Origin of the sequence: Nitrobacter sp. NHB1, from assembly GCF_036964665.1 — a bacterium.
Lineage (GTDB): Bacteria > Pseudomonadota > Alphaproteobacteria > Rhizobiales > Xanthobacteraceae > Nitrobacter.
In genome coordinates this window covers 1,430,079-1,484,691 of record NZ_JBAMDA010000001.1, presented here as the reverse complement: position 1 = coordinate 1,484,691, position 54,613 = coordinate 1,430,079, and the positions used below count along the sequence as shown (strand labels likewise).

At 65.0% G+C, this 54,613-nt stretch carries 59 protein-coding genes (2 of these 59 only partly in view); 40 read left to right on the top strand and 19 right to left on the bottom strand.

The features are described from left to right. Both flgJ and V4R08_RS06995 read right to left on the bottom strand, forming a co-directional pair. Window positions 1-276, bottom strand: partial view of a flagellar assembly peptidoglycan hydrolase FlgJ gene (flgJ, locus tag V4R08_RS07000; RefSeq protein ID WP_335580205.1) — the 5' portion only. The gene continues 129 nt to the left of window position 1, outside the view; 276 of the gene's 405 nt are visible here — the first part of the coding sequence; it begins with the start codon at window positions 274-276; the stop codon falls past the left edge of the window. Window positions 277-281: 5 nt separating this feature from the next. Further along, on the bottom strand, window positions 282-1,406 hold the full coding sequence (locus tag V4R08_RS06995; RefSeq protein ID WP_335578683.1) for a flagellar basal body P-ring protein FlgI: 1,125 nt from the start codon (window positions 1,404-1,406) through the stop codon (window positions 282-284). 336 nt (window positions 1,407-1,742) lie between these two features. On the opposite strand from V4R08_RS06995, the gene V4R08_RS06990 reads away from it, so the two are divergent. Both V4R08_RS06990 and dksA read left to right on the top strand, forming a co-directional pair. Further along, complete coding sequence (locus V4R08_RS06990; protein WP_335578682.1) at window positions 1,743-2,156, top strand: flagellar assembly protein FliX; 414 nt, start codon at window positions 1,743-1,745, stop codon at window positions 2,154-2,156. 423 nt (window positions 2,157-2,579) lie between these two features. Next, entirely contained in the window at window positions 2,580-2,945 is a 366-nt protein-coding gene (gene dksA / locus V4R08_RS06985) for an RNA polymerase-binding protein DksA (protein WP_292618427.1), read from the top strand. Between the two features lie 30 nt (window positions 2,946-2,975). On the opposite strand, the gene V4R08_RS06980 is transcribed toward dksA, so the two are convergent. The 6 genes from V4R08_RS06980 to flgF form a co-directional block, all read right to left on the bottom strand. Next, on the bottom strand, window positions 2,976-4,850 hold the full coding sequence (locus V4R08_RS06980; RefSeq protein WP_335578681.1) for a patatin-like phospholipase family protein: 1,875 nt from the start codon (window positions 4,848-4,850) through the stop codon (window positions 2,976-2,978). A gap of 265 nt (window positions 4,851-5,115) precedes the next feature. After that, window positions 5,116-5,400, bottom strand: a complete 285-nt coding sequence (locus V4R08_RS06975) for a hypothetical protein (RefSeq protein ID WP_335578680.1) — start codon at window positions 5,398-5,400, stop codon at window positions 5,116-5,118. A gap of 250 nt (window positions 5,401-5,650) precedes the next feature. Further along, window positions 5,651-6,409 (bottom strand): flagellar basal body L-ring protein FlgH, encoded by a 759-nt coding sequence (gene flgH / locus V4R08_RS06970; RefSeq protein WP_335578679.1) that lies wholly within the window; start codon window positions 6,407-6,409, stop codon window positions 5,651-5,653. Between the two features lie 5 nt (window positions 6,410-6,414). Next, window positions 6,415-7,521 (bottom strand): flagellar basal body P-ring formation chaperone FlgA, encoded by a 1,107-nt coding sequence (flgA, locus tag V4R08_RS06965; protein WP_335578678.1) that lies wholly within the window; start codon window positions 7,519-7,521, stop codon window positions 6,415-6,417. A gap of 107 nt (window positions 7,522-7,628) precedes the next feature. After that, window positions 7,629-8,417 (bottom strand): flagellar basal-body rod protein FlgG, encoded by a 789-nt coding sequence (gene flgG / locus V4R08_RS06960; protein WP_335578677.1) that lies wholly within the window; start codon window positions 8,415-8,417, stop codon window positions 7,629-7,631. A 12-nt stretch (window positions 8,418-8,429) separates the two neighbouring features. Then, window positions 8,430-9,197: a flagellar basal-body rod protein FlgF gene (gene flgF / locus V4R08_RS06955; RefSeq protein ID WP_335578676.1), complete on the bottom strand. Its 768-nt coding sequence runs from the start codon at window positions 9,195-9,197 to the stop codon at window positions 8,430-8,432. Window positions 9,198-9,565: 368 nt separating this feature from the next. Here flgF and fliL point away from each other — a divergent pair, with 368 nt between their 5' ends. From fliL to V4R08_RS06930, 5 genes are all read left to right on the top strand, one after another. Beyond that, window positions 9,566-10,060, top strand: a complete 495-nt coding sequence (gene fliL / locus V4R08_RS06950) for a flagellar basal body-associated protein FliL (protein WP_335580204.1) — start codon at window positions 9,566-9,568, stop codon at window positions 10,058-10,060. 12 nt (window positions 10,061-10,072) lie between these two features. Next, window positions 10,073-11,278 (top strand): flagellar motor switch protein FliM, encoded by a 1,206-nt coding sequence (fliM, locus tag V4R08_RS06945; RefSeq protein ID WP_335578675.1) that lies wholly within the window; start codon window positions 10,073-10,075, stop codon window positions 11,276-11,278. Beyond that, window positions 11,275-11,709, top strand: a complete 435-nt coding sequence (locus V4R08_RS06940) for a DUF6468 domain-containing protein (RefSeq protein ID WP_335578674.1) — start codon at window positions 11,275-11,277, stop codon at window positions 11,707-11,709. Before fliM ends, V4R08_RS06940 begins: the two co-directional genes overlap by 4 nt. After that, entirely contained in the window at window positions 11,706-12,500 is a 795-nt protein-coding gene (locus V4R08_RS06935; RefSeq protein WP_335578673.1) for a MotE family protein, read from the top strand. The genes V4R08_RS06940 and V4R08_RS06935 overlap by 4 nt, the downstream gene beginning before the upstream one ends. 99 nt (window positions 12,501-12,599) lie before the next feature. Continuing rightward, window positions 12,600-16,403, top strand: a complete 3,804-nt coding sequence (locus V4R08_RS06930) for a tetratricopeptide repeat protein (protein WP_335578672.1) — start codon at window positions 12,600-12,602, stop codon at window positions 16,401-16,403. Between the two features lie 36 nt (window positions 16,404-16,439). Here V4R08_RS06930 and fliP read toward each other — a convergent pair whose 3' ends face one another. After that, the gene (gene fliP / locus V4R08_RS06925) at window positions 16,440-17,201 is read right to left on the bottom strand and encodes a flagellar type III secretion system pore protein FliP (RefSeq protein ID WP_335578671.1); all 762 of its coding nucleotides are present in this window, start codon (window positions 17,199-17,201) and stop codon (window positions 16,440-16,442) included. Then, window positions 17,198-18,148, bottom strand: coding sequence for a flagellar biosynthetic protein FliO (locus tag V4R08_RS06920; protein WP_335578670.1), 951 nt, complete (start codon window positions 18,146-18,148; stop codon window positions 17,198-17,200). The genes fliP and V4R08_RS06920 overlap by 4 nt, the downstream gene beginning before the upstream one ends. Window positions 18,149-18,571: 423 nt before the next feature. Between V4R08_RS06920 and flgB the strand changes: the two genes are divergently transcribed. From flgB to cckA, 7 genes are all read left to right on the top strand, one after another. Further along, window positions 18,572-18,934: a flagellar basal body rod protein FlgB gene (gene flgB, locus V4R08_RS06915; protein WP_442935681.1), complete on the top strand. Its 363-nt coding sequence runs from the start codon at window positions 18,572-18,574 to the stop codon at window positions 18,932-18,934. A 29-nt stretch (window positions 18,935-18,963) separates the two neighbouring features. After that, the gene (gene flgC, locus V4R08_RS06910; RefSeq protein ID WP_335578668.1) at window positions 18,964-19,389 is read left to right on the top strand and encodes a flagellar basal body rod protein FlgC; all 426 of its coding nucleotides are present in this window, start codon (window positions 18,964-18,966) and stop codon (window positions 19,387-19,389) included. Between the two features lie 14 nt (window positions 19,390-19,403). Next, complete coding sequence (gene fliE, locus V4R08_RS06905; protein WP_335578667.1) at window positions 19,404-19,715, top strand: flagellar hook-basal body complex protein FliE; 312 nt, start codon at window positions 19,404-19,406, stop codon at window positions 19,713-19,715. Between the two features lie 155 nt (window positions 19,716-19,870). Continuing rightward, window positions 19,871-20,134, top strand: a complete 264-nt coding sequence (gene fliQ / locus V4R08_RS06900; protein WP_335578666.1) for a flagellar biosynthesis protein FliQ — start codon at window positions 19,871-19,873, stop codon at window positions 20,132-20,134. Window positions 20,135-20,226: 92 nt separating this feature from the next. Next, entirely contained in the window at window positions 20,227-20,997 is a 771-nt protein-coding gene (fliR, locus tag V4R08_RS06895) for a flagellar biosynthetic protein FliR (protein ID WP_335578665.1), read from the top strand. 13 nt (window positions 20,998-21,010) lie between these two features. Then, window positions 21,011-22,090 (top strand): flagellar biosynthesis protein FlhB, encoded by a 1,080-nt coding sequence (gene flhB, locus V4R08_RS06890; RefSeq protein ID WP_335578664.1) that lies wholly within the window; start codon window positions 21,011-21,013, stop codon window positions 22,088-22,090. Window positions 22,091-22,241: 151 nt separating this feature from the next. Next, entirely contained in the window at window positions 22,242-24,803 is a 2,562-nt protein-coding gene (gene cckA, locus V4R08_RS06885; RefSeq protein WP_335580203.1) for a cell cycle histidine kinase CckA, read from the top strand. A gap of 163 nt (window positions 24,804-24,966) precedes the next feature. On the opposite strand, the gene V4R08_RS06880 is transcribed toward cckA, so the two are convergent. After that, window positions 24,967-25,932: a DUF2336 domain-containing protein gene (locus tag V4R08_RS06880; RefSeq protein ID WP_335578663.1), complete on the bottom strand. Its 966-nt coding sequence runs from the start codon at window positions 25,930-25,932 to the stop codon at window positions 24,967-24,969. Window positions 25,933-26,071: 139 nt separating this feature from the next. Here V4R08_RS06880 and V4R08_RS06875 point away from each other — a divergent pair, with 139 nt between their 5' ends. Together V4R08_RS06875 and V4R08_RS06870 are read left to right on the top strand one after the other, a co-directional pair. Next, window positions 26,072-26,272 carry a hypothetical protein gene (locus tag V4R08_RS06875; RefSeq protein ID WP_335578662.1) on the top strand — a complete coding sequence of 67 codons (201 nt, stop codon included), beginning with the start codon at window positions 26,072-26,074 and terminating at the stop codon, window positions 26,270-26,272. Between the two features lie 199 nt (window positions 26,273-26,471). Continuing rightward, window positions 26,472-27,185 carry a hypothetical protein gene (locus V4R08_RS06870; RefSeq protein ID WP_335578661.1) on the top strand — a complete coding sequence of 238 codons (714 nt, stop codon included), beginning with the start codon at window positions 26,472-26,474 and terminating at the stop codon, window positions 27,183-27,185. A gap of 9 nt (window positions 27,186-27,194) precedes the next feature. On the opposite strand, the gene V4R08_RS06865 is transcribed toward V4R08_RS06870, so the two are convergent. From V4R08_RS06865 to V4R08_RS06855, 3 genes are all read right to left on the bottom strand, one after another. After that, window positions 27,195-27,773 carry a DUF1254 domain-containing protein gene (locus tag V4R08_RS06865; protein ID WP_335578660.1) on the bottom strand — a complete coding sequence of 193 codons (579 nt, stop codon included), beginning with the start codon at window positions 27,771-27,773 and terminating at the stop codon, window positions 27,195-27,197. Then, window positions 27,770-28,348 carry a DUF1214 domain-containing protein gene (locus V4R08_RS06860; RefSeq protein WP_335578659.1) on the bottom strand — a complete coding sequence of 193 codons (579 nt, stop codon included), beginning with the start codon at window positions 28,346-28,348 and terminating at the stop codon, window positions 27,770-27,772. The genes V4R08_RS06865 and V4R08_RS06860 overlap by 4 nt, the downstream gene beginning before the upstream one ends. A gap of 217 nt (window positions 28,349-28,565) precedes the next feature. Further along, the gene (locus V4R08_RS06855; RefSeq protein WP_335578658.1) at window positions 28,566-30,851 is read right to left on the bottom strand and encodes a transglycosylase domain-containing protein; all 2,286 of its coding nucleotides are present in this window, start codon (window positions 30,849-30,851) and stop codon (window positions 28,566-28,568) included. Window positions 30,852-31,173: 322 nt separating this feature from the next. Here V4R08_RS06855 and V4R08_RS06850 point away from each other — a divergent pair, with 322 nt between their 5' ends. The 4 genes from V4R08_RS06850 (at window position 31,174) to V4R08_RS06835 (ending at window position 33,991) form a co-directional block, all read left to right on the top strand. Beyond that, complete coding sequence (locus V4R08_RS06850) at window positions 31,174-31,689, top strand: YcgN family cysteine cluster protein (protein WP_335578657.1); 516 nt, start codon at window positions 31,174-31,176, stop codon at window positions 31,687-31,689. Between the two features lie 56 nt (window positions 31,690-31,745). Next, window positions 31,746-33,194 (top strand): MDR family MFS transporter, encoded by a 1,449-nt coding sequence (locus tag V4R08_RS06845; RefSeq protein WP_335578656.1) that lies wholly within the window; start codon window positions 31,746-31,748, stop codon window positions 33,192-33,194. 149 nt (window positions 33,195-33,343) lie between these two features. Continuing rightward, complete coding sequence (locus V4R08_RS06840; protein ID WP_335580202.1) at window positions 33,344-33,508, top strand: Flp family type IVb pilin; 165 nt, start codon at window positions 33,344-33,346, stop codon at window positions 33,506-33,508. A gap of 318 nt (window positions 33,509-33,826) precedes the next feature. Further along, window positions 33,827-33,991, top strand: a complete 165-nt coding sequence (locus V4R08_RS06835) for a hypothetical protein (protein WP_335578655.1) — start codon at window positions 33,827-33,829, stop codon at window positions 33,989-33,991. Window positions 33,992-34,008: 17 nt separating this feature from the next. Here the strand turns inward: V4R08_RS06835 and V4R08_RS06830 are convergent, their stop codons facing one another. Then, a complete protein-coding gene (locus V4R08_RS06830; RefSeq protein WP_335578654.1) occupies window positions 34,009-34,296 on the bottom strand; it encodes a hypothetical protein in 288 nt (95 codons plus the stop codon). Window positions 34,297-34,303: 7 nt separating this feature from the next. Between V4R08_RS06830 and V4R08_RS06825 the strand changes: the two genes are divergently transcribed. Next, a complete protein-coding gene (locus V4R08_RS06825; RefSeq protein WP_335578653.1) occupies window positions 34,304-34,795 on the top strand; it encodes a hypothetical protein in 492 nt (163 codons plus the stop codon). Then, window positions 34,788-36,056, top strand: coding sequence for a DNA-packaging protein (locus tag V4R08_RS06820; protein ID WP_335580201.1), 1,269 nt, complete (start codon window positions 34,788-34,790; stop codon window positions 36,054-36,056). Before V4R08_RS06825 ends, V4R08_RS06820 begins: the two co-directional genes overlap by 8 nt. Before the next feature lie 114 nt (window positions 36,057-36,170). Here the strand turns inward: V4R08_RS06820 and V4R08_RS06815 are convergent, their stop codons facing one another. After that, on the bottom strand, window positions 36,171-36,458 hold the full coding sequence (locus V4R08_RS06815) for a GIY-YIG nuclease family protein (RefSeq protein ID WP_335580200.1): 288 nt from the start codon (window positions 36,456-36,458) through the stop codon (window positions 36,171-36,173). Between the two features lie 83 nt (window positions 36,459-36,541). Between V4R08_RS06815 and V4R08_RS06810 the strand changes: the two genes are divergently transcribed. The 4 genes from V4R08_RS06810 (at window position 36,542) to V4R08_RS06795 (ending at window position 39,024) form a co-directional block, all read left to right on the top strand. Then, window positions 36,542-37,717: a phage portal protein gene (locus V4R08_RS06810; protein ID WP_335578652.1), complete on the top strand. Its 1,176-nt coding sequence runs from the start codon at window positions 36,542-36,544 to the stop codon at window positions 37,715-37,717. 180 nt (window positions 37,718-37,897) lie between these two features. Further along, window positions 37,898-38,110, top strand: a complete 213-nt coding sequence (locus tag V4R08_RS06805) for a hypothetical protein (protein WP_011509924.1) — start codon at window positions 37,898-37,900, stop codon at window positions 38,108-38,110. Next, complete coding sequence (locus V4R08_RS06800) at window positions 38,110-38,298, top strand: hypothetical protein (protein WP_335578651.1); 189 nt, start codon at window positions 38,110-38,112, stop codon at window positions 38,296-38,298. The genes V4R08_RS06805 and V4R08_RS06800 overlap by 1 nt, the downstream gene beginning before the upstream one ends. Window positions 38,299-38,376: 78 nt before the next feature. Continuing rightward, on the top strand, window positions 38,377-39,024 hold the full coding sequence (locus tag V4R08_RS06795; protein ID WP_335578650.1) for an HK97 family phage prohead protease: 648 nt from the start codon (window positions 38,377-38,379) through the stop codon (window positions 39,022-39,024). Between the two features lie 40 nt (window positions 39,025-39,064). Here the strand turns inward: V4R08_RS06795 and V4R08_RS06790 are convergent, their stop codons facing one another. Continuing rightward, a complete protein-coding gene (locus tag V4R08_RS06790; RefSeq protein WP_335578649.1) occupies window positions 39,065-39,352 on the bottom strand; it encodes a hypothetical protein in 288 nt (95 codons plus the stop codon). Between the two features lie 264 nt (window positions 39,353-39,616). Here V4R08_RS06790 and V4R08_RS06785 point away from each other — a divergent pair, with 264 nt between their 5' ends. The 3 genes from V4R08_RS06785 (at window position 39,617) to V4R08_RS06775 (ending at window position 42,231) form a co-directional block, all read left to right on the top strand. Then, the gene (locus V4R08_RS06785) at window positions 39,617-40,870 is read left to right on the top strand and encodes a phage major capsid protein (RefSeq protein WP_335578648.1); all 1,254 of its coding nucleotides are present in this window, start codon (window positions 39,617-39,619) and stop codon (window positions 40,868-40,870) included. A gap of 180 nt (window positions 40,871-41,050) precedes the next feature. After that, the gene (locus tag V4R08_RS06780; RefSeq protein ID WP_335578647.1) at window positions 41,051-41,479 is read left to right on the top strand and encodes a hypothetical protein; all 429 of its coding nucleotides are present in this window, start codon (window positions 41,051-41,053) and stop codon (window positions 41,477-41,479) included. Further along, window positions 41,476-42,231, top strand: coding sequence for a hypothetical protein (locus V4R08_RS06775; RefSeq protein ID WP_335578646.1), 756 nt, complete (start codon window positions 41,476-41,478; stop codon window positions 42,229-42,231). Before V4R08_RS06780 ends, V4R08_RS06775 begins: the two co-directional genes overlap by 4 nt. A gap of 37 nt (window positions 42,232-42,268) precedes the next feature. Here V4R08_RS06775 and V4R08_RS06770 read toward each other — a convergent pair whose 3' ends face one another. Continuing rightward, complete coding sequence (locus tag V4R08_RS06770; RefSeq protein WP_442935680.1) at window positions 42,269-43,036, bottom strand: S1 family peptidase; 768 nt, start codon at window positions 43,034-43,036, stop codon at window positions 42,269-42,271. Between the two features lie 206 nt (window positions 43,037-43,242). Here V4R08_RS06770 and V4R08_RS06765 point away from each other — a divergent pair, with 206 nt between their 5' ends. From V4R08_RS06765 to V4R08_RS06715, 11 genes are all read left to right on the top strand, one after another. Beyond that, window positions 43,243-43,806 (top strand): head-tail connector protein, encoded by a 564-nt coding sequence (locus V4R08_RS06765; protein WP_335578645.1) that lies wholly within the window; start codon window positions 43,243-43,245, stop codon window positions 43,804-43,806. A 25-nt stretch (window positions 43,807-43,831) separates the two neighbouring features. Further along, window positions 43,832-44,242, top strand: coding sequence for a DUF3168 domain-containing protein (locus tag V4R08_RS06760; RefSeq protein ID WP_335578644.1), 411 nt, complete (start codon window positions 43,832-43,834; stop codon window positions 44,240-44,242). Between the two features lie 14 nt (window positions 44,243-44,256). Beyond that, the gene (locus V4R08_RS06755; protein ID WP_335578643.1) at window positions 44,257-44,664 is read left to right on the top strand and encodes a phage major tail protein, TP901-1 family; all 408 of its coding nucleotides are present in this window, start codon (window positions 44,257-44,259) and stop codon (window positions 44,662-44,664) included. A gap of 7 nt (window positions 44,665-44,671) precedes the next feature. Next, window positions 44,672-44,992, top strand: a complete 321-nt coding sequence (locus V4R08_RS06750) for a gene transfer agent family protein (RefSeq protein ID WP_335578642.1) — start codon at window positions 44,672-44,674, stop codon at window positions 44,990-44,992. Then, window positions 44,989-45,201: a rcc01693 family protein gene (locus V4R08_RS06745; protein ID WP_335578641.1), complete on the top strand. Its 213-nt coding sequence runs from the start codon at window positions 44,989-44,991 to the stop codon at window positions 45,199-45,201. The genes V4R08_RS06750 and V4R08_RS06745 overlap by 4 nt, the downstream gene beginning before the upstream one ends. Then, window positions 45,194-45,778 (top strand): phage tail tape measure protein, encoded by a 585-nt coding sequence (locus V4R08_RS06740; RefSeq protein ID WP_335578640.1) that lies wholly within the window; start codon window positions 45,194-45,196, stop codon window positions 45,776-45,778. Before V4R08_RS06745 ends, V4R08_RS06740 begins: the two co-directional genes overlap by 8 nt. A gap of 171 nt (window positions 45,779-45,949) precedes the next feature. After that, window positions 45,950-46,591 carry a phage distal tail protein, Rcc01695 family gene (locus tag V4R08_RS06735; RefSeq protein ID WP_335578639.1) on the top strand — a complete coding sequence of 214 codons (642 nt, stop codon included), beginning with the start codon at window positions 45,950-45,952 and terminating at the stop codon, window positions 46,589-46,591. After that, window positions 46,588-47,484, top strand: coding sequence for a phage/gene transfer agent baseplate hub protein (locus V4R08_RS06730; RefSeq protein WP_335578638.1), 897 nt, complete (start codon window positions 46,588-46,590; stop codon window positions 47,482-47,484). The genes V4R08_RS06735 and V4R08_RS06730 overlap by 4 nt, the downstream gene beginning before the upstream one ends. A gap of 11 nt (window positions 47,485-47,495) precedes the next feature. Next, the gene (locus tag V4R08_RS06725) at window positions 47,496-47,942 is read left to right on the top strand and encodes a C40 family peptidase (RefSeq protein WP_335578637.1); all 447 of its coding nucleotides are present in this window, start codon (window positions 47,496-47,498) and stop codon (window positions 47,940-47,942) included. Then, window positions 47,942-51,796 carry a baseplate multidomain protein megatron gene (locus tag V4R08_RS06720; protein ID WP_335578636.1) on the top strand — a complete coding sequence of 1,285 codons (3,855 nt, stop codon included), beginning with the start codon at window positions 47,942-47,944 and terminating at the stop codon, window positions 51,794-51,796. Before V4R08_RS06725 ends, V4R08_RS06720 begins: the two co-directional genes overlap by 1 nt. A 6-nt stretch (window positions 51,797-51,802) precedes the next feature. Then, on the top strand, window positions 51,803-53,233 hold the full coding sequence (locus V4R08_RS06715) for a DUF2793 domain-containing protein (protein ID WP_335578635.1): 1,431 nt from the start codon (window positions 51,803-51,805) through the stop codon (window positions 53,231-53,233). A gap of 98 nt (window positions 53,234-53,331) precedes the next feature. On the opposite strand, the gene V4R08_RS06710 is transcribed toward V4R08_RS06715, so the two are convergent. Further along, window positions 53,332-54,613, bottom strand: the 3' portion of a protein-coding gene (locus V4R08_RS06710; protein ID WP_335578634.1) for a D-glucuronyl C5-epimerase family protein. Its footprint extends 527 nt past the window's final position; only the last 1,282 of its 1,809 coding nucleotides appear in the window; the start codon falls outside the window, past its right edge; its stop codon occupies window positions 53,332-53,334.

Here is a 54,613-nt window from a genome sequence, read left to right as displayed (position 1 = left end):
GGTGAGCATCGAGCGCCATACTCCGGTGCCCGGCGTGTCGCCGAACGGGCCTTCGCCCTTCAGGCCCGTGGTCATCTGCGAGAACATCGAATTGAGGAACATCGCCTCGAAATCCTGCGAGGTCGCCCTGGCTTTCTGAACCACCTGCGGAGAAACTTTTTCCAGCGCCTGCGCGAGCTGCGGATCGGGGCGGCCGTTCGGCATCGGCATCATCGCCTTGCGCGGGATGCTGGGATAGGCGCTCGCGATCAGGTTGCCGTCGATCTGGGGCTGCATTTGCATTACATCACCTCGATGTCGGCTTCGATCGCGCCGGCCGCCTTGATCGCCTGCAGAATGCCGATCAGGTCGCGCGGCCCGATGCCGAGGCCGTTGAGTCCGTCGACCAGCCCTTGAAGCGAGACGCCGTTCTTGACCAGCGCGAGCTTCTTGCCGTCCTCGGTCACGCCGACGGCGGTGCGCGGCGTCACCACCGTGCGTCCGCGCGACAGCGGATTGGGCTGGCTGACCTGCGGACTCTCGGAGATGGATACGGTGAGGTTGCCTTGCGCCACCGCGACGGTGGCGACGCGGACATCGCGCCCCATCACGATGATGCCGGAGCGCTCGTCGATGATGATCTTTGCCGCAATGTCCGGCTCGACCTGCAACTGTTCGATTTCGGTCAGGAGCGCGACGACGTTGCCCTTGAATTCCGCCGGGATGGAGAGTTGGACGGTGGACGGATCGATCGGCTCGGCGGTCTTGGTGCCGAGGAAATCGTTGACCGCGGCGGCGATGCGCTTGGCGGTGGTGAAATCGCTGTTGCGCAACGCCAGCCGAACGTTCGGCATCTTGTTCAGCGCGAACTCGATCTCGCGTTCGACGATGGCGCCGTTGGCGATGCGCCCGTTGGTCGGCACCCCCTTGGTGACGCTGGCGGCGGCGCCTTCGGCGGAAAAGCCGCCGATCGCGAGCGAGCCCTGCGCCACCGCATAGACATTGCTGTCGGCGCCGAGCAGCGGCGTGACCAGCAGGGTGCCGCCTTGCAGGCTCTTGGCGTCGCCCATCGCCGACACCGTGACGTCCATGCGGGTGCCCTGGGTGGCGAAGGCCGGCAGGTTGCCGGTCACCATGACGGCGGCGACGTTGCCGGTGCGGATGGTGGCGCCGCGAATGTTGACGCCCATGCGTTCCAGCATCGCCTGCAGCGACTGCTTGGTGAAGGGGATGTTGTTGAGGGTGTCGCCGGTGCCGTTGAGGCCGACCACGAGGCCGTAGCCGATCAACTGGTTTTGCCGCACGCCTTCGATGTTCGCGAGATCCTTGATCCGCGAGGTCGCGTGCGCAGGCGTCATCAGCGGCGCCAGCGCGACAAGCGCCGCGACGGCGATCCGGACGATCCTTGAAATACCAACGCCAGGCATCCTCTGCTCCCCGCTGAGGGTTCGGTCCGGCTGGCCGCCACTCCCATGACGGTCATCCGCCGTTAACCATGCGAGGGCCGTGCCATCGCGGCCTCTCGCCTATAATATTGAGATCGTTGGAGTATTGATGCGGCGGGCCGATCTCTGCCGGCGAGAGGGAGCGGCGAAGTTGCCGTCATCGGCAATTTTTGCCGGGCGTTCACGCTTCGTTAACCATAACGGTCCACGGTTCCCGTGCTGATCATCCGGCGCGGCATTCCGTCCGGCGGCGGGCGGCCAGGCGCCCGAACCGGCGTGACGCGGTTCGTGACCATCACAAATCGGTGAGAGGCGGCGATGCGAATTTATGGAGCGAACGGCACGACGCAGGCGACGCCAGCCACCGCCGCGCGGCGGACCGGTGGAAGCGAATTTTCCCTGCCGGAGTTGACCGCGACCACGGAAAACCGGGCCGCCACCGCGCCGAAGGCCACCGCGAACCTCGATGCGCTGCTGGCGTTGCAGGGTGTCGAGGAAGATCCGGTGGAACGGCGCAAGCGCTCGGTGAAGCGCGGCAGGGGCGCGCTCGACGTGCTCGACGATCTCAAGATCGGCCTGCTGTCCGGTAATTTCGACTCCTCGACGGTGACGCGGCTGCGCGCCGCCGCCGCCGATCTGAAATCGTCCTCTGGCGATGCCGGTCTCGATGAGGTGCTGTCGGAGATCGAATTGCGGGTCGAGGTCGAACTCGCCAAAGCCGGGCAATACTGAGAGCCGCAAGGCGCGCCGGGGCCGGAGAAGCCTGCCTCGATCTGCTCCGGCGGAACGGGCCGAGTTGAAGGTTCCCCTCGCCATCGGGCGCCTTTTATTTTGACGCGTTTTCTTGACGCGAACCGGTACCCGTCCCCGGGTCAAGCCCGAGGACGTGCTTCGCTCGAAAACGCTATCGCGGCGGTTGCGGGCCGGCCGGTTCCGGTCCGGGATCGACCGGTTTCTGGCCGGGCAGGGCTATAAATGGCTGGATTTCCATCGCCCGAACTGTCGGGGCCGCGTCTTTCGGCGCTGCGATATTGTTTGTCACAGACGGCCGCTATATAAGCTCCGCCGCAGCCGGACCGTCCGGCGCCTTGCACGGGCTATGGAATGCATTTTGAAAAATTGAAGAATTACAGGCCCTCCGACAAAGAGCCGTTCATGAATGAGCGCCAGCGTGAGTATTTCCGCGCCAAGCTGCTGGCATGGAAGGACGAAATCCTCCGGGAATCGAAGGTCACGCTGCAGACGCTTCAGGAAGAAAACGTCAATCATCCCGATCTCGCGGATCGCGCGTCCTCAGAAACAGACCGCGCCATCGAACTGCGGGCCCGCGACCGGCAGCGCAAGCTGATTTCCAAGATCGACGCCGCCTTGCAGCGGATCGAGGACAACACCTACGGCTATTGCGAGGAAACCGGCGAGCCGATCTCGCTGAAGCGGCTTGAGGCCCGTCCGATCGCGACGCTCTCGGTCGAGGCCCAGGAGCGTCACGAGAAGCGCGAAAAGATCTATCGGGACGAGTAGCACCGGCGGAAAGCCGGATTTCACGCCTCGCTATTGGAACGTCTCCCGCTGCTCGTCGGTCAGGCCGGCCAGCACCTGCCTCGCCTGGCTGTAGCCGGCGGCGACCACTTCCTCGAAACGACTCCAGTCCAGCAGGCGACCTTCGGCGATGCGCGGCCGGAACAACAGGTCGGTGAACTGTCCCATCGCCTTCTGCTTCGAAAGCGAGGTGATGAAGGACGACCGCAGCAGCGTCTCCGGCACGCTCGGCAGAGGGTAGCGTCGCTTCGCGCGCGGCCTGAGCTTGTCGCGCAGCAAGGCGAGCACTCCCGGCACGCCGTCGATGTCGAACACCTGCTCGCGGTCGACCGAGAGATCGACGCCGATGATGCGGCCGGCGCCGAGCTGCGCCATCACATCGACCGGAAAATTATTGAACGTGCCGCCGTCGTACATCATGTGGCCGCCGACGAACACCGGCGGCAGTGCGCCGGGGATCGCGTAGCTTGCGCCGACGTTGCGGACAAGGTCGCCGCGCAGCAGCACGGCTTCGCGGCCGGTCGAGAAGTCCGACGCCATCGTGAAGAAGGTGGTCCAGCAATCCTCGCTGTCGACCGCATCCTGGCCGGTGGCATCGCGCACGGCCTGCGCCGTCGCGCTGCGCGAACGCGCGCCCTTGATCAGCGACACCAGCGGGATGAAGTTGTAGTCGCCGGTCACGTTGCCCGTCGGATGCAGGGGGAACGCCTTGCGGACGGCGGCTGCGACCTCGTCCGCGCTGCGTCCGAGCGCCAGCACCATGCCCATCACCGCGCCGATCGAGCTGCCGCCGAGCATGTCGACGGGAATGCCGGCTTCTTCCAGCGCCTTGATGACCCCGACATGGGCGAAGCCGCGCGCACCGCCGCCCGACAGCACGAGCCCGATGCCGCGTCCGGAGACGATGCGAGCGATGCGACGCATGTCGCTCTGCAACTGCGGACGAATGTGAAAGTGCCGCGCGGCCGGCCGCACATCCAGCCATCGCGCCGTGCCGGTTGGACTCGTCGTATCGGCCTTGTGCAGCAGGACCAGCGTCTGCCGCGCGATCGAGAGGGGTGCTGCCGGCGACAGGCAGGCCCGCTCGACGGCGGACCGGTCGGGCTCGCGACCGGCGTCGGCAAGCAGCAGGATCTCGTCGGCATGGCGCAGGCAGAAACGGGTCCATGCGGTGTTGTGGCCGTCGGCTGCGAGATACACCGCGCGGCTTCGGGCCTCGATCTCGTCGATATAGCCGGCAAGCGCATCGTGGCGCCGTCCGGCCGGGTGGGCCGGAGTGGTGCCGAAGCGCTCGGCGATGTCATCGGCGGTAACTACTGTCACCGGCCTTGCCTCTGCGGCTTGCGCGTCGCGCAGGCTTTGCGCGAAATCAGCGGAATCCAGCCCGGACGTGACCGGCAGGATGCAGATGTTCACCGGCACCAACGGCGCCTGGCGCTCGCGCTCGTGATGGCGGAATCGCCGGATCACGGTCCGCATCATCGACATTTCGATTTTGGGATCCTGCATGATCGCGCGCTCGATCGTCGCGCGCGTCACTTTGACCAGCAGGGTATCGCGCACCGCCACCACCGTCGCCGAGCGCGGCTCGCCGGTGAGCAGCGCAAGCTCGCCGACGGTCTCGCCGCGCCCGATCTCGCCCAGAATTTTCCGTACACCGGATTCGGTTTCGGAAAAGGCTTGCAGCCGCCCGGACACGACCAGGTACACGTCGTCGCTGATGTCGCCCTGGTGCAGCAGGGTCATGCCGGAGGCGAGATGGACATATTCGGCCTCGGACTGGATGGTGCGCAGGATCCCGGCGCTGGCGGACGCAAAGTAGCTGCGAAGGACGGTCTGGAGCAGCGCGTCGCGTTGCTGAAGATCGGGATCGGTTTCCGGCGTCAAAACCGCAACTCCTTGTCTGCACGCGCCGTCGCGAGTTCAATCCGGTCAAGCATCAAGCATAATTCAGAACGCCGGTCGATGAACGGAATTCTTGCCGCAGCGCATCGTCATTGCCGGGGCTTGACCCGGCAATCCATCAGTTCCGAAAGAAGTCGGATGCGCGGGCCATACATAGGCGAGCGGAAGCGACGCCGTTCTGCGAACAGCGAAGCCCGCGCATCACGCCGAGGCCATCGGGCTGGTTCAGGAGTAGTTGAGAACCGCTTCAGTCGCGGCCGACCTTGCCGGGGAATCCGGGCATGGTGGGGCTGTCGCCCCTCAGGCCGCTTGGCACAGCGCCGGTGCCGATGGTGCCGGGCCGCGATGTGTTCGGCACGCCCGGCTGGTTCGTCACGCCGGTATTAAGGCGCGGTGACGGCGCCGGCGTCACGAATGGCGCTGAAGGCATCTGCCCGTGCCCATGACCTCTGCGGTGGCGCGCCTGTGCCACGTCCGGAATCACGCTCAGGCAAATGGCAAGGATGATCAGGATGCGGATGGCGAAAGTCATTGGACGCTCCGGCGGTCTTCAGTGCGAAATCTCACGTAAATATATATATCCATCCAAGTCGCAGCGTGCAGGCCGGTTTCATTAAATTTCGTTGATTGTCCGTTTGAACGATGCCTGATCTTTCCGCAAATAGACACGGCCCCCGGCAGGGGAGCTGCCGGAGGCCGCAACACCGGACGACGCGTGGCATCGCCGGGGAGTCACCGTCTCGCGCTTAAGGTTCGCGACACGGCGGGGAGCTGGTAAAGAGCTAGAACGGTAGCAGCACGTCCATGACCTGCTGACCGTAGCGTGGCTGCTGGACGTCGCTGATCTGGCCGCGGCCGCCGTAGGAGATGCGGGCCTGCGCGATCTTGCTGGAGTCGATGGTGTTGTCGCTCTGGATATCCTCGGGCCGCACGATGCCTGCGACGATCAGTTCGCGGATTTCCAAGTTGACGCGGATTTCCTGCCTGCCTTCGACCACGAGGTTGCCGTTCGGCAGCACCTGGGTCACCACGGCGGCGACGCTGGTCTGCAGGTTTTCCTGGCGCTGCACCGAGCCTTTGCCGTCGCTCGAGGCGGTGGAGTCGGCGGTCAGCAGCCGGCCGGGCAGCACTTTCTGCGCGGTCACGCCCATCAGCTTGGAGCCGGCGAAATCGGTGATGCCGGAGTCTTCCTTGTTGGTGCGGCTGCGCTGGGTCTCGTTGGCGATGTTGGCCTTGTCGGTGAAATTCACGGTGACGGTCAGGAGGTCGCCGACCCGCGAGGCGCGCTGATCCTTGAAGAACGCGCGCGAGCCGTTCCGCCACAGCGAGTTGGCGTTGTACGACGCCGTCTCCGGCTTCGGCATCGGCATCTGCACGGGCTTGTAGCCAGGCTGCGTCGTCGGATTGTCGATCGCGGTCAGTTTTGGCCGTTCGCCGATTTGCGAGAGGCGATCGATGGACGAGCAACCGCTGGCGAGGCCGGCGGCCGCCAGCAACGTGCCGGTCAGAACGATGCGGTTGATGTTCGCGGACTTCAACATGAACGTTACTCGGATTTTGGAGATACAGGCACGCTGTCGCTGGTCGGGGTCGGGGCGGATGCGGAGTCGGCGGCTGGCGCGGCGCTCGCCAGCCTGCGCGGGACGATCGGCGCGACCGGAGAAACCGACACCTGGCCGCGTCCGACCACGACGCCGGATACGGTGCGTTTCGATTGCAGGTTGAGGACGCTGACGACGTCGCCCTCGGTGCCGGCTTCGGTCGCCTTGCCGCGCACGGTGAGATAGATTCCCGCAGCCTGGTAGATCAGGGTCACGGCCTCGTCGCGTTGCACCAGATCCGGCTTGGTCAGGTCGGTGCTGCGCAGCGCCTGACCGGCGCGCATCTGCCGCCGCACCTGCATCCCGATGACACGGTCGCGGCTCGCGGCATCGTTGCCGACCTCGGCCTTGGGCCGGCGCTCCATCACGACATCGGAGAATTTCAGCAGCGTGTTGCGCTCGACGTCGCGGGCCAGCACCGCGGCCTCGACGGTCTCGACGGCGGTGCCGGTGAAGCGGAGACGGGCCGGCGCGGCGCCGGAGTCGCTGCCGACCTCGAGCGTGACGTCGAAGCGTCCGTTGCGCGGGTCGAACCGTGTCACGACCGGGTTGATGGCGCCGTTGTTCGTCGCATCGAGATGGACTGTCCGAAGGTCCTTGTCGAAGGTGAGCGACAGGTCCTTGGCGTCGCCGAGCCCGTGGCGGTGCTCGAGCGCGACGGCGATCTGCAGTTCGATGTCGTCGGCATCGATGGTACGCGCGAGCCGCGTCACCGCGATGGTGCGGATGCCGTGAGTATCGACGCCGATCACCTGATGGGCGCGCAGCGCGTTGAGCACCTGGGCGGCCGGCAGGGTGCCGGTGGTGCCGGGATCGGGCGCGCGGTAGATCGCGATCTGTGCAGCGACGCCGGCGTTGTCGATGACATCGCCGATCCGCACTACCTCGCTTGTGACGTTGACGTTGGCGCGCAGCACAGGGACCGGAATGGCGGCCGCGCTCTGGATCGCGCTCGCCAGGACAACGCGGGGCGGGGCCGCACCGTTCGCAGCCAGCGCCGGGACGGAAACCGCCAGCAGCGCGGCGGCGACGAAAAGCGAACGGACGGCCATGGTCAGCCTCCTTGGAGCATGATCCCGAAAAGTGGAAACCGGTTTTCGGAGAGGATCATGCTCAATTAAAAAGATCAGAGTCTGGTTCAACGCAGTTGAATCAGACTCTAGCGGAACAGCGCGGATGCGGATTGCAGCATCTGATCGGCGGCGCTGATGACCTTGGCGTTCATCTCGTAGGCGCGCTGCGCGGCGATCAGATCGGAGATTTCGGAGACCACCTCGACGTTGGCCTGCTCAAGGCTCGACTGCTGCATGTCGCCGTAGCCGTCGATGTTGGCGACGCCGTCCTGCGGCGGACCGGAGGCGGGCGTCTCGGTGAAGTTGTTGTCGCCGACCGGTTGCAGGCCGGCCTTGTTGACGAAGCGGGTCAGGCCGATCTGGCCAAGCACGGTCGGGGTGGTCTGCCCCGGCGTCGTCACCGAAACCTGGCCCTGCGCGTTGATGGTGATGCCTGCGGAATTTTGCGGGATCGTGATCGTGGGCTGCACCGGATTGCCCTGCGCGTTGACGATGCGGCCCTGATTGTCCATCTGGAACGTACCGTCGCGGGTGTACTGGTAGGTGCCGTCCGGCATCTGGATCTTGAAGAAGCCTTCGCCGCGGATGGCGATGTCGAGATCGTTGCCGGTCTGCGACAGCGTGCCCTGACTCATCAGCCGTGGCGTGCCGACGGTCTTGACGCCGCCGCCGAGATCGATGCCCACCGGCAGGATGGTGCCCTGATCGGAGGCCTGCGCGCCGACGCGGCGGACGTGGTCGTAGATCAGGTCCTGAAACGCGGCCCGCTGCTTCTTGTAGCCGGTGGTACGCAGGTTCGCGATGTTGTTGGAGATGACCTGAACGTTCAATTCCTGGGCCGCCATTCCGGTCGCCGCGGTATAAAGTGCGCGCATAATCTGGTTTCCTTATGCCGGAACGTCGGCGAGTTTTTCGATAGCCGATTTTTGCAGGTCGCTTTGCTGTTGCAGCAGCGTCGCCATCTGGGTGTAGGCGCGGGACACCTCGACCATGCGGCTCATCTCGGTCACCGCATTGACGTTGGATTTTTCGATGAATCCCTGGTGGATCCGCGCCTTGGTATCCGGCCGGGCGAAGTTGCCTTCGCCTGCGGCGTAGAGGTTGGAGCCTTCCTTGAGCAGCTTCTGCGCCTGCGTGAAGGAGACCAGCCGCAGCTTGCCGCGGATCGAGTCGGCGGCGTTGTTGACGCCTTCGAGCACGGTCACGGTGCCGTCTTCGGAAATCGTGATGTCGTGATCGGTCTGCTGGAACGTGATCGGGCCATTGGAGCCGAGCACCGGATTGCCCGATGCCGTCACCAGTTGTCCCTGCGCATTGATCTGCAGTCCGCCGTCGCGGGTGTAGCGTTCGCCGTTCGGCGTCTGCACCACCAGGAAGGCCTTGCCGTCGATGGCGACATCGAGGGGGTTCTTGGTCTGCTCGGTCGGACCTCCGGCGAAGTCGTGGAAGGTGGCGCGGTCCTGGACGAAGCTCAGGCGGCGGTCGCGGCCGACGAAGTTGTCTTCGTGCGCGCCCGGCATCAGGTATTCCTCGAACAGCGAGCGATCGGCCTTGTAGCCGTTGGTGTTGACGTTCGCGACGTTGTTCGCAACGACATCCATCTGCCGTTCGAGCATCATCTGCCGCGACAGTCCGATGAGGAGCGTATTCTCCATCGGTGGTTCTCCCCTTGAGGACCCGCGTGAAGGCCCTCCCAGGCCGCCGGCGGATCGTTTCGAACCTCAAAGGCTCTCCCAAGCCCGCGGTTCGCCAAGGGAGTAGCGAAAGCCGTGCCAAGTCTAAAATATGTATATTTTCAGTATGTTATGAAAATGAGTCGGGTCGGAGAAGGCGGCAATTAAGGTCCTGTTGACCATACCGGCCCGGCAAAATCTTCCTAGTTGATGGTTAAAAGAAAGGTTCCATTAACCATTGCGTATCTAGTGTTAACGCCAACGGGGCACGGGGGCGCCGGCGGCATTTGTTTCGCGTATCCAGCCTGCCTGGCGGCATCGGACCGACCCTGGTGACGGGCGAACTGACGATGGCAGAGAACGATCAGGCCGGAAAAGCCGCAGCCGAGGGCGACGCGCCGCCGGTTCGCAAAAGCAGGCTCAAGCTGATCGTCGCGGCCGTCGCGGTCCTTTGCCTGGTTGGCGGCGCCGGCACCTGGTTCTTCTTTTTCCGTCATCACGGCGACGAAAGCCATGCGGAAGCTCCGCCGCTGAAGCCGCCGGCCTTTGTCGATGTCCCGGAAATGCTGGTCAATCTGGTCGGGGCGCCCGGCGAGCGGGTGCAATACCTGAAAGTGAAGGTCGTTCTCGAGGTCAAGGACGAGTCGCAGGTTGAGACGATCAAGCCGGCGCTGCCGCGGGTTACCGATCTCTTTCAGACCTATATGCGCGAACTGCGCCCCAGCGATCTTAACGGCTCCGCCGGCCTGTTCCGCCTGAAGGAAGAACTGACCAAGCGGGTCAACACGGCGATCTCGCCCGGCCATGTCAATGCCGTGCTGTTCAAGGAAGTCGTCATCCAGTGAGAGGGCGGGATCATGGCGGACGATAACGATCAGCTCGACCAGGATGCAATCGCAGCCCAGTGGGAAGCCTCGCTCGACTCCGAGGATCCCGCCGAGGCGGCGAAGTCCGCCGCCGCCAATGAACTCACTGAGACAATGGCGGAACAGTGGGCCGCCATGGTCGACGACGGCGGCCGCAATTTCGGCAGCGGCAAGAACGGCGGCGAACGGGTCCTGTCGCAGGAGGAAATCGACAGCCTGCTCGGCTTCAGCGTCGGCGAGATCAACGTCGACGATAATTCCGGCATCCGGGCGATCATCGACTCGGCGATGGTGTCGTATGAACGCCTGCCGATGCTGGAGATCGTGTTCGACCGCCTGGTGCGGCTGATGACGACGTCGTTGCGCAATTTCACCTCCGACAACGTCGAGGTCTCGCTCGACCGCATCACCTCGGTCCGCTTCGGCGACTACATGAACTCGATTCCCTTGCCCGCGGTGTTGAGCGTGTTCAAGGCCGAGGAGTGGGAGAACTTCGGGCTGGCGATGGTCGATTCCAGCCTGATCTACTCCATGATCGATGTGCTGCTCGGCGGCCGGCGTGGCCAGACCTCGCTCCGGATCGAAGGCCGGCCCTATACCACGATCGAAACCAATCTGGTGAAGCGGCTGGTCGAGGTCGTGCTGGCCGACGCCGAGCAGGCGTTCCGGCCGCTGTCGCCGGTGACGTTCTCGATCGACCGGCTCGAGACCAATCCGCGTTTCGCGGCGATCACCCGCCCGGCCAACGCCGCCATCCTGGTCCGCCTGCGGATCGATATGGAAGACCGCGGCGGCTATATCGAACTGCTGCTTCCCTACGCCACCATCGAGCCGATCCGCAACGTCCTGTTGCAGATGTTCATGGGCGAAAAGTTCGGCCGCGATTTGATCTGGGAGAGCCACCTCGCCACCGAGATCGCGCAGGCGCAGATCGCCGTCGACGCGGTGCTGTACGAGGCCGAAATCCCGCTCAAGCAACTCATGGCCCTGAAGGTCGGCGACACCCTGCCGCTGGACATGCGCCCCGACGCATCGGTGGCGGTGCGGTGCGGCAACGTCACGCTGACCGAAGGCCGCATGGGCCGCGTCGGCGACCGCGTCGCCATTCGCGTGTCGAGGCAATTGCGCAAACCGAACACGACCTTCGCCATGTTCGAGAGAGCGGACGAACAGACCAAGATGATGGAGGCCCAATGAACCACTCTTTCGGACTAGCGGTCGAGAGCCTTGTCGCGGTTCTTCTCGTCCTGACACTCGGTTACTGCATGCTGCTGAACAAGCGGTTGAAGCGGCTGAGGGCGGACGAACAGTCGCTGAAGGCGACCATCGGCGAACTGATCACGGCGACGGAGATCGCCGAGCGCGCCATCGGCGGGCTGAAGCACACCGTGCGTGACGTCAACGACAATCTCGGCAACCAGATCGAGGCCGCCACCGGGTTGTCGCGACAGCTGGCGAAGCAACTGGCGGAGGGCGATGCGCTGATGCGACGGCTGACCAGGATCGCGCTCGCGGCGCGTCCGGCGACGGCTCCGGAACCGGAGGCCGTGACCAGCGATGCCCGCTCGGTCGCAGCCGCGGCGCGAGCATTTTCCGAACGGAAGAGGGCCAGCGGCCTCGCTGCATGAATGCTTTCAGGGACATCCGGGTCATTCCGGTCGTAATGGTCGCGATCTTCGGCCTCGCGGTGCTCAAGATCGCGGGGCTCGTGATCGACAGCGGCTACGTCTTCGATGACAAGCCGAGTTCGACCGGACTGTCATGGGCTCAGGAGAACCTGAACTTTCCGGGCGGAACTCGCGATGCCGGCGACATCACCGGATCGGTCGAGGCGAAGAAAGACGAATCGAAGAAGGACGACGCCAGTGAGGCGAAGAAGGAAGAGTCCAAACCGGGGGCGCCCGAAGTAGCGAAAGCGGGCGCGATCACCATCCCCGAGCCGGGGCAGTCGGTGTCGCCTTCCGAGCGCGCGATCCTCGAGCGGCTTCAGAGCCGTCGGCAGGAACTCGAAGCGCGCGCTCGGGAAATCGACATTCGCGAGAGCCTCTTGAAGTCGGCCGAAAAGCGTCTCGACGGTCGCGTCGAGGAGATGAAGGGCATCGAGGCGCGGATCGCAACCGCGACCGAGCAGAAGAACGAGGCCGAGGCCGCCCGCTTCAAGGGTCTCGTGACGACCTACGAGAACATGAAGCCGAAGGACGCAGCCAAGGTGTTCGACCGCCTGGAAATGTCGGTGCTGTTCGAGATCGCCTCGAAGATCGCGCCGCGCAAGATGTCGGAGATTCTCGGCAAGATGTCGCCCGAGGCGGCCGAACGGCTGACGGTCGAACTGGCGCGCCGTGCCAGCGGCGACACCACCACCGCCGCCGCCGATCTTCCGAAGATCGAGGGCAAGCCGACGCCGCAAACTCACAACTGATAATCGTTGTTTAACAAGTCCTTAATGCCGAAATTCTAGAGTGGGATCCGATCGGCGCCCGCGCGTCCGGTCGCCGGGTTGACTCGAGAGACGGTCGGAATGGCGTGGACGACTGCCGCTGGATGTTGGTCGCAAGCGCGCGCCCGCGCGCGCCGGCTTTGGCGCGACCGTATTCCGGCGCTCGCAACGGCGCTGCTGCTGCTCGCTGTGGCGTTTCCCGATGCCAGCCGCGCGCAGGCCGTCAAGGGCGAGGCGAGCTTTGCGGCGGCGAATGGTTTTGCCCGTCTCGTGCTCAAGCTCGACGGCGACGTCGATTCCGAAGTGACGGTCGCGGGTACCATCCTTGTAATCCACTTCAAGCGGCCGGTCGATATTCCCGTCGACAAGCTCTCGGACGCGGTGCCGGACTATGTCGGCTCGGCGCGCCGCGATCCCGACGGTTCGGCCATTCGTCTGGCGCTGGCGCGCAAGGTCACCGTCAACACGATGACGGCCGGCGAGCGCGTGTTCATCGATCTGATGCCCGACGGCTGGAAGGGGCCACCGCCGGGATTGCCGCAGGAGGTGGTTCGCGAACTGGCGGAGCGCGCCCGCGCCGCGGAGCGCGCCTTGCGCGAACAGCGTACCTTGGAAGCGGCGAAGAAGCGTCCGCCGGTCCGCGTGCGCGCCTCGGTGCAGCCGACCTTCGTGCGCTACGTTATCGAACTGCCGGACGGCGCCAGCGTGTCTTCCGTTCTCAACGAGCAGAAGCTCGCGCTGTTGTTCAAGCCGGCGCTGACGTTCGACCTCGCCGACGCGAAACTGGTGGCCCCGGCCAACGTCGCCTCGATCGCGCAGAAGGTCGATGGCGACGGCTCGCGGATCGATATAAAACTGATCGGCGATGTCGATGTGCATTCGTTCCGCGAGGAGAAGAACTACATCGTCGATATCGGCTTCCGGCAGGCCGACAAGCAGCCGGTGTTGCCGGTGCCGCTCGCATCGTCCGAAGCGCGGCCGGCAAAACCGGAGGCGGGCAAGCAGGCCAGCGCCGCGGCCGCGCCCGGCAAGCCCGCCGGGATTCCGCCGCCGACCTCGCAGACGATTGCCGAGCAGGCCGGACTGACGGTCAAGCCTGCCGCATCCGAGGTCAAATCGCCTAATGGCAAATCGCCTCGCGGCAAATCGGCGCCGGCGGCGAAAGCATCCGAACCTGCTCCGGCCATTGCCGCACCCGTTGCGGCGGTTCAGGCTGCGGCCGAAAAGCCGGCCGCCGCCGAAGCGCCGCCCGCGCCAATGCCGCCCGCACCAATGCCGAAGGTCGCCACTTCACAGGCGATACCGGCAAAGGGTGCGCCGGCGGGGGATAGTCCCGTCAAGCGGGAGCCCGCAAAGGTCGCGGCATCAAAACCTGCGGCGTCGCCGGTGCCATCGGCGGCCGGGGTCGCGAATGACGCGGTGACCCTCAACGCGGTCAGGCGCAGCGACGGCCTGCGCCTGACGTTCGGCTTCAGCCAGCCGACGCCGGCGGCGCTGTTTCGCCGGGCCGATACGGTGTGGCTGGTGTTCGACTCGAAGAAACCAATCGACATCAGTGCGATCCGGAAGGAGGGCGGATCGCTCATCACCGATGTCGACCGCCGCCCCGTGGACAACGGGCAGGCGATCCGCATCCGCCTGACCCGTCCGCAACTGGCCTCGATCTCGGTCGGCGATCCCGACGGCTCGGCACCCGTCGCGCCGGGCAGGCGCTGGGTGGTGACGTTCGCCGATACTGTGCAGAAGCCGTCGCGGGCGCTGACCGCGCAGCGGAATGTCGTCGATCGCACCCATGCGAGCGTCACCATACCGCTCGCGGGCACCGGCAGGCTGCACCGGATCGTCGATCCCGACTCGGGTGGCGTCCTGATGGTCGTCACCGCGCTTCCGCCGGCGCAGGGCGTTGTCAGGCATCAGGAGTTTGTGGAGTTCTCGCTGCGCGAGTCGACCCATGGTGTGGTGATCGGGCCGAAGTCCGACGACCTCGCCGTCGAGATCGCGCCCGACAAGGTTACGGTGACCCGGCCCGGCGGTCTCACTTTGTCGGCGGCCAACGCTGGTCCCGAGCGCGGTGCGACCGCGGCACGGCCGATCTTCGATGTCGAGGAGTGGCGGAAGGACAGCGAGGCGAATTTCTTCCCGCGGCTCGACAAGCTGGTCGATGCGGCGTCGACGGCGGGTGACGACGACGCGCGGACCGCGGCGCGGATCGATCTCGCCCGGTTCTACATGGCGCGCGGCTTCTATCATGAAGCCAAGGCGGTTCTCGACCTTGCGCTGTCCGAACAGAATCCCGGACAGGAAGATCCGGTCCTGCTGATCGTTCACTCGGTTGCCAGTTCGCTGACGAATTATACGGCGGCGGCAATGCGGGATCTCGCCAATCCGGTGATCGGCGCCAACTACGATTCCCAGCTCTGGAAGGCGCTGGCGCTGGCGCGGCAGCACAAGTGGGCCGAGGCGCGGGAGAAGTTCAAGAACGCCCAGTTCGCTATCTCCGCGTTGCCGATTGATTTGCAGCGCTTGATCGTCGCCGCTGCGATGCGGGCGTCGCTCGAGGTCGGGGATTATTCCGGCGTCGCGGCGCGCAGCGGCGATCTCGACGTCATCGGCGTTCCCGACGAGATGAAGCCCGCCATCACGGTCATGCGCGGCCGGCTGTCGGAAGCGCTCGGGCGCGACAAGGACGCGCTTGCCCAATACAAGGAGGCGATGGTCTCGCCGGACCGTGAAGCCGCGACTGAGGCGCAGATTCACGACATCGCGTTGCGACAGAAGCGCAACGAGATCAAGCCGGAAGACGCGTTGCGCGATCTCGAAACGCTGTCGGTAATGTGGCGCGGCGACCGGCTGGAGGTGCAGACGCTGAAAATGCTGATGGCGCTCTACACCGACGCCGGCCGCTATGCCGAAGCGCTGGCGGTCTCAAGGACCGCCACCAGGCTGGAACCGGACTCCGCGGTGTCGCGCCAGATGCAGGACGACGCGTCGGCGCTGTTCGCCCAGCTCTTTCTCACCACCAAGGGAGACAACCTTCCGCCGATCGATGCGCTGGCGATGTTCTATGACTATCGCGATCTGACGCCGATCGGCCGCCGCGGCGACGAGATGATCCGCCGCCTCGCCGATCGCCTGGTCGGCGTCGATCTGCTCGGTCAGGCCGGCGACCTCCTGCAATACCAGGTCGATCATCGGCTGGAGGGCGCGGCGCGGGCGCAGGTCGCAGCAAAGCTTGCGATGGTCTATCTGATGAATCGCAAGCCGGACCGTGCGATAGCCGCACTTCGCACGACGCGGATCGCCGACCTCGCCGGCGAATTACGCCAGCAGCGCCTGCTGCTCGAGGCGCGTGCGGAGAGCGACATCGGCCGCCGCGATCTCGCCCTCGACATCATCTCCAACCTCACCGGGCGCGAGGCGATCCGCCTGCGCTCGGATATCTACTGGGCGTCGCGGCGCTGGCGCGAGGCGTCGGAGCAGATCGAACTCTACTATGGCGAGCGCTGGCGCGATTTCAAACCGCTCACCTCGAACGAGAAGAGCGACATCATCCGCGCCGTGATCGGTTATGCGCTCGCCGAGGACACGCTGGGGCTTGCGCGCTTCCGCGAAAAATATGCGCCGCTGATGAGCGGCACCGCCGACAAGCTCGCGTTCGATACCGCAAGCAAGCCTGCGTCGGATAACAGCGCCGAGTTCGAGCAGATCGCCAAAATGGCGGCGAAGGTCGATACGCTCGACGGTTTCCTGCGTGAGATGAAATCGCGCTTTCCCGACATGACGGCGAGGGCACCGCCGCCGCCGGAAGCGGCGAGGGCGGATCCCGCTCCCACGGGCGCGTTGCCGCAGATCGTCGGACTGAAGCAGGTCGAGGCGTCGCGCTGACAGGATGTGGCTGCGCGGAGCCGGGACGCGCTGTTCTCAAGTCCCGTAGCTTTGCACCAGGCTGCCCGCTACCAGCGACCAGCCGTCCACCAGCACGAAGAAGATCAGCTTGAACGGCAGCGACACCACGACCGGCGGCAGCATCATCATGCCCATCGACATCAAAACCGATGCCACCACGAGGTCGATGATGAGGAACGGCAGAAACAACAGGAATCCGATCTCGAAGGCGCGCTTCAGTTCCGAGATCATGAAGGCCGGCATCAGGATGCGCAGCGACAGGTCCGCCGGCGTCGCCGGCGGCGGCTCGCCGGACAGGTCGATGAACAGCTTGAGATCCTGCTCGCGCACGTTCTTCTGCATGAAGCCGCGCAGCGGAACCGACGCGCGCTGCAACGCCTCCTCGACGGTGATCTGGTTGGCGACCAGCGGCTTGATGCCGTCGTCGTAGGATTTCTGCAGCGTCGGTCCCATCACGAAGGCGGTGAGGAACATCGCAAGCGCGATGATGACGGAGTTGGGCGGCGCGGTCGCGGTGCCGAGCGCGGTGCGCAGCAGCGACAGCACCACCACGATGCGCGTGAACGACGTCATCATGATCAGGATCGACGGCGCGATCGACAGCACCGTGAGGAGCGCAATCAACTGGATCGCGCGTTCGGTCACGCCGCCGTTGCCGGCGCCGGCACCGCCGAGGTTGATGCTGATATCCTGCGCGAATGCCGGATCGGCGAGCGACCCGACGGCTATCAGAACGAGAAGGAATAAAACTCTACGCGGGTGGGCCGCCGGGCTCACGAAGGCGACTTCGGGCGTCCGAGCAGGGACGCCATCTCGTCTTCAAGGTGCTCGAACCCGGATTTGGGGCCGGGCGGCGCGACCGGCGGCGCCACCGATGCCTCGTTGCGCGGTGGGGGGGCGGCCGACGTTTCCTCGCTCCGCGGACGGGGCGGCGGCTCGGGGGCGGCCGGCGGCGCGGCTGCCTGCTTGCTGTCGCCGGTCGGACGGCGGAGTGCGGCCTCGAGACGTTGCGCCATCTCGGCGAGATTTTGATCCGCGTTGGGCGCAGGCGGTGCGGCGGGCGTCGGCACGGGCGGCGGGGACGCCGGCCGCTCGGCCGCGCGCGGAGGCGATGCGAGCGCTGGTTCGACCGGACGAACGGGCGGCCGCGGCGGCATCGCCGGCTCGCTGCGCGCCGGACGGGTGCCGCGAATGTCGGTCCGGCTCATGGGTTCGGGCGTGAAGCCCGCCAGGGGATCGCTGCGGCGCTCGGCCGCGGCCGGACGGCGCACGGCATCGGCGGCGAAGGAAGGAGGGCGGACCGGTCGCGGCGGCTCCGGCATCCGAGGTTCGGGATGATCGAGCGGATCGGAATGGGGGCTGTCGGATTCCGTCCAGCCGGTTTCGGCCAGCGGCGGTAGGCGCGGCGGCGGCTGCTCGCTGCCGGATGACGGACGCTGCGGTATCTGATCGCGTCCGGGCGTGGCGCGGACGATGTTGGACTCCACGACGATGTCGGACGGGCCGCCGATCATCAACAGGTGCTCGACATTGTCGCGGCGGACCAGAACCAGCCGTCGGCGTCCATCGACGGCGGCGGCGTCGATCACCGCCAGACGGGGCATCCGTCCGCGATTGGCGGTGGCGCCGAGACGGTTTCCCGCGAATCGCCGCACCAGCCAGGCGGACCCGGCGATCAGCGCCAGGACCACAATAAATGCGATGACGAATGTGACTGCCTGCATGTCGTGTCCCTGACAGAAAGCGCCTTTATTTCAGCTTCGGATCGTCGAATGCCTTCCGGCATCCTCCCACGACGACCGAGCCTTGGCCCTATCTGTTAACCCCGTCCGGCAAAAGCTGCCGCTGTTAGTCTTAATAACCTATGAATCGACCAGACCAAAACAACTTCTGAGCGTCGGAGGTTCCGGTTAATGCAGGTGGTTAACGTAGCATTCGTGGCAAAAGTAGGCTCGGCGCGGGATCGAGCACGTCATGTCTCGCGAGGGCGCCGGCTCTGTCCGGATCGCACCGCGTGGTTCTTAACCTGCCGTTAACCATATAGCCGGCAAATTCTGCCTACCTCAGCGGCGCGTCGCCCCGAGGTGGAACGGAGACCCGCCGTGCCCATCCCCGATATTTCCGCGCTCGCGGCGCTCCGCACCCGGATGCAGTGGCATCAGGAGCGCCAGCGCGTTCTCGCCGAAAACATCGCCAACTCCGACACGCCGAACTTCAAGCCGCGCGATCTCGTGGAGCCGAAGTTCGACGCGCAGGGCGGCAATGCCTCGGTCGGCGCGACACTGGCGATGATGCACACCACGTCGGGCCAGAACCTCGCCGGTTCCGGCCCGGCCTCCAACTTCGACCAGAATCGCCATGCCGGCTTTCAGACCCGTCCCGCAGGGAACGCGGTCAACCTTGAGGATCAGATGCTCAAGGTGTCGGCTAACCAGATGGACTACGCCGCCGCGACCTCGCTCTACAGCAAAAGCCTGCATCTGCTGAAGATGGCTGTCGGCAAGGCGTGACGCAGGACTGAACGGAAGGAGACCGCAGCATGGCAGACAACGGCGCCGACTTCATGCGATCGATGGGCATCGCGACCTCCGGTCTGCGGGCGCAGGCCGGGCGGATGCGGGTGATCTCGGAAAACATCGCCAACGCCGACTCCACCGCGCAGACGCCGGGCGGCGATCCCTACCGCCGCAAGGTGCCGACGTTTTCATCGGCCCTCGATCGCTCGCTCGATGCGAAGGTGGTGACGATCGGCCGGGTGAAACCCGACATGTCGACGTTCCGCATCAAGCACGAACCGGGCAATCCGGCGGCCGACGCCAGCGGCAACGTCAAATATCCCAACGTCAATTCGCTGGTCGAAATGACCGACATGCGCGACGCGCAGCGGTCCTACGAGGCGAACCTCAACATCATCAGCGCAACGCGCCGGATGATCCAGCGCACGCTCGATATTCTCAAGTCCTGATCGGAGACCTGACCATGGCATCGCCCACAGTCGCAGCAAACGCCTATGCGAGCCTCGCGAAGATGATGGATTCCGGCGCCGCCGCCGGCAAAGCGTCGGAGGGCGGCGGCCCGTCGTTCAGTTCGGTGCTGAAGGATGCGCTCGGCAGCGTGATGGAAGCCGGGCGGAAGTCCGATGCGCAGACCGTGGCGATGGCGTCGGGCAAGGCCAATGTGATGGATGTGGTGACGGCGGTGGCTGATACCGACGTCGCGGTGTCGACGCTGGTGTCGGTGCGCGACCGCGTCATCCAGTCCTACGAAGACATCATGAAGATGCCGATCTGATCGATATGCCCCGTCATGGCGAGCTCCGCGAAGACATCCGGAAGGCCGTCTGAACAACCTGGATTGCTTTGTCGCTATCGGGACGACGCTCCGCGTCGCCCTGAGCTCCTCGCAATGACGTCCAACGAAACAGGCTACAAGGACAAGGATATAAAATGACCGGCGCTGAAACACTGGATGTCGCGCGCGACGCGATCTGGACTATCGTTCTGGTCTCAGGACCGCTGCTGGGCGCAGGCCTCGTCGTCGGCGTCGCCATTTCGCTGGTGCAGGCATTGACCCAGATCCAGGAGCAGACGCTGGTGTTCGTGCCGAAGATTCTCGCGATCTTCGTGACGCTGGTGCTGGCGCTGCCGTTCATGGCCGATGCGCTGCACGCCGAAATGATGCGGATTTCATCGCGAATCATCGGCGGTTGATGCACAAGGCTGGTGGAGCGAGTGTGATATTCGAGGATTCACCTGGCGGCAGGCTCCGGACGCCAATGCTGTAATCGGACCGCCAGGGTATCATGCATATCGATATCTCGCTTCTGCCCGCTCTTGGCGCCGCCTTCATGCTGGTGTTTGCCCGCATCGGCGCGATGGTGATGCTGTTGCCGGGGTTCGGCGAGGTCTTCATTCCGGTGCGGGTCAAGCTCGCCATCGCGCTGATTCTGACCCTCATCATTCTGCCGCTGCATCGTGCGGCCTATCACGTCGACATGCAGTCGGTCGCGCCGCTGGTGGTCATGATGGTGCATGAGATCATCATCGGCGTGGTGCTGGGCGCCACCGCGCGCGTCACGCTCGCGGCCTTGAGCGTGGCAGGCTCGATCATCGCACAGCAACTCGGGCTTGGATTCGTCACATCGGTGGATCCGACCCAGGGCGAGCAAGGCGCGCTGATGGGCAACTTCCTGACCATTCTGGGCATCGCGCTGCTATTTGCGACCGACACGCACTATCTGGTCATCGCCGCGCTGAATGACAGCTACAAGATTTTCTCGCCAGGCGAACTGATGCCGAGCGGCGACGTGGCGGCGCTGGCGACGCGCGCCTTCGCCGCCGCTTTCAAGATCGGCCTGCAACTGTCGGCGCCGTTTCTGGTATTCGGGCTGGTCTTCAATATCGGGCTTGGCGTGCTGGCGCGGCTGATGCCGCAGATGCAGGTCTATTTTGTCGGCGTGCCGCTCTCGATATTCATAGGCTTCGTGATCCTCGCCGCCGTGCTGGCATCCATGATGGGAACCTACATGGATTACTTTATCGGCGTGATGCACGACCTGACGCCGCTGAACTGAGGACGCCGCGACGATGGCCGACGAGAGCGACGATACCGAAAAGTCAGAAGACCCGACGCAAAAACGCCTCGACGATGCGCTTGAGCGCGGTGATGTCGCCAAAAGCCAGGAGGTCAACACCTGGTTCGTGATCGCCGGTGCGACGCTGGTGCTGGCGACGTTTGGAAGCTCGGTCGGAGGCGGCGTCGAGATGCCGCTGCGCAACCTGATCGCCAATTCCTGGCAGATCCGGACCGACGGACCCGGCCTTTTGGCGCTGGCCAAGCAGATCGAATACGTCATCGCCGCCGCGCTCGGCCTGCCGCTGCTGATGCTGATGCTGGCCGCCATTGCCGGCAATGTCGTCCAGCACCGCTTCGTCTGGTCGGGGGAAACGCTCAAGCCGAAGCTCAGCAAGATTTCAGTGGCGTCCGGCGCCAAGCGGATTTTCGGCAAGCAGGCCGCTGCAAACTTCGCCAAGGGACTTTTCAAGGTGCTGGCGCTCGGTGCGGTCATGACGGCGGTGCTCTGGCCGGAGCGCTCGCGGCTCGATGTCTTGGTGCGGCTCGATCCGAACGCCATTCTCTCCACCACCACGACCCTGACGCTGCGATTGCTCGGTGCGGTTGTTGCGATGCTCGCGCTGGTCGCGATCGCAGACTACCTGTTTCAGTACCGGCAATGGTTCGAACGGCAGAAGATGTCGCTGCGGGAGATGAAGGAGGAGTTCAAGCAGTCGGAAGGCGATCCGCACATCAAGGCCCGGATCAGGCAATTGCGCCATGCCCGGATGAAGAAGCGGATGATGGCCGCGGTGCCCAAGGCCTCGGTCATCATCACCAATCCGACGCACTATTCGGTCGCCTTGTCCTACGAGCGCGGCATGTCGGCTCCGGTCTGCGTGGCCAAGGGCGTGGACAACATCGCGCTCAAGATCAGGGAGGTCGCCCGCAAGCATGACATTCCGATCGTCGAAAACGTGCCGCTGGCCCGCGCGCTGCATGCCACCGTCGAGATCGACGATGAGATCCCGGTGGAACACTATCATGCGGTCGCCGAAATCATCGGCTACGTCATGGGCCTGAAGGGCGGCCTTTCGGGGCGCCGTGTCTGACGCCGGCCGGGGTATCGGGAAGACTATCCGGATGGGGGAAAAAGGCGGGAAACGAGCCCATGAGGTGCTTGCGCTGGCGGGCCCGATTCAGGCACTCAGGAACTGGCGCCCGCGCATTCCGCGCCCGCTGCGACAGGCCCCGCCGGATTCCATGACGTCCGATCCCGACATCGATTCGCCGAAGGTGGCGCAAGAGCCGGCGCGGCGGAGCGGCAGCATCCTGCTGGTACTGCTGGTCGCGGGCGCGATCGTCGCGGCCGCCGTGGCATTCATGACGCTCGGGCGTGCCAACGCCCAGCCTTATATTCTGGCGCTGCTGGCCTTGCTCGCAATGGTCGGGCTGTTCACGCTGTTCGCATTTGCGGCCGGAATCGTCCGCTTCGCCGACCGCACCGCCGATGATCCGTTGATGCGCCCGATCGCCGATCACGCGTTCGACGGCATCGCCGTCACCGATTCCGGCGGCCACATCGTTTATGCCAACTCCGCTTATCTCACCCTGACCGGCGCCACTTCGATGCAGGACGTGCGGCCGGTGGAGCGCGTGTTCATCGGCAATCCCGACGTCTCCGAGGCGGTGTTCCGCCTGCTGAAGGCCGCGCGCGAAGGCAAGCGCCAGCAGGAAGAGGTGCGCGTCGCCGCCGCCGACGGCGCGCACGGCCGCTGGCTGCGGATGCGGGTCCGCCCGCTCGGCCAGGCGAAGCGGCAATCCAGATACGCCGTGTGGTCGATCGCCGACGTCACCCGCGACCGCGACCGGCAGGAAGACGTGTTCCAGGAACTGCGCCATGCGATCGAATATCTCGATCATGCGCCGTGCGGCTTCTTCTCGGTCAACCAGTCGGGCGATCTCGCCTACGTCAACGCCACGCTCGCCAACTGGCTGGATCACGATCTCGCGGAGATCGGCTCGGGCGGCCTGAAACTCACCGACGTCGTCTCCGGCGACGGCGCGGCTTTGCTGACGTCGATCGTTGCTGCGCCCGGCGAAGTCCGGACCGAGGTCTTCGACATCGATCTGCGGATGCGCAACGGCAAGACAATGCCGGCGCGCTTGTATCACAAGCTGGCATTCGGCGCCGACGGTGTACCCGGTCCCTCGCGGACGCTGGTGATCAACCGCGCCCGCGACGAGGCCGTCGATCCGCAGCGCGCCGCCGAAGTCCGCTTCATGCGCTTTTTCGATCATACGCCGATGGCGATCGCCACGGTCGACAAATCCGGTACTGTCGGTCGCGCCAACGCGCGGTTCGCGAAACTTGCGCAAAGCCTCAGTCCGGACGGCGCCGCCGCCAAGTCGATTCTCGCGGCGGTCAACGAACGCGATCGGGGCCAGTTGAGCGCGGCCATCCATGCCGCGGCGGACGGGCAGGGCGATATTCCGCCGGTCGAGGCGATGTTGAGCGGCGCGCGCGAGCGCTGGGGACAGTTTTTCGTCACCGCGGTGGTGGGGGACGACGATCGCGACGCGGAAGCCGCGATCGTGTACATGCTGGAAACGACCGAGCGGCGCACGCTCGAAAACCAGATCAATCAGTCGCAGAAGATGGAATCGGTCGGCCAGCTCGCCGGCGGCATCGCGCACGATTTCAACAACGTGCTGTCGGCGATCATGATGGCGAACGACTTCCTGCTGAACGCGCACAAGCCGACCGATCCGTCGTTCCAGGACATCATGCAGATCAAGCAGAACGCCAACCGCGCCGCCGCGCTGGTGCGGCAACTGCTGGCGTTCTCGCGGCGGCAGACTCTGCAGCCGAAGGTGCTCGATCTCGGCGACACCCTGAGCGACATCGGCATGCTGCTGAAGCGCCTGATCGGCGAGAAGGTCACCTTCCCCGGCGTCGTGCATGGGCGCGACCTGTGGCCGGTCAAGGCCGACGTCTCGCAGTTCGAGCAGGTGATCGTCAATCTCGTGGTCAATGCGCGCGACGCCATGCCGAACGGCGGCAAGCTCGCGATCCGCACCGCCAACGTTGCGGCGGCGGAGGTCGCGACGTTCGCCTACAAGGGAATACCGACCGCCGACTACGTGCTGGTCGATGTCAGCGACACCGGCACCGGCATTCCGCCCGACATCGTCGACAAGATCTTCGAGCCGTTCTTTTCGACCAAGGAGGTCGGCAAGGGGACCGGGCTCGGCCTGTCCACGGTCTACGGCATCGTCAAGCAGACCGGCGGCTTCATCTACGTCGATTCCAAAGCGGGCGAGGGCACGACGTTCCGCATCTTCCTGCCGCGCCATCATCCGGAGGTCGAGGCGCAGCCGGCGCAGGCCACCGTCAACGGCGCGGGCAAGGAGCCGGCGGGCGCGCCCAAGCCGGCGAGCACCGACCTCACCGGACATGGCACCATCCTGCTGGTGGAGGACGAGGAGGGACTGCGTTCGCTCAACGCACGCGGGCTTCGCTCGCGCGGCTACAGCGTGATCGAGGCTTCCAACGGCATCGAGGCGCTGGAAGCGCTCGACGAGAAGGACGGCGCGGTCGACCTCGTCGTCTCCGATGTCGTGATGCCGGAAATGGACGGGCCGACCCTGTTGCGGGAAATGCGCGTGCGCAATCCCGACCTCAAGATCATCTTCGTGTCTGGCTACGCCGAAGAAGCGTTCGACAAGAGTCTGCCGGAGAACGAACAGTTCGCCTTCCTTGCCAAGCCGTTCGCGCTCAGCGCGCTGATCGCCAAGGTCAAGGAGACGATGGCGCTGTCTTGAGGGCAATTCGAGATACTCTTGTTGTCATTCCCGAAGCCGCGTCGGCGGCTGTCGGGAATCCATAACCCCCGCGTGAATGATATCGGAAGGCAGGGGTTATGGATTCCGGACGCGGCGCTTCGCGCCGCCCCGGAATGACGAAAAAGGATTTTTTAGCCGCGTGCTAACCGCCGGAAGGGTCGCGTCCGGTCCCGCGCGTGACGACCGCCGCGCCGGGCTGGGCAACGCCAGGACGGGTGTGCGCCGGTGCCGATCGGATGCGATGGCGTTCGTCGTCGTAAAGAGTGGGACGATATTTGGCCCGCGCCTCCGTCATCGTCGCTCCGCGCCAGGCCGCCAGCATGATCCGGGCCGAGCGTTCGTTCAGCCTGTCGTAGAGCCGCGAGAGCCGGTACACCGCGACGACGGATGTGCCAATGGCCGGATCGAGAAACAGCAAAACCTGCTGAAAGATTCTCGAAGGCATGCCGATGGCCTTGGCGGCGCAGGCCAGCGGCTCTCCGCCCGGATCTTTCACCACCCGCTCGGCGACGCGAGCGGGCAGGATCAGCGTCTCGCCGAGTTCGGTCGTAAAGTTATCGACGTCGGCCGCGAACGCGGCCATGTGAAGGGTCTCGATCGCGCGAGCGGCTCGAGACGGATGGGTGTGCGGCGAGGGCCGCAGCGGCGCTGTCTCCAGATTGTGCAGGATCAAGGCGCGATCCCTGGCGTTTGCACTGAAGAACATCTCGCTGATTTCGGCGGCGTCGCGCGACTTCATGGGCAGCACTACGGCGGTGTGGGGCGTCGCTTCCGCGGCTGGCGGCGCGGGCGGCGACGGCGGCGCGGTGCTGCTGGCGCGCGGGCGGGCGGCGGCCGGGTGAAGCCGCAGCTTGCTCATGATCGCCGCCGGGGTGCGTGGATAGATCGACAGGCGGGCGCGCACCGCGGCGCGGGTGGCATCGTCGACCTGATCGATCAGGCGCGTGGTGAGTTCGACGAAGTGTTGCTCCTCTTCGGGGGAGTGCGTGCTGGTCTGCACGTAAAGATCGGTCAGTACCCGCAGCAGGGTCGGACGGATGTCCACGCCGTCCCGGCGGGACAGTGTCAACAACCCGTCGAAGCCGGGAAACATCGGAGGTGCGATCATGTCGGCATACGCTTGCGGAGAACTGCTCGTCCTCAACCTAGCGCGCCTGCTTTAACAGGCCGTTAACCATGCCGGGTTCTAAATCCCGGCGCGTCGCCGCCGAATTCAGGACGGCGCCGGGGGCGAGGAGAGACTGGGCATGGGCACCGTTATTGCGTTTCCGGCAGATGCGGCCTCGCGGCCGGGATCAACGATGGATCGCTCTCCGCATCACGGGATGGGAACGGTCGTGATCCTGCCGGTCATCCGCATCGACCGCGAGACCGACGAAACCGGCGGTGGGAGCGGTCCCGAGGAGGGCACGGCCCCCAGCCGTCGCCGCCGCCGCGCTCGCTCCTGATTTTTTCGGATACACGTCGATGCCGGAGAAGCCGCTGGAGCGTTTTCGAGCGAAGCGGATACCGGTTCGCGTCAAGAAAACGCGTCAAATCAAAAGGCCGGAGCCTGGCTTTGATTCCATCAAAGCCGGAACGGCTCCAGCGACGCCAGCCGGGCCGGGCCGTTCGCGCCTTTCGTCGCTTGTTTCGTCGCTTGTTTCCGTGATCCTGCTCGGCGCCACGCTTGCCGCATGCAGCGGCGGCGACTTCGGCCGCGTCCGTCAGGATGCCCGTAACGACGACATGCACCGCTGGATGGGCGCTGAGGCCACCGGCAGCATCGGCCTGCATTCGTCGCGATTCCAGTTGACCGACAACGAGCGGCTGTTGCGCGATCTCGCCTATCCGCTGATCGAGCCGCCGCATTCGCGGCCGGCCTGGAAGAGCGTGTTCGGCGACTACAAGCCGTTTTCTCCGCCGTGGCGGCAAAAGCCTGTGTTCGATCGCTCAGCCTACGGCCGCCTGCTCATCGATGAGCCGCACCGCTCCGACGCCTCGCGCTATGCGCAACTGATCGACGACGTCCGCGACGACCTCACCCGGTTCGATCCGTTTTTCAACACCGCCAGGCAGGTCTTCGATCTCGATAGCAAGCGCAACGCCAGCCTGAAGTTCGTCTCCGACCTGTCGCCGCGCGAGCGCGCGGATGCCGTTGCGCGCATGGAAGAGAACACTTTGGTCGTGCAGTGGGTGCAGCAGTGCCTTGAGCAGCGGATCGCGTCCTATCGCTGGGCGCTCGAGCATCTGGTGGTTCAGGCGCCGGACAACATGGCGGCCGATGCCGATCGCCTGATCGGACAACTTGCGGCGCTGACCGCCAATCCCCCGGTCGCCGCTGCGCCCGTGATCGGACGCGCTCTGCGCACGCGCGGGTAGCGACTTCGGTTATCGCTTCGCCTCGGGCTTCACCATCGGCGGCTCGGTCTGCAGCCGGCACTTTGCGGCGGCGAGCGAGGCTTTCGCCTGCTCCATCATGCCCGGCTCCGGCGCCAGCGCCTTCAGAACGATCAGCCCCGTCGTCGAGGGGGAGTCGATGATGAGGCGGTCCGCCGCCGTCACGTCTTCTTCCTCGGGCAGTTCCGCGTGCTGCGCCTCGGTCATCAGGTGGAGCTCGATCACCTTGCGTCCGGCGGAACGGTCGTTGATCGCGTAATAGGCGACATCGCTGGGGGTATAGAACGACACCGACGTGTAGGCTTGGCTCACCGGCACCGTCAGCTTGATCGATCCGCCCGACAGGTCGTAGCGGCAGACCGCGACGGCAAACGCCGGGTCCATGAACGGCATCGGCGAGTGGCCGGGATCGGCCAGCGGCAGCGGCGTCACCGCGTTCGGCGTGGTGATCGCCGTCAGCCGCGAATAGGCGTCTTGCGAGGCAATCCGCGGCAGCGCCAGCACGCTGACGAGATGCACGACCCCGCCGAGCAGGATACCGCCGACGATCGCAAACAGCACGCGGATCATGAGCACCCTCCGGTCGCGATGGAGGGCATCGGCGCGTCGCGCTGGGTCCGCGTCGCGACCCCGACGGGCGTGTCATAGAGCCGGAGCATCAGCACATAGCGCTCGATGCCACCGGTCGGCAGCCAGTTGCCGGCGCGCGCGCGAGATGCCACGTGCACCGCGAACGAGCCGTCGGAATTCCGGACGATCTCCTCGCTGGTGAAGCCGTAGCGTTGCAGCGAATTCGCCACCAGGTGGCCCTTGCGGTCGTAGAGCGTCAGTGTCCAGAACCGCGCCGCCGGTGTAACGCCGCTGACGATGACGTCGCAGCGGCCGTCGAGCCGCCGCTTGCTGTCATCGACGGTGGCGAGAAATGCAATGCCGTCGCCGGCTGCGATCGGCAACTCGCCGCTGCGCGCGATGGTGGCGCGCGAATAGGGGTCGATGTCGGCGGATCCGGTCCTTGGCCGCGCTGTCCACGCGCCGATGGTCAGCGTGCCGAAATCGGTGCCGCGCGTCGTGGTGTACCAAGTGGCTCCGAGGCCGACCGCGGTGGCGAGACCGAGCCCCAGAAAAATGATGAAAATCAGCCGCACGGGTCGGCGCTCCGGTTTTCGAGGCTCGCAAACAATCGCTGTACCCCTTTGATACGAACTGCGGAATCAAAGGAACGCTGTAATATTTAGTGCCGCTTTCGATTTGAAGTCTCTGGCGCAAACTCGCGACAGACGCAGACCCGGTGACGTGGCTTCATTCGATATTCGCCATTCGGTTCCGCCACGCATCTGTAATGCGAATGTTGGAATCGGACCACTAGTTCTTGGGAGGTGCCGGCGTTGCCCGGTCGCCGGACGTCGCGGCCGCGAAGTTGTCGGGGAAAGTCGCGGCGCCGCTCGAAACGGGGCGAGGCGCGCCGGAGGGAGCCGAATTGACCGGTTCGACGGCCGAGGTTTTTCCGATCGTCTTGCCTGCTTCATCCAGCATCTTTTCCACGCGCACCAGGATCTCGGCGCCGCGCTTGGTCAGGATGGGCGGCGGCGCGGGATTTGCGTTGTCTTCGCCGCCCGCGATTTTGGCGGCGGCAGCGGTCGGTTTCGCCGGCGCCGCAACACCGGCAATGTCCTTGATTTCGACGCCGCGATGCGCGGCGGTCATGATGTCGTGCCAGGTCTGGGCAGGCAGCGCGCCGCCGGTCAGGCGGTTGGTCGGGGAGTAGTCGTCGTTGCCGTACCAGACTCCGCACACGAAGTTGCCGGTGTAGCCGACGAACCAGGCGTCGCGGTAGGCGTTGGTGGTGCCGGTCTTGCCCGCCGCCGGAATGCCGTCGAGGATGGCGCGGCGTGCGGTGCCTTCGCTGACCACGTGGCTCATCATCATCGCCATGTCGGCGGCGACCGAAGGCGGAATGATCTGGCGCGGTTTGGGGCCATCGCGGTCGTAGCGCCAGACCAGATCGCCGGCGCCGGTGCGGACTTCCAGAATCGCGTGCGGCGTGACCGCCTTGCCCTTGTTCGGGAACGCGGCGTAGGCGACTGCGTGTTCGAGCAGGTTCACCGCATCGGCGCCGATCGGCAGCGAGGGCGTATCGGGCAGCGGCGTGACGATGCCGAACTTGCGGGCCACCGCGATGATCTTGGCGCGGCCGGCCTTGGCGGGGTTTTTCTCGCCTTTTCCGAGCGCGATCGAGAGTTTCACCGGGATGACATTGATCGAGCGGGTCAGCGCCTGGGTCAATGTCACTTTGCCGGAGTAGGAATGGCCGTAGTTCTGCGGGCACCAATTGCCGATGCATACCGGGCCGTCGACGATCGTGGATGTCGGCTTGAAGCCGTTGAGCAGCGCGGTGGTGTAGACATACGGCTTGAACGACGATCCGGGCTGGCGCATGGCGTCTGTCGCGCGATTGAACTGGCTCGCGCCGTAATCGCGGCCGCCGACCATCGCGCGCACACCGCCGTCGAGATCCGCGACCACGGTTGCGGCCTGGGTCGCGTGATAGTCGCGGCCGAACTGGCGCAACTGGTTCTCGATCGCCTCTTCTGCGGCGTGCTGCACATTCATGTCGATGGTGGTGCGCACCACGAACACGCGCTCGGTATAGGAGCGCGGAAACGTATCGACCAGCTTGCGCATCTCGTCGAACGCGTAGTCGAGGTAGTAGTTCGGCGAGTTCTCGTCGCGGCGGTCGACCGCGGTGGCGGGATGGCGCCGCGCGCCGAACACCTGGCCCTCGGTCATGAAGCCCGCATCGACCATGTTGTCGAGCACCTGGTTGGCGCGGGCACGGGCGGCGGGCAGGTTGATGTGCGGCGCGTATTTGGTCGGCGCCTTGAACAGGCCGGCGAGCATCGCGGCTTCGGCGAGGTTGATGTCGCGCACCGACTTGTTGAAGTAGAAATGCGCCGCGCCGTCGACGCCGAAGGTGCCGCCGCCCATGTAGGCGCGGTCGAGATACAGCTTCAGGATTTCGTTCTTGGTCAGGCGCGTTTCCAGCCAGACCGCGAGAAAAGCCTCGTTGATCTTGCGCTCGAAGGTGCGCTCGTTGGAGAGGAACAGATTTTTTGCGAGTTGCTGGGTGATCGAAGATCCGCCCTGGCGCACGCCGCCGGCCTGCGCGTTGGTCACCAGCGCGCGGAAGGTGCCGCTGACGTCGATGCCGAAGTGATCGTAGAAGCGACGGTCCTCGGTGGCGAGCGTCGCCTTGATCAGGCTATCTGGAAATTCCTCGAGCGGAACGGAATCATTGTGCTTGATGCCTCGGCTGCCGATCGGGTTGCCGTAGCGGTCGAGGAACGTGACAGCGAGATCGGACTTCTTCAGCCAGTCCTCGTCGGCGGTTTCGCGAAACGCCGGCTGCGCCAGCGCCAGCAGGACGATGAGACCGCCGAGGCCGAGCGTTGCGGCTTCCGACAACGGCTCGATGAATACCCAGCGTTTCCAGCGGCCGACATAGAAGCGGTCCATGAAGGTGGAGAAGCGCTCGTAAAGTTCGCGCGCGCCCGCCGCAGAGGAGAACAGCGTCGAATCGATCCGCGCATCGAAGTCCAGCAGGACATGCCGGATTCGTTTTTTCCAATCGGAGGGCAGGATGTTGCGCACCGGGGAGCCTGTGACCGATCTGCGGCGTGGCAGCGCCCCGTCCGGGCGCCGTCGGCACGTCATGCAAGAGTGTTGCGGCAAACCCAAGGCGCATCAAAACCGACGCGGAACATCGTCCGGCATCCTCAGGAAGGCCGGTTTCCTTCTATCCGAGCGGGGGTGATAAACCAATGGCCGACCGCGATTTCAGCCCGGCACAGCCGCGTGCCCGCGGCCGGGCCGTGAATGGGGTGCCTGGAACGGGGCGCTTGCGCGAGGTGCGGCCAAAGCCCATAGACAGGAACACTTTAGGACACCCAAGAGGCAACTCAAGACGCACCCCATGACGCAACGACCCGCACGCTCGTCGGAACAGGACGGATTCTTCTGGAAGACCAAGACTTTGGAGGAGATGTCCAGCGCCGAATGGGAGAGCCTGTGCGATGGCTGCGCGCGCTGCTGCCTGGAGAAGCTCGAGGACGAGGACACCGGTGACATTTATTTCACGCATGTCTCCTGCCGCCTCCTGGATGCCGGGCTCTGCGCTTGCAAGGATTATGCGAACCGCTCCGAACAGGTTCCGGACTGCGTCCGCCTGACGCCGGACAACGTCCGCGCCTTGAACTGGTTGCCGCCGAGCTGCGGCTACCGGCTGGTCGCGGAGGGACGCGATCTCTACTGGTGGCATCCGCTGATTTCCGGCGACCCCAACACCGTGCATGAGGCGGGGGTCTCGGTGCGGGGCCGGGTGCGCGGCACCGAGGACGAGATTCCCGATTCCGAACTCGAGGATCACATCGTGCAGTGGCCAGTCCGGCTGCCGAAGCGCGCCCAGCTCAAGAAGCCACCGCGGAACTGACGAGTGGAGTGAATTTGACATTCGCTACCCACCTGACCCCGAGCGCTGGAACGCGAATGTCAAATCCAAAACCGCCCGTTCCGCTGAGCCAGAGCGAAGTCCGCACCATCCTGGCCAGCCTGATGCTGACGATGTTCCTGGCCGCGCTCGACCAGACCATTGTCGCAACCGCGCTGCCGACCATCGGCCGCCAGTTCCACGACGTCACCACCCTGTCATGGATCATCACGGCGTATCTGCTGGCATCCACCGCGGTCGCGCCGCTGTTCGGCACGCTGAGCGACATCTACGGCCGCCGCGCCATGATCGTCACCGCGCTCGGTCTGTTCGTTGCGGGCTCGGTGTTGTGCGCGCTGGCGCCGAACCTGACGACGCTGATCGTCGCGCGCGGGGTGCAGGGTCTCGGCGGCGGCGGCATCCTGCCGGTGGTGCAGACGGTGATCTCCGATGTGGTGACGCCGCGCGAGCGCGGCCGGTATCAGGCCTATTTCAGCGGCGTGTGGACCGCGGCCGGCATTGCCGGGCCGGTGCTGGGCGGCGTGTTCGCCGAGCACCTGCACTGGTCGATGATCTTCTGGATCAACGTGCCGCTCGGCATCGTCGCGCTGGCGCTGCTGCTGCCGAAGATGGGAAAGATCCCGGTATTCCACCGCCGCCGCAAGGTGGACTGGACCGGCGGCCTGCTGCTGATGGTATCCGCCGTGGTGTTCATGCTGGTGCTGACATGGGGCGGCAACCGCTTCGCCTGGCTGTCGCCGGCAATCGCCGCCATGCTCGGCGGCTCGTTGGTGCTTGCCGTCGTCTTCGTCTGGCACGCGCGCACGACATCCGAACCGTTCCTGCCGCTGTCGCTGATAGGCGGGCCGGTTGTCCCCTACGCGATCGCGGCCGGTGCCCTCGCGCTCGGCGCCATCATCGGGCTTACCGTGCATCTGCCGCTGTACTATCAGGTGGTCCATCATCTCAGCGCCAGCGAATCGGGGCTGGCGCTGATTCCGATCGCCGCGATCTCGACCGGCGGCGCGGCGCTTGCCGGCCGCATCATGACGCGGGCGGTCCACTACAAGCGGGTCGCGATCGTCGGGATGGCATTCGCCGCTGTCATCGCCGCGATTCTGGCGATGGTTGCGATGCCGCTGTGGCCGCTGCTGGTGCTGCTCTCGCTGTTCGCCTTCGGCCTCGGCACCATATTCCCCATCAGCGTGGTGTCGTTGCAGAACGCGGTGGCGCGGCCGCAGGTCGGCACCGTTACCGGCGCGATGAATTTCTTCCGCGCGCTGGCCTCGTCGTTCGCCGTTGCCGCATTCTCCGCCATCCTGTTGATGGTGCTGGGTGCGGATGTCTCGATCGGTCATGACGGCGGTGGTCAGGTCAATGCGATCTCCGCGTCCGACCTGACGGCGGCGTTCCGCTATCTGTTCGCCGCTACCGCCGCGATGCTGGCGGGCGCGGCGCTGCTGCTGACGCGGATGGAGGAGCGACCGCTCGCCGGCCCCGCGGTGTGATTCGTGTGCGCAGAATTTTCGTCATCGGTCTTAAGCATTCGTTGAGGGTGTCGCTTAGGGTCTGCGCAATCATTCGTCTCTAGGTTGAGCTGCAACGAAGGACGTGCGAGAATCCGCGCATACAACGACGGGAGTTCACGGTGCGCCTTATTGCAAAGCTCGCGTCGAATCTTTTGCGCGATGAGTCGGGTGCGACCGCGATCGAGTATGCGCTGATCGCCACCGGCATCAGCATTGTCATCGTGGCCGCGGTCACCGGCATCGGCAGTTCAGTCAACGGTCGTTTCGTCGCGGTGGGCGACGCGTTTAAGTAGACAAGACGCGGCGCTCGAGAGATAGCGCAAATGTTCCTAGGAAAATATACCTTGACAGCGTGACGCTGCCGCAGTAGGTTTGCGCCATGCTCCACAGTTGCGCTTAAGAAACGACGGCGCCGTTCCACGGGTTCACGCGATCCGGGTCTCGCGCAGGCCGGGAAAGCCGTCCAACGAAAAGTCGCATGAGGCCGCGGGCTGAGACGCCTATCACAGCGACCTCTCACCGTAGGTCATCATCCAGGAACATCGTTACCGATCTGGCGTTGCCCCATCCCGTGCAGAGCAGCAATTCTGCGGATTGCAGGGAGAAGGCGCATGAAAACGAAAGAGCACGATCAGATCGTGGAGACGCCGACTGAGGCGCGACAGGCCAAGCCCGGTCCGTCCATATTGATGCTTTTGGCCATCGGCATCGGTCTCGTCGTGCTGATCCTTGGTGTAGTCTGGCTCATATTCTTCCATCAGAGCATTTCCGGCTAAGTGGAATCCGGTTCGCATCAAGAAATGCTTTCAATCAATAACCTGCGCGTATTCAGGGAACTTCCGACATCCATGGGTGTAACGCGAACCGCCAGACCGGCACGGAAGCCGGCGGCGGCGCGAGTTGTGTCGCGCACGAAGGTGACGACGACGAAGCCAAAGTCTTCGCCATCGAAAGCAAAATCGAGTGCGCGCAAGACGGCCGCAAAGCGGCCTCCTGAAAAAAAGACGTCTCTGAAAAAAAGGACAACCCGGCTCGTCAGAACGCCATCTGAAAAAACTCGGGCTGCGATTGTCGCGCGCAAGGCGACAATGGCGACGACGTTGCGACACGCCGATGAAACGCCTGTCGTTATCGATGAGCACGACGACGCGGCACAAGCAGGGTTGCGAAAGCAGCGCATACGGCGGACATCCGCCCGGCGCAAGGATGAACCGAGCCCGCGCGTCAAGCGAACCGCGGTGGAGCGGATCGACGATCCGCCGCCCGCGACAGGTGCGCTTTTGATCGAGCGGGTGACGCGCGCGATCGAACGCGAGTTGTCGTTGATCGAGATCATTGTCGGCGGCAGCCATCTGAAGCCGCAGCAGCGCACCGAGGCGGAACGCCGCGCCCGGACGCTGGCCAGTCTCGCGCGGACGCTCAGTGAGGTGACGCGGCTCCGCGCCAGCGAGCAGAAGGTGAAGCCAGCCGATGACGACGCCGTGCCCCGCGATCTCGACGAGTTCCGGCGCGCGCTTTCGCGCCGACTGGAACAACTGGTCGCAGCACCAGCGCCGGCTCCTGCTCGAGAGCATGAATGAGGACGAACTCGGATTTCTCGCCCGGCAATGGGATATTTTCGCGCATCCGCATCAGCGTCCGCCGCAGCTCGCGCCGAACGGCGCGCCGTGGCTGACCTGGCTGATGATCGGCGGCCGTGGCGCCGGCAAGACCCGCGCCGGGGCGGAATGGATTCGCGCGCAGGCGCTGGGTCTGCCGCCGTTCGCCGTTAAGGCGGTGTCGCGCATCGCGCTGGTCGGCGAAACCGAACACGATGCGCGCGAGGTGATGATCGAAGGCGTCTCCGGGCTGCTCGCGGTTCACGCAGCCCACGAGCGGCCGGCGTGGTCGCCATCGCGCAAGCGGCTGGAATGGAGCAACGGTGCGGTGGCGCAGGCGTTTTCCGCCGACGATCCCGAAAGTCTACGCGGGCCGCAGTTCGGCTGCGCCTGGTCCGACGAGATGGCGAAGTGGCGCTATGCGGAGGCCGCGTTCGACATGCTGCAGTTCGGTTTGCGGCTGGGATCGCAGCCGCGCCAGCTCATCACCACGACACCGCGGCCGACCGCGCTGCTGAAACGCCTGATGGCCGATCCGGCGAGCGTGGTCACGCGCGCGCCGACGCAAGCCAACGCCTTCAATCTGGCGCCGACCTTTCTGCAAGGCGTGATGGCGCGCTACGCCGGAACGCGGCTCGGACGTCAGGAGCTTGACGGCGAGATCATCGAGGACCGGCCGGACGCGCTGTGGTCGCGGGCGCTGCTGGAGCGATGTCGCGTGCGTGACGCGCCGCCGTTGCAGCGCATCGTGGTCGCGGTCGATCCGCCGGCGACGTCGAGCAAGCGCGCAGACGCCTGCGGCATCGTCGCGGCGGGTCTGGCGGAGGGCGGCATGGTTTATGTGATCGCCGACGAGACCGTGTCGGGCGTGACGCCGGCTCTGTGGGCGGCGAAGGCGATCGCGCTGTGGCGGCGGTGCGAGGCCGATGCGCTGGTGGCGGAAGTCAACCAGGGCGGCGACATGGTGAAGGCCGTGATCGCCGAGGTCGATGCTGCGGTGCCGGTGATCCCAGTGCGCGCGACACGCGGCAAATGGCTGCGCGCCGAGCCGGTGGCGACGCTTTATGAGCAAGGCCGCGTCAGGCACGCCGGTAGTTTCGCCGCGCTGGAAGACGAGATGTGCGACTTCGCCTTGTCGGGCCTGTCGTCCGGGCGCTCGCCCGACCGGCTCGATGCGCTGGTGTGGGCGGTGACGTCGCTCGCGCTCGCACCGCGCGCCCAGCCACGGGTGAGGGGGTTGTGAGGAAATGTAGGCGAGCCGCGCACTCAGTCGTCACCCGCGGGCTTGACCCCGCGGGTCCATCTTTGAAGGGACGATGGATTGCCGGGTCAAGCCCGGCAATGACGCGTCAACATTCTATCGGGTGATATCCTCGTAAAGATCGCGCCATAGTGGATTGTCGCGCACGATCAGATCGATCTTCCATTCGCGCGGCCAGTGCTTGATGTTCTTTTCACGCTGAGTTGCTGCCATGACGGTGTCGTACGCTTCAAAATAGACCAACCGTTTTACGTTATATTTTCGCGTGAAGCCGTCGGCAACGCCTTCGCGATGCTGGTAAATCCGACGAACAAGATCGTTCGTCACACCGACATACAGCGTTCCTCCCGGCGCGCTTGCAAGAATGTAGACCCAGTAGCTCATGCATGAATGATGAATTGCCGGGTCAAGCCCGGCAATGACAAACTTTTGTTGCATCGCGGCTTGATGATGAAGGATGGTTCTCGATGCGCCTACGCCTGAAAAATCTCTTCACCTCGCCCGAGACCAAAGTCAGCCGCACGGCAAAGCTGCTTGCGTTCGAGAGCGGCCGCCGGGCGCGGTGGACGCCGCGCGACTATGCGGCGCTGGCACGCGAGGGTTATCTCGCCAATGCCATCGTGCATCGCGCGGTGCGGCTGATCGCGGAGAACGTGGCGTCGTGCAGCTACCTGGTATTCGAGGGCGCGCAGGAGCGCGAGGCGCATCCGGTCTCGCTGCTGCTGTCGCGGCCGAACGCGCGGCAGGACGGCGGCGCTTTCCTCGAGATGCTGGTGTCGCATCTCTTGCTCGCCGGAAACGCCTATGTCGAGGCGGTCGCGCTCGACGGCGCGGTGCGAGAACTCTACGCGCTGCGACCCGATCGCATGAAGGTAGTGCCCGGTCCCGACGGCTGGGCGGAGGCTTATGAATATGGCGTCGGCGGCCGCAGCGTGCGCTTCGATCAGGCGGCGTCGAGCGTGCCGCCGATCCTGCATCTGACATTCTTTCATCCGCTCGACGATCACTATGGCCTCGCGCCGATCGAGCCGGCGGCGGTTGCCATCGACACCCACAACGCCGGATCGGCCTGGAACAAGGCGTTGCTCGACAACGCGGCGCGGCCATCGGGCGCGCTGGTCTATTCCGGGCCGGAAGGCGCGGTGCTGTCGGATTCGCAGTTCGACCGGCTCAAGCGCGAACTGACCGATACCTATCAGGGCGCGGTCAACGCGGGGCGTCCGCTGCTGCTCGAAGGCGGGCTCGACTGGAAGGCGATGTCGCTGACGCCGAAGGACATGGATTTCCTGGAGGCCAAGCACACCGCCGCGCGCGAGATCGCGCTCGCCTTCGGCGTGCCGCCGATGGTGCTCGGCATTCCCGGCGACAACACCTACGCGAATTTCCAGGAGGCTAACCGCTGCTTCTTCCGCCAGACCGTGCTGCCGCTGGCGGCGCGGATCGGCAACTCGTTCGCGCAGTGGCTGTCGCCTCAGTTCGGCGACGCCATCCGCATCGTCGTGGATCCCGACAGGATCGACGCGCTCGCCACCGACCGCGCCGCGCTGTGGCAGCGCGTCAGCAACGCGGCGTATCTCACGCTCAACGAAAAGCGCGAGGCGGTCGGCTATGCGCCGATCGAGGGCGGCGACCGGCTGGAGTGAACTTTCCCTTGGGAGGGCGGCGCGCGCGAGCGCAGCAAACAAAGTGCCGGGTGGGTATAGCGATTTCAGTCGTCATGCGCGGGCTTGACCCGCGCATCCATCTACCTTCGCAAGAGTCTTCGTGAATGAAATGGATGGCCGGATCAGGTCCGGCCATGACGGCCGCCATGGGTTCAAGCAATGTCCGATCTCATCCGTATCTTTAGCGAGCGTGGCGACCTCGCGCATCTCGCGCTGTTTTTGTGGGCGAGCGCCGCCAGCGCCGGCCTGCTGTTCGCATTGCGCGAACTGTCGGCCGCCTCGCGCCGCTTCGACGATTTCGTCCGCGAGTTGCAGCGTTTCAATCGCAAGGCGCATCGCCGCACTGACACCCTCAACAAGGATCGAGACTGATGGATACACTTCACAGCGTGCTGCGCTCGTTTGGCGCCGAGACCAAATCCGCGCCGGATCATCTCACGGTGTTTCGTGAATTCCTCGCACATCTCGACCAGATCCAGCGCAAGGCGCCGGTTGTGAAATCGTTGCGCCAAAAACCGCCGGCGCGGCGCAAGCCGGGCAAGCGTACGCGCCGCGGCTGACCTCACATTCATTGCGTCGTCGCTGCGACAGCTTCAGCTTCTCGTTTCTTCACACCCCGCCCATTCGCGAGGCCGATCATGCACGCCCCGTTGTCATCCGTGTCGCGTCTGTCGTTCTCCGGCGACGGCACTGTGGAAGGCTATGCCAGCCTGTTCGGCGAGATCGACCAGGCGCGCGACATGGTGATGCCCGGCGCGTTCGCACGGACGCTGAAGGTGCGCGGCTTGCGCAAGGTCCCGATGCTGTTCCAGCACGATCCGTCGGAGCCGGTCGGCATCTGGCTCGAACTGCGCGAGGACTTCCGCGGGCTATGGGCGCGGGGAAAGCTGATCCCTGACGTGATGCGCGCGCGTGAATTGCTGGCGTTGGTCGAGGCCGGCGCGGTGGACGGGCTGTCGATCGGCTATCGCACCGTGCGCGGCCGGATCGAGCCGCGCACCCGCGTGCGAAAACTCTATCAGGTCGATTTGTGGGAAATTTCCATCGTTACGTTCCCGCTGCTGGCGGGAGCGCGTGTCCGCGCGGTGAAGCAGGCGGCGTCCCAGCCGCGTTCGCTCGCGCGGACACAGGCCGAGCGCGAATGGCGGAGCATGACGGAGGCCGCGGATGAACCGGCGCCGCGGCTCCGCCCGCGCCCGGCGGTGGTTTCGGCGTCGCTGCGCGGACGCGAGGGGCGACGCCGCGCATTGAGCACTGTATCGCACCGATATTCGGTGCTGCGATGACGACGCGGCGAGGACTCTGGGATATCTCGACGTGCATCGCTCACCGCTTGAACGCGAGCGCCGCCGAAAGGCCCGCGATGACGCCGACGCAGATCGCGGCGCCGCCGGCCGCCATGCCCCAGTTCAGGAAATACAGCGCCATCGACAGCAGCGATTTGTCGGCGCTGGCGCCCAGCATCACGAAGGATACCGCGAAAGCCGCCAGCAGGACGGCGCAGACGGTGATCCAGAACTTTGCCGTCCCGCGCCACGACGGCTGCATCGCGAACCACGCACTGGCTGCAGCAGCGACGGCAAGGGCTATCCAGACAAAAATCAGAAAGCGCATGGTTCGCCTCCACGGTGCTCCCGTTGCGGCGACCATTCTAGCGCTATTCCGGCTTTGGTGGAATCAAAGCCGGACTTCTTGTTTTGACGCGTTTTCTTGACGCGAACCGGTACCCATCCTCGGGTCAAGCCCGAGAACATGCTTCGCTCGAAAACGCTACGGCCCGCGCAAGTCTTGGGCAGCAAAGTCTTGGGCAGCAAAGTCTTGGGCGACAAAGCCTTGGGCAACAATGCCGTGAAACCACTACCACAGAGGAGAATGTGAATGGACTTCGATATCACCGACGTCGCGCCGGAGCACAAATCCGGCGTCGCCACCCGCGGCGACTACGACGACTTCCGCGTCACCTTCGAGGACTTCAAGGCGGCCAATGACGAACGTCTGGCGCGGCTGGAGAAAAAACGCGGCGATGTGCTGCTGGAGGAAAAGGTCGACCGCATCAATGCCGCGCTCGACGCCCAGCACAAGCGCATGGACGAGCTGGCGCTGAAGCACGCGCGCCCGGCGCTCGAAGGCCGCACCCGTGTCGCCAGCGAGGCGTCGTCCCGCGAGCACAAGAGCGCGTTCGAGGCTTATGTGCGCGGCGGCGAGACCGGTGCCTTGCGCGACCTGGAGACCAAGGCGATGTCGGCCGGCTCCAATGCGGACGGCGGTTATCTCGTTCCGGTCGAACTCGAACACGAGATCGGCGAACGGCTGGCGGCGATCTCGCCGATCCGCGCGCTCGCGTCGGTGCGCACCATCTCGGGCAACGTCTACAAGAAGCCGTTCATGACCGCGGGTCCCGCCACCGGCTGGGTCGGCGAGACCGACTCGCGGACGCAGACCACATCGCCGACGCTGGACGCGCTGAGTTTCCCGGCGATGGAGCTTTACGCCATGCCGGCGGCGACCGCGACGCTGCTCGACGATAGCGCCGTCAACATCGACGAGTGGATCGCGCAGGAGGTGGAGCTGACGTTTGCGGTGCAGGAAGGCGCGGCCTTCGTCAATGGCGACGGCACCAACCAGCCGAAGGGCTTTTTGCAATCGGATACGGTGGCGAACGGCTCGTGGGTTTGGGGCAAGCTCGGCACTATCGCCAGCGGCGGCGCGAGCGGTTTCGCCGCGTCGAATCCATCCGATGCGCTGGTGGACCTGATCTACGCGCTGAAGGCCGGCTATCGCCAGAACGCCACCTTCGTGATGAACCGCAAGACGCAAGCCGCGATCCGCAAGTTCAAGGACACCGGCGGCGCGTATCTGTGGCAGCCGCCGGCGCAGGCGGGCGGCCGCGCCTCGCTGATGACGTTCCCGCTGATCGAGGCCGAGGACATGCCGGACGTCGCGGCGAATTCGCTGTCGATCGCGTTCGGCGATTTCCGCCGCGGCTACCTGGTGGTGGACCGCGCGGGCGTGCGCGTGCTGCGCGATCCGTATTCGGCCAAGCCTTATGTGCTGTTCTACACGACCAAGCGCGTCGGCGGCGGCGTGCAGGACTTCGACGCCATCAAGCTGATGAAGTTCGCGGCGAGCTGAGGGAAAATAAGGTGGGGGACCTATTTTACTGGGTCCCCCTCCTTGCAATGATCAAAACGTCCACAAACAGCCCGGTTTGGCTCCGGTTGCTAAGGAACTAGCATGCTAAGGTCCTGTTAATAATATATGCTGTGTCGTAGAAACTGGGAACTGGCGCGAGTCGCCCGGTGGGAGAGCCCCATGAATCGAAGCGAGATGCTTCTGGCGGGATTAGCCGCTGCAGGTGAGAATGCCAGCTTCACTCCTGTGCAAGTTCAGAAGCTGTTCTTCGTGCTTGATCGAGAAGCGGCTCATGTGCTGGACGGCCCGCACTTTAGTTTTGAGCCCTACGATTATGGTCCATTTGATCGAATGGTTTATGTCGGAATTGACGAACTAGCTCGGCAGGATCTGGCAAAGGTGCAGAGTACCGGACGTTACCGAGTATATAGTCTTTCGCAACAGGGCTATCAACAAGGCGTAAATCTGCTCAACGGATTAGATGCGCCTGTTAGACATTATGTGCAAAGCATTGCGACGTGGGTAAGGCAACTCACATTTGAGCAACTCGTCGCTTCCATCTACAATAAATATCCCGAGATGAAGGTAAAGAGTGTGTTTCGCGGATGACAGTTGTCGTCGCCTTCTTTTGTCAAGACGGTGTTGTCATCGCGGCGGACAGCATGATTACCCCCTCGATGGGCAACATCAACGTGGGTCATCATCATGGTCGTAAAATTGCCCTTCTGAATGGTCCGCAAATTTTCGCGTTTGCTGGTGACCAAGGACAAAGCGCTCGTTTCAAAATCATGGCGGATGGGTCGCACGGGAACATCGTCAACGCGAGCCATCCAATGGATCACGCGTTGGCATTATCAAGTGGGATTATCAACCAATTTCAGGCCACAGGGATAGGTGCTTCTATCAACGTGAACACCATTTTGGCGTTTGGGCATGGCGGTCAGCATCACTGCTGCATGTTCGAAGGGCTGCTTCAACCGCGGTTTCTTGATGAGCACCATTATTACGCTGCGCTTGGGTCTGGTAAGCTGTCGGCTGATCCATTCCTGCGTTTCCTCGTTGATGTTTTCTGTCCGGCCGGGCGCCCAACGATGCGTGAGGCAGTCTTCCTTGCCGTTTGGGCTGTCCAGCATGTCATAGATACGAACCCAGGCGGCGTAGCTGGGCCCATTCGAATTGCTACATTTGAGTGCGATGGAACTGGAGCATTTCAAGCGAGCGAACTACCGGACAGTGAAATCGCAGAACATCAACAAGCTATCGAAAGCGCGGCCGACGCTCTTCGGGGATGGCGAGATCAACTGCAGTCGGGCGCTGCTGCAGATGATGCGCCAGCGCTTCCTGCTTCGCCGGGTGCCTGAGACAGTCAATCAAAATTCTCGTTCCTCCGCTGGCGGGTTAATTAAAAACCCCCGCGCCCCAACTCCTCGCTGTCCTTAGAATCCAGTCGCGGTAGAGCGCAAGCGGCGTGACGCCGGTGAGGCCGCCGCAGCCTGATGCATTGTTCGCACCTGTCGACCAGCTTACGACGCCGGCGATGACGGGGCCGCCGCCGGAATCGAGAAATGCCGGCGCGCCGGAATCGCCGGTGCAGGCGCCGAGGCCGGCGCGTGCATTGTTGGTTGAGGGATCGACCAGGCGGATCTGCAAGGTGCCGGGTCGCCCGGTCACGGAAAGGCTCGCGGCGCGGGCTACGCCGCCGCTGCGGCCGTCGCCAGGGACCGCTACGCCCATGCCAACAACAGTGAGACGCTGACCTGCGGTGACCGGCAGCAGCGCGCCGCCGAGCGTTGCCTGAGAGGCGGAGAGCGGCGACGCAAGCTGCAGCAGCGCGACATCAGCGGTGGCGCGGTGCGCGAGCAGGCTCTGCATATTAAATTGCGGATGAGTGGCGGTGCGCCGGATATCGAGCAGGCGCGGCGGTCGGCTCTTGTAATCCACCATCTTGGTAGTGGCGCCCGGCGCGATGCAGTGCGCGGCGGTGAGGATGATATCGCGCGCGATCAGCGTGCCGGTGCAGGAGGTGCCGCGCGAGCCGACGATGGTGACGACCGCATTCGCCACCGCGGGCGAGGGCGCACTGCCGCCGCCGACCATGGCGAGGGTGGGCTGCGGCAGCGTCAGGACCGTCACGGCCGCGAACGCGCGAATGAATTGCTGAATCATGCGGCGATGTGAGCCATCGCGCGAGCCGCCTGTCAACTCGATACGCGGCAAGCTCCCTCTCCCATGGGGAGAGGGTTGGGGTGAGGGGTACGATCTCTCGATAAGCCGTAACCCTCACCCGGTCTGCTTCGCAGACCGACCTCTCCCAGCGGGAGAGGTGAAGCAAGTCGCCTGGTGCATCCATCAATCGAAGGAAAGGCACGAATATGCCGTCGATACTTCTGACCGGACCCGCGATCGAGCCGTGGTCGGTCGCGGAGGCCAAGAGCTTCCTGCGCGCCGAGAACGACGACGACGACACCGTGATCGCCTCGCTGATCGCGGCGGCGCGCAGCCATGTCGAAGCGATGACCCGCTGCGCCCTGATCGCGCAGACCTGGCGCTTTGTGCTGGACCAGTGGCCGAGGGACAGCCGCGTCAAGTTAGGCCGTGGACCGCTGCGGTCGCTTGTCGCGGCGCGGGTTTACGATTCCGCCGGCAATGTCACCAGCATCGACGTCGACACGTTCGTCATCGACAAGGCGGCGGGCGTGATCGCGTCGTCCGGTCGGGTACTGCCGGGGCGCGCGGCCGCCGGCATCGAGCTCGACGTCGAGATCGGCTTCGGCGCGGCCGCGATCGACGTACCCGATGTGCTGCGCCATGCGGTGCGGACGCTGGTGGCGCACTGGTACGAGAACCGTGGCCTGATCGCCATCGGCCAGAGCGTGGCGATGATGCCGGCCAGCGTCGGCGCCATGATCGCGTCGTATCGCGTGCACGCGCTGTGACCGCTACTCTCGAAAGGACATCACCATGACCAGCGCCAACGCCGCGCTTCGCGCCGCCGTGCACGATGCGCTTGCCGCCGACAGTAGCCTTCATGCCGCACTCGGCGGCGCGCGGGTCTATGACGAGCCGCCGCGCGGTGCGATGCTGCCTTATGTCAGCATCGGCGAGGCGCGCATGTCAGACGCGTCGGTCGACGACGGGCCGACCCAGGAGCATCAGATCACGCTGCACGCGCGCTCGCGCCAGGGCGGGCAAGGCGAGGCCCACGCCATCGCCGGCGCGGTATTGCAGGCGCTCGACGACGCGCCGCTGGCGCTCACCGGCCACAGGCTGGTCAACTTTCGCTTCGCGGTCGCGGATATCCGGCGCGAGTCCGACGGGCGCACCTATCATGCACAGGTGCGTTTCCGCGCCGTGACCGAACCGACAACTTAAATCAAGGAGCCGTCATGGGCGCACAAAAGGGCAAGGACCTGCTGTTGAAAATGAGCGACGGCGCGAGTTTCGTCACGGTGGCGGGATTGCGCAGCCGCAGGATCGCGTTCAACGCCGAGATCGTCGATATCACCAGCGCGGAGTCGGCTGGCCGCTGGCGTGAGCTTCTGGCGGGCGCGGGCGTCAAGCGCGCGTCGTTGTCGGGCCGCGGGCTGTTCAAGGACGCGGCGTCCGACGCGCTGGTGCGGCAGGCGTTCTTCGACGGCACGATCAGCGACTGTCAGGTGGTGGTGCCCGACTTCGGCACCATCGAAGGCGCGTTCCAGATCGCAAGCCTCGAATTCGCCGGCGAGCACAATGGCGAGGTGACGTTCGACCTCGCGCTGGAGTCCGCCGGCGCGCTGACCTTTACGGCGATGTGAGGCGCACATGCCAAACAAACATCGCGGCGAGATCGCCGCTGAACTCGGCGGGCGGCAGCGCACTCTGGTGCTGACGCTGGGCGCGCTGGCTGAACTCGAATCCGCATTGGGCGCCGAAGATCTCGTCGCGCTCACGGAGCGTTTCGGCTCGGGGCGGCTATCGGCGCGCGACCTGACCCGCATCATCGGCGCAGGGCTCCGCGGCGGCGGCGAAGCCGTGACCGACGACGAGGTGGCCGCGATGACGGCCGAGGGCGGCGCGGCAGGCTTCGTCAAGATCGCGGCCGAGCTGATCGCTGCGACCTTCGATGACGGCGCTGCGCGATGAAGCCGTTTCCATGGGCGGAGGCGATGGGGTTCGGCTTCGGCGTGTTGCGGCTGGCGCCGGACGCCTTCTGGCGGATGACGCCGCGCGAACTGACGCAGGCGATCCATGCAGTGCGTGGGCCTTCTGTCCGGCCGTTGGCACGGACCGACCTCGACGACCTGCTGGCGCGGTTTCCCGATGCGCCGCGCAAGGGAGGACGCAATGACTGACGACACGAGCTTGCAGGACACGTCTAACACGCTGGACGGTCTCACGGCCAAGACCCAGGCGCTGACGATCGGCGCGGGCGGCTTTGCGCGGGCGATGACGCAGGCGTTTTCCTCGTCGATCAACGGCGGCAAGCAATTCGACGACGTGCTGAAAACGCTGGCGCTGCGTGTTTCCAGTCTCGCGGTGACCGCCGCGTTCAAGCCGCTGACGGCGAGCCTGACCAGCGGTATCTCCAGCCTGTTTTCGGGCCTCACCGGAAGCGTCGGCGCGGCCGCCGGCGTGCAGGCCAACGCGCTCGGCGCCATCAAGCCGTTCGCATCGGGCGGCGTGATCGGCACGCCGAGCTATTTTCCGATGATGAACGGCGGCGTCGGCCTCGCCGGCGAGGCGGGCCCGGAGGCGATCATGCCGCTGGTGCGCGGTGCCGACGGCCGGCTCGGCGTCTCCGGCAATGGCGGCGGCAACAGCATCACGGTGCAGATCGCGACGCCCGATCTCGATAGTTTCCGCCGCTCCGAAAGTTACGTCACCGGCCAGATCGCGCGCGCGGTGGCGCGGGGACAGCGGAGTTTGTGATGATCCTGGGTTCTGTCCTCATCAAGCGTCATTGCCGGACTTGATCCGGCCAACCATCAATCATGACTCGATCGTGATGGATTGCCGGCATAGGCGAGCGGAAGCGACGCCGTTCTTCGAACGGCTGTGCCCGGCAATGACGATCATTGACTGATTCATCGTAGGAATGTCATGACCAGCTTCCACGAAATCCTGTTTCCGCTCGATATCGCGCTCAAAAGTGCGGGCGGGCCGGAGCGGCGCACCGATATCGTCAGCTTCGGCTCCGGGCGCGAGGCGCGCAATGCGCGCTGGGCGCAGTCGCGACGGCGCTTTGATGCCGGCTACGGCGTCAAGACGCTGGATGCCTTGCAGGCCGTCATTGCGTTCTTCGAGGAGCGGCGCGGCCGACTTTACGGCTTCCGCTGGCGCGACCGGCTGGACTGCTGCTCGGTTGCGACCGGCATCGCGATCTCGCCGCTCGATCAGGTCATCGGCGTCGGCGACGGCGCGACATCAGCGTTTCAGTTGATCAAAACCTACGGCGGTGCGTTCGCGCCTTATGCGCGCGCGATCGCCAAGCCGGTGAACGGCAGCGTGCGCGTTGCGGTTGCCGATAGCGAGGTCGCGGCGGGATCGGCCTTTACCTGCGACGCCACCAGCGGCGTTGTGACCTTTCTCGCGGGGCATGTCCCGCCGGCGGGAGCGGCCGTCACCGCAGGATTCAATTTCGATGTGCCGGTGCGGTTCGACACCGACTACCTCGAAGTCGATCTCGCGACCTTCGCCGCCGGCGCCATTCCGAAGATTCCGCTGGTGGAGATTCGTCCGTGAGAAGCATCCCCTCTGCGCTTCAGGCAAAACTCGATTCCGGCGCGACCACGCTGGCGCGCTGCTGGATCGTGAGGCGGCGCGACGGCGTCGTGCTGGGCTTCACCGACCACGACCGCGATCTGGCGATCGGCAGCGTCGCCTGTCGCGCCGGGACCGGTTTCACCGGATCGGAAGCCACCAGCCGGTTCGATCTGGCGGTCGACGGCCTGGAAATCTCGGGCGCGTTTTCCGACGACGTCCTGACCGAGGCCGATCTCGCCGCCGGGCGTTACGATGCGGCCGAGGTTACAACCTGGCTGGTCGACTGGAGCGATGTTTCGCTGAAAATCCTGATCGCGCGTGGCACCATGGGGGAGGTCCGGCGCGAGGGGTCCGCGTTCACCGCGGAGTTACGCGGGCTCGCCGATGCGCTGGCGCAGGACAGCGGGCGTCTGTTTACGGCGCGTTGCGGCGTCGATCTCGGCGACAGCAAATGCCGGGTCGATCTGACCAGTTCGACCTTTCGCGGCAGCGGCGCGGTGACGGCCCTTGAGGGAACGTCGATCGTCGCGGTCTCAAACCTCAACGGTTTTGCCGATGGCTGGTTCACGGCGGGGCGGCTCGCCTGGACCGGCGGGGCCAATGCCGGTGTTGCAGTTGAGGTGAAACAGCATCGAGTCGTCGCGGGCGAGGTGCGGCTATCGCTGTGGCGGGCGATGGCCGAGCCGATCGCGGTCGGCGACGGCTTCACGATCACCGCCGGCTGCGACAAGAGTTTCGCGACCTGCCGCGACCGCTTTGCCAACACCGACAATTTTCGCGGTTTTCCGCAGATCCCCGGCAACGATTTCGTCGTCAGCTATCCGCTGCCCGGTTCGCCGGACAACGGCAACGGCACCAAGGCCTTGTTTTGAAGGAGTGCCCCGTGACCTTCCCACATACGACCCGCGCGGCCATCGTCGCGGAAGCCCGCGTCTGGATCGGCACGCCCTATCGCCATCAGGCCTCGCTCAAGGGTATCGGCTGCGACTGTCTTGGCCTCGTGCGCGGGGTCTGGCGCAACTGCATCGGGGATGAGCCGGAAGCGATGCCGCCCTATGCGCCGGACTGGGCCGAAGCAAAGGGCGACGAGACACTGGCGGCGGCGGCGTTGCGTCATCTCGTCCCTCGCGCGCTCGACGACCTCAAGCCTGGCGACGTGCTGCTGTTCCGCTGGCGCGACGGCTTCGTCGCCAAGCATGTCGCGATCGCATCGAGCGAACGCACCATGATTCATGCGCACGACGGCGCCGCCGTCTGCGAGATCGCGCTGGCGCCGTGGTGGCGGCGGCGACTGGCTTACGCATTTCGTTTTCCGGGAGTTTTGGGCTGATGGCAGCGCTGGTTCTTTCCGTCGCGGGCGGCGCGGCCGGCGCGTTGTTCGGCCCGGCCGGCGCGATCGCGGGCCGCATCGCCGGCGCGCTGGTCGGCAACGTCATTGACCGCAAGCTGTTCGGACCCGGCAACCAGAATGTGGTTGGGCCGCGGCTCGCCGATCTCGACGTGATGGCCTCGACCGAAGGCGCGCCGATTCCGCGCGTCTATGGCCGCGCGCGGCTGTCCGGCCAGGTGATCTGGGCGACGCGGCTCGAAGAGGTCGTCAGCAGCGAGACCTCGTCGTCCGGCGGCAAGGGCGGTCTGTTCAGCGGGCCGAGCACGACATCCACCACCTACAGTTATTTCGCCAACTTCGCGGTCGGCCTTTGCGAGGGCGTGATCGGACGGGTCGGGCGGATCTGGGCCGACGGCAGCCCGCTGGATCTCTCCGGTCTGACATTCCGCGTTCATCGCGGCGCCGAGGATCAGTCCCCGGACGATCTGATTGTGGCAAAAGAAGGCGCCGGCAACGCACCGGCCTATCGCGGGCTTGCCTACATCGTGTTCGAGCGGCTGCCGCTGGCGAAGTTCGGCAACCGCATTCCGCAGCTCTCGTTCGAGATCGTCCGTCCCATCGGCCAACTCGAACGGATGGTGCGCGCGATGACGCTGATCCCTGGCACCACCGAGTTCGGCTACGAGCCGTCGACTGTCGTGCGATGGCTCGGCCCCGGTCAGTCGGCGCCGGAAAACCGTCACGCGCCGAACGCCGAATCCGATGTGATCGCGGCGCTCGACGATCTCCAGGGCGTGTGTCCGAATCTCGAACGTGTGGCTGTCGTTGTTGCATGGTTCGGGTCCGACCTTCGCGCCGGAAGCTGCCTCGTTCGTCCCGGCGTCGACAGTGCAAGCAAATTTACCCGCGGCGCCAACTGGTCGGTAGCGGGCGTGACGCGGGCGAGCGCTTATGTGGTGTCGCAGGTCGATGGCCGTCCGGCCTTCGGCGGCACGCCGTCCGACGACAGCGTGAGGCATCTGATCGCGGAGTTGAAGGCGCGCGGCCTCAAGGTCACGTTCTATCCCTTCATCATGATGGATATTCCGGCCGGCAACGGCCTGAGCGATCCGTGGAGCGGGGCGTCGTCGCAGCCGGCCTATCCCTGGCGCGGCCGCATCACCTGCGATCCCGCGCCGGGGCGGCCGGGCTCGCCGCAAGGCGCACCGGCGGCGGCGACGCAGGTCGGCAGCTTCTTTACCGGTGGAAGCTGGAATTATCGCACCATGATCCTGCACTATGCGAGCCTGGTCGCCTCCGTTGGCGGCGTCGACGCCTTCATGATCGGATCGGAGATGCGGTCGCTGACACGCGTGCGCTCCGGTAGCGGCATTTACCCTGCCGTCGATGCGCTGGTGACGCTCGCGACTGAGGTGAAAGCCATCGTCGGCGCGTCGACGATCGTGACTTACGGCGCGGACTGGACCGAATACGGCGCCGACGTGGTCGATGCCGGCTCCTCGGAGGTGCGCTTTCCGCTTGATCCGCTGTGGGCGTCAAGCGCGATCGATGCCGTCGGCATCGATTACTATGCACCACTGGCGGATTGGCGCGACGAGGCCGGACATCTCGATGCGAGCATTGCGGCTTCGACCTATGACGTCGGCTATCTCGCGGGCAACATCTCAGGCGGCGAGGGGTTCGACTGGTACTACACAGATGATACCGCGCGCGCCGCGCAGAACCGGACGCCGATCACCGACGGTCTCGGCAAGCCGTGGACCTTCCGCGTCAAGGATATCAAGGCGTGGTGGTCGTCGCCGCATTACGAGCGCATCGGTGGCGTCGAACTCGCAAGTCCAACCGCGTGGGGGCCGCAGAGCAAGCCGGTGTGGCTGACCGAGGTCGGCTGCCCGGCGGTGGACAAGGGCGCCAACCAGCCGAGCGTGTTTCCCGATCCCAAATCGTCGGAGAACCACATGCCGTATTTCTCCAGCGGCAGTCGCGACGACCTGATCCAGCGCCGCTATCTGCAAGCTTTCCTCGGCAAACTGGATCCCTCGTTCGGCGCGGCGGACGCGGACAATCCGGTCTCTCCGGTTTATGGCGGGCGCATGATCGAGCCGTCCGCAATCCATCTGTGGACCTGGGACGCGCGGCCCTATCCGGCGTTTCCCGCCGCGACCGAGGTCTGGAGCGACGGACCGAACTGGCAGACCGGGCACTGGCTCACCGGGCGTCTCGGCACCGCGCCGATGGACGCGCTGGTGCAGGCGCTGCTCGCCGATTGCGGCGTCACCGGTGCCGACAGCTCGGCGCTGCGCGAGAGTTGCGACGGCTACGTGATCGACCGGCCGATGTCGCCGCGCGCCATGATCGAACCGCTCGCCGGCGCCTACGCCTTCGATGCGACCGCCGCCGACGGAACGCTGCGCTTCGTTTCGCGCGGCGGCGCGCCGGTCGCCGAATTCGCCGAGGACGATCTGGTGCTGCCGGACGATGGCGCGCTGGCGCGGCTGACCCGCGCGCAGGAAACCGAACTGCCGCGTGAAGCCGGTTTCGGTTTTACCGACGGCACGGTGGATTACCGACGCTCTGCTGTGACATCGCGCCGGCTGGCGGGTGGATCGAACCGGAGCGTTCATTCCGCTCTCGCGGTCGTCAGCGACGACGCCGCGATGGCGCGGCGGGCCGAGGTCTGGCTGCAGGATCTGTGGGCCGGCCGCGAAAGCGCCGCGTTCTCGCTCGGTCCGCAATGCCTGTCGCTGACGCCGGGCGACGTGATCGCGGTGACGATCAACGGGCGGCGGCGGCTGTTTGAAATCGGCGCGACGCTCGATGCCGAAGCGCGGCAGGTGAACGCGCGCAGCATCGACCCCGAGGTGTTTTCGGTGCCGCTGTCGCCGCCACGGCAAACGCGGCCTGCGATACCGGCGGCGCTCGGCCCGGTGCAGGCGGCGGTGCTCGATTTGCCGACCATCGATTCCTCGCAGCCGCCGATCCTGACGCGGCTCGCCGTGTTCGCCAGTCCATGGCCGACATCGGTCACCGTCTGGACCTCGCCCGACGGCGCGAGCTTCCAGCCGGCCGCGATCATCCCAGCGCCCTCGACATCGGGTGAAACGCTCGACCCGTTGCCGGCGGGGCCGGCCGGGCGATGGGATCGCGGCAATGTCTTTCGCGTGCGGCTCTACGGCGGCGCGCTGACGTCGGTATCCGATGCGCGCGTGCTCGCGGGCGCCAACGCGGCGGCGGTACAGAACGCGGAGGGCGATTGGGAAGTTTTGCAGTTCGCCAATGCCGAGCTGGTGGACGGCAGCACTTATAGACTATCGCGTTTGCTGCGCGGGCAGGCCGGCAGCGAATACGCTATCACTGACGTGTTGCCATCGGGCGCGCCGTTCGTCCTGCTCGACACGCACCTCATACCGCTGGCGCGCGGATTGAATGCACTGGATCGTCCGATCCTGGTGCGGCTCGCCGCCGTCGGACGCAACCATGACGATCCGACCGCCGTTGCCCTGACGGTGACGCCGCGCCCGACCGCGCTGCTGCCGCTGTCGCCGGTGCACGTCAAGGCGTCGCGCGAGAGCGGCGGCGTTCGCATCTCGTGGATTCGCCGGACGCGCATCGATGGCGACGGCTGGGGCGTTGAGGTGCCGCTCGGCGAAGACAGCGAGGCCTACACGCTCGACATTGTCTCCGGCGGCTCGGTCGTGCGCAGTATCGCGTGCAGCACGTCCGAGGCGTTCTACGCCGACGCCGACGAACTGGCGGACTTCGGCACGCCGCAAACCAGCCTGCACCTTCGCGTCGCGCAAATGTCCGCGACCGTCGGCGCCGGCCATCCTACTGAGCTTACTCTCACCCTCTGAGTTGCCATGACAGACACACCGAATCTCGGGCTGCCGTATATCGACGGCAGCCAGGCGCAGAAGCACGTCACCCATAACGAGGCGCTGCGTATTCTCGACGCGGCGATCCAGATCGGCGTGCTCGATCTGACGCTCACCGCGCCACCATCCACTCCGGCGGACGGCGAACGCCATGTGGTCGCAAGCGGCGCGACCGGCGCGTGGGCGGGACAGGACGATACAATCGCGACCTGGCAGGACGGCGCCTGGGCGTTCCTCGCGCCGAAGACGGGATGGTGTATCTGGTCGGCGGCTGACAGCAGCCTGTTCGTGTTCGACGGCGCGGCCTGGCAGAGCGCGGGCGGCACGGCGTCGTTCGATGATGTGGCGCATCTCGGCGTCAATACCGCCGCCAGCAGTCCCAATCTCCTCAGCGTCAAATCCAACGCCGCGCTGTTTACCGCCATCGCCGCCGCCGACGGCGGCACCGGCGACATGCGGCTTCAGGTCTCGAAGGAAAGCTCCGCCAATACGGCGTCGATATTCTTCTCGGACAATTTTTCGGGTCGCGCCGAGTTCGGCCTGGTCGGCGCCGACGCATTCAAGCTCAAGGTGTCTGCGGACGGATCGAGCTGGCTTGAGGCCATGGTGTTCGATGCGGCCAGCGGGCGGGTCTCGTTTCCCGTCAATGGCGGCCCGCGCGACGTGCTTGCCGCAAACCGCATTTATTACGTCCGCACTGACGGCAGCGACGGCAATGACGGGCTGTCGAACAGCTCCGGGGGCGCGTTTCTGACCATCCAGAAGGCGATCGATGCCGCTGCGGCGATCGACCTGTCGATCTACGACGTGACGGTTCAGCTTGCGGACGGCACCTACACCGGTGCGGTGGTCCTCAAAACCCTGACCGGAGCCGGGCGCGTCACCATCAAGGGCAACGCGACGACGCCGGCCAATACGTTGATCAGCGTGACCGGCGCCGATGCCTTCAGTGGCGTCGGCTTCGCCGGGTCCTATCGATTGAACAGCCTGAAGATCCAGACCGCGACATCAGGCAACGCGCTCAACGTCCAGGGCAAGGGCGCCTATGTGGAAATCGCGAACGTGGATTTCGGCGCGGCGGCCGGCGTCCATGTCCGCGCCGCGCTTGGCGCCACCGTCAACGTGGTCGGCAACTATGCGATATCCGGCGGCGCGGGTCGGCACTGGAACGTCTCGTACCAGGGGCTGATCTATTCCCCGAGCGTGACCATCACGCTGACCGGCACGCCGGCGTTCAGCTCGCAATTCGCCATCGCCACCGGCGCGGGCGTGATCGAATGCGGCAGCGTGACCTACAGCGGCGCGGCCACCGGCACGCGCTATTCGGCGATCTCGAACGGCGTCATTAGCTCATCGGGCGGCACGCTGCCGGGCAACGCGGCGGGCTCGACCGCGAGCGGCGGGCAATATGTGTGAGGTGCGCAACATGCTCGGTTTCGTGTTTCGAGGCTGTGGTGGTGCTGATATTCCCGTAGCCGAGCATCTGCGTGGAATATTATCTAACCGTCCGATAGTTATGGTTCGATCTCAAGCTGAAAGTCGGAGGTCGCCATGTATTCGCGTAGCTGCACTGGATTTGCGAACATGACAACGTTGCCGACATCGATTTTGAAATCAGATTGATCGGTCATGTTGCCCGTATCCGTATATAGCCAGACGTCGATCCGCTTGATTTTGCTGTGAAGCTTTTCATGGTCAGGAAAGCCGATCTTCGAAAGCAGGACCAGCGTCTTCTGTTCCGCGCGCAAGGCCGGATAGTAACGAAAGGACTCGTTGCCTTTCTCATCCACAAGGGTCACTCCAATGGAGGACCGTCGCTCGGACCCAAGCTCGATGCCGAACAGGCCTGAATTGATTATGGGAAAATCTCCCACAAGAGAGATCTTTGCTGAATTGCTGCGATAATTGTCGGGATTGGCGGAGTCGCTCTTGCTCGGAGAGACTGTAACGGTTCTCCCGGATTTGTCCGACGCGTCGTAGTCGGTATCAATGCTGGTCTCAATGGCTTGCGGATGCCCAGCCGCGAGCTGAACGGGGCTGTTCTCGTACAGGAGAACGTCGATTCCCACTCCAGTGAGCGCGGTCAATGAACAGCGCGTCGGTCGCGCCGGCGGCTTCCCCGTGATGAAGCCTCGCTTGACGGGCGCTTCATCAGAAACGGACGTGGCGCTCCATTCCGATCCGTTCTCTAATGTGCATGTGAGCCTGTTTTGATAAATGTCTATCTGATAAGGGTGAGGAGCGCCGATGCGCGACAATATGACGGTCCCGTCCTCTGCGACGAACGGTGCGTAGTGCTTGTTCAGAACCCGTTGCCTCCGAATCATCTCGTCTGAAAAGAATGGAATGCCTGTCAGTCGCGAGAGGGCGCGATATTGCGAGGTTTCGAAGATCACGTAGTGAGGTGGGTCGATCGTCGGCTTGTTGAGCATGTAGAGTGACCAGTCGGGTGTCGCGAAGCGGTCCGCTCGGGCCATCGTACCCTTGAGGCCGCATTGAAAGGCCTCCTCATATCGCTTGTCTTTGAACGCAATGGCAGCCAGTTTCAATGCTTCGAGGCCAAAGAGATGGCCGTTCAAGACGTAAAACTCGTCGCTCTCATTCATTCCCTGCCATGAATACTCGGATATCCAGCATCCATCTTCCGAACGCCACATCGAGCCGCCCTCGGTCGGCGACAGCAAGGCCGACTCCAGGGATTTCCGCGCGAGATCAACATACTTCGCATCATCGAACGTCTCAAACGCGGCCAGAAAAACAACCGGCATGAGAAAGCCGTCCATTCCTGACCACCAG

Bases quoted from the DNA above. Each gene is read 5' to 3' on its own strand.
- V4R08_RS06740 (WP_335578640.1), top strand. From the start codon at position 45,194: ATGACTGACGACACGAGCTTGCAGGACACGTCTAACACGCTGGACGGT.
- V4R08_RS06755 (WP_335578643.1), top strand. From the start codon at position 44,257: ATGGGCGCACAAAAGGGCAAGGACCTGCTGTTGAAAATGAGCGACGGC.
- V4R08_RS06750 (WP_335578642.1), top strand. From the start codon at position 44,672: ATGCCAAACAAACATCGCGGCGAGATCGCCGCTGAACTCGGCGGGCGG.
- fliQ (WP_335578666.1), top strand. From the start codon at position 19,871: ATGACCGGCGCTGAAACACTGGATGTCGCGCGCGACGCGATCTGGACT.
- V4R08_RS06990 (WP_335578682.1), top strand. From the start codon at position 1,743: ATGCGAATTTATGGAGCGAACGGCACGACGCAGGCGACGCCAGCCACC.
- V4R08_RS06800 (WP_335578651.1), top strand. From the start codon at position 38,110: ATGGATACACTTCACAGCGTGCTGCGCTCGTTTGGCGCCGAGACCAAA.
- V4R08_RS06820 (WP_335580201.1), top strand. From the start codon at position 34,788: ATGAATGAGGACGAACTCGGATTTCTCGCCCGGCAATGGGATATTTTC.
- dksA (WP_292618427.1), top strand. From the start codon at position 2,580: ATGAATGAGCGCCAGCGTGAGTATTTCCGCGCCAAGCTGCTGGCATGG.
- flhB (WP_335578664.1), top strand. From the start codon at position 21,011: ATGGCCGACGAGAGCGACGATACCGAAAAGTCAGAAGACCCGACGCAA.
- fliE (WP_335578667.1), top strand. From the start codon at position 19,404: ATGGCATCGCCCACAGTCGCAGCAAACGCCTATGCGAGCCTCGCGAAG.
- V4R08_RS06760 (WP_335578644.1), top strand. From the start codon at position 43,832: ATGACCAGCGCCAACGCCGCGCTTCGCGCCGCCGTGCACGATGCGCTT.
- V4R08_RS06875 (WP_335578662.1), top strand. From the start codon at position 26,072: ATGGGCACCGTTATTGCGTTTCCGGCAGATGCGGCCTCGCGGCCGGGA.
- V4R08_RS06735 (WP_335578639.1), top strand. From the start codon at position 45,950: ATGACCAGCTTCCACGAAATCCTGTTTCCGCTCGATATCGCGCTCAAA.
- fliR (WP_335578665.1), top strand. From the start codon at position 20,227: ATGCATATCGATATCTCGCTTCTGCCCGCTCTTGGCGCCGCCTTCATG.
- flgB (WP_442935681.1), top strand. From the start codon at position 18,572: ATGCAGTGGCATCAGGAGCGCCAGCGCGTTCTCGCCGAAAACATCGCC.
- V4R08_RS06780 (WP_335578647.1), top strand. From the start codon at position 41,051: ATGAATCGAAGCGAGATGCTTCTGGCGGGATTAGCCGCTGCAGGTGAG.
- V4R08_RS06790 (WP_335578649.1), bottom strand. From the start codon at position 39,352: ATGCGCTTTCTGATTTTTGTCTGGATAGCCCTTGCCGTCGCTGCTGCA.
- V4R08_RS06765 (WP_335578645.1), top strand. From the start codon at position 43,243: ATGCCGTCGATACTTCTGACCGGACCCGCGATCGAGCCGTGGTCGGTC.
- V4R08_RS06795 (WP_335578650.1), top strand. From the start codon at position 38,377: ATGCACGCCCCGTTGTCATCCGTGTCGCGTCTGTCGTTCTCCGGCGAC.
- V4R08_RS06835 (WP_335578655.1), top strand. From the start codon at position 33,827: ATGAAAACGAAAGAGCACGATCAGATCGTGGAGACGCCGACTGAGGCG.
- V4R08_RS06975 (WP_335578680.1), bottom strand. From the start codon at position 5,400: ATGACTTTCGCCATCCGCATCCTGATCATCCTTGCCATTTGCCTGAGC.
- fliM (WP_335578675.1), top strand. From the start codon at position 10,073: ATGGCGGACGATAACGATCAGCTCGACCAGGATGCAATCGCAGCCCAG.
- flgA (WP_335578678.1), bottom strand. From the start codon at position 7,521: ATGGCCGTCCGTTCGCTTTTCGTCGCCGCCGCGCTGCTGGCGGTTTCC.
- cckA (WP_335580203.1), top strand. From the start codon at position 22,242: ATGACGTCCGATCCCGACATCGATTCGCCGAAGGTGGCGCAAGAGCCG.
- V4R08_RS06785 (WP_335578648.1), top strand. From the start codon at position 39,617: ATGGACTTCGATATCACCGACGTCGCGCCGGAGCACAAATCCGGCGTC.
- V4R08_RS06815 (WP_335580200.1), bottom strand. From the start codon at position 36,458: ATGAGCTACTGGGTCTACATTCTTGCAAGCGCGCCGGGAGGAACGCTG.
- V4R08_RS06865 (WP_335578660.1), bottom strand. From the start codon at position 27,773: ATGATCCGCGTGCTGTTTGCGATCGTCGGCGGTATCCTGCTCGGCGGG.
- V4R08_RS06825 (WP_335578653.1), top strand. From the start codon at position 34,304: ATGGCGACGACGTTGCGACACGCCGATGAAACGCCTGTCGTTATCGAT.
- V4R08_RS06930 (WP_335578672.1), top strand. From the start codon at position 12,600: ATGGCGTGGACGACTGCCGCTGGATGTTGGTCGCAAGCGCGCGCCCGC.
- V4R08_RS06810 (WP_335578652.1), top strand. From the start codon at position 36,542: ATGCGCCTACGCCTGAAAAATCTCTTCACCTCGCCCGAGACCAAAGTC.
- V4R08_RS06880 (WP_335578663.1), bottom strand. From the start codon at position 25,932: ATGATCGCACCTCCGATGTTTCCCGGCTTCGACGGGTTGTTGACACTG.
- V4R08_RS06805 (WP_011509924.1), top strand. From the start codon at position 37,898: ATGTCCGATCTCATCCGTATCTTTAGCGAGCGTGGCGACCTCGCGCAT.
- V4R08_RS06935 (WP_335578673.1), top strand. From the start codon at position 11,706: ATGAATGCTTTCAGGGACATCCGGGTCATTCCGGTCGTAATGGTCGCG.
- fliL (WP_335580204.1), top strand. From the start codon at position 9,566: ATGGCAGAGAACGATCAGGCCGGAAAAGCCGCAGCCGAGGGCGACGCG.
- V4R08_RS06845 (WP_335578656.1), top strand. From the start codon at position 31,746: ATGTCAAATCCAAAACCGCCCGTTCCGCTGAGCCAGAGCGAAGTCCGC.
- V4R08_RS06720 (WP_335578636.1), top strand. From the start codon at position 47,942: ATGGCAGCGCTGGTTCTTTCCGTCGCGGGCGGCGCGGCCGGCGCGTTG.
- V4R08_RS06715 (WP_335578635.1), top strand. From the start codon at position 51,803: ATGACAGACACACCGAATCTCGGGCTGCCGTATATCGACGGCAGCCAG.
- V4R08_RS06745 (WP_335578641.1), top strand. From the start codon at position 44,989: ATGAAGCCGTTTCCATGGGCGGAGGCGATGGGGTTCGGCTTCGGCGTG.
- flgC (WP_335578668.1), top strand. From the start codon at position 18,964: ATGGCAGACAACGGCGCCGACTTCATGCGATCGATGGGCATCGCGACC.
- flgH (WP_335578679.1), bottom strand. From the start codon at position 6,409: ATGTTGAAGTCCGCGAACATCAACCGCATCGTTCTGACCGGCACGTTG.
- V4R08_RS06850 (WP_335578657.1), top strand. From the start codon at position 31,174: ATGACGCAACGACCCGCACGCTCGTCGGAACAGGACGGATTCTTCTGG.
- V4R08_RS06770 (WP_442935680.1), bottom strand. From the start codon at position 43,036: ATGATTCAGCAATTCATTCGCGCGTTCGCGGCCGTGACGGTCCTGACG.
- V4R08_RS06940 (WP_335578674.1), top strand. From the start codon at position 11,275: ATGAACCACTCTTTCGGACTAGCGGTCGAGAGCCTTGTCGCGGTTCTT.
- flgG (WP_335578677.1), bottom strand. From the start codon at position 8,417: ATGCGCGCACTTTATACCGCGGCGACCGGAATGGCGGCCCAGGAATTG.
- flgF (WP_335578676.1), bottom strand. From the start codon at position 9,197: ATGGAGAATACGCTCCTCATCGGACTGTCGCGGCAGATGATGCTCGAA.
- V4R08_RS06775 (WP_335578646.1), top strand. From the start codon at position 41,476: ATGACAGTTGTCGTCGCCTTCTTTTGTCAAGACGGTGTTGTCATCGCG.
- V4R08_RS06920 (WP_335578670.1), bottom strand. From the start codon at position 18,148: ATGCAGGCAGTCACATTCGTCATCGCATTTATTGTGGTCCTGGCGCTG.
- V4R08_RS06995 (WP_335578683.1), bottom strand. From the start codon at position 1,406: ATGCCTGGCGTTGGTATTTCAAGGATCGTCCGGATCGCCGTCGCGGCG.